This window comes from Streptomyces sp. NPDC096205 (genome assembly GCF_044763135.1).
Lineage (GTDB): Bacteria > Actinomycetota > Actinomycetes > Streptomycetales > Streptomycetaceae > Streptomyces.
In genome coordinates this window covers 340,890-395,222 of sequence record NZ_JBIWFS010000003.1, presented here as the reverse complement: position 1 = coordinate 395,222, position 54,333 = coordinate 340,890, and the positions used below count along the sequence as shown (strand labels likewise).

52 protein-coding genes and 1 tRNA gene (2 of these 53 running past the window's edge) are annotated in these 54,333 nt (G+C 72.1%); 22 read left to right on the top strand and 31 right to left on the bottom strand.

Annotated features, from left to right (window positions below; all coding sequences use genetic code 11):
* A protein-coding gene (gene aspS, locus ACIQ6Y_RS14115; RefSeq protein ID WP_404037234.1) for an aspartate--tRNA ligase crosses the window boundary here: on the bottom strand, window positions 1–23 show its beginning. It extends 1,741 nt beyond the left edge of the window; only the first 23 of its 1,764 coding nucleotides appear in the window; the start codon lies at window positions 21–23; the stop codon falls past the left edge of the window.
* A gap of 165 nt (window positions 24–188) precedes the next feature.
* Between aspS and ACIQ6Y_RS14110 the strand changes: the two genes are divergently transcribed.
* Entirely contained in the window at window positions 189–2,363 is a 2,175-nt protein-coding gene (locus ACIQ6Y_RS14110; protein ID WP_404037232.1) for a SpoIIE family protein phosphatase, read from the top strand.
* Here ACIQ6Y_RS14110 and ACIQ6Y_RS14105 read toward each other — a convergent pair.
* The 8 genes from ACIQ6Y_RS14105 to ACIQ6Y_RS14070 all read right to left on the bottom strand — a co-directional run bounded on the left by ACIQ6Y_RS14105 (window position 2,306) and on the right by ACIQ6Y_RS14070 (window position 9,477).
* Complete coding sequence (locus tag ACIQ6Y_RS14105; protein WP_404037230.1) at window positions 2,306–3,391, bottom strand: AI-2E family transporter; 1,086 nt, start codon at window positions 3,389–3,391, stop codon at window positions 2,306–2,308. The two genes, ACIQ6Y_RS14110 and ACIQ6Y_RS14105, sit on opposite strands and share 58 nt — an antisense overlap.
* Before the next feature lie 73 nt (window positions 3,392–3,464).
* Window positions 3,465–3,692 carry a hypothetical protein gene (locus ACIQ6Y_RS14100; protein ID WP_404037227.1) on the bottom strand — a complete coding sequence of 76 codons (228 nt, stop codon included), beginning with the start codon at window positions 3,690–3,692 and terminating at the stop codon, window positions 3,465–3,467.
* Window positions 3,693–3,816: 124 nt separating this feature from the next.
* Window positions 3,817–4,794, bottom strand: coding sequence for a pirin family protein (locus tag ACIQ6Y_RS14095; protein WP_404037225.1), 978 nt, complete (start codon window positions 4,792–4,794; stop codon window positions 3,817–3,819).
* A gap of 113 nt (window positions 4,795–4,907) precedes the next feature.
* Window positions 4,908–5,681 carry a tryptophan 2,3-dioxygenase family protein gene (locus ACIQ6Y_RS14090; protein ID WP_404037223.1) on the bottom strand — a complete coding sequence of 258 codons (774 nt, stop codon included), beginning with the start codon at window positions 5,679–5,681 and terminating at the stop codon, window positions 4,908–4,910.
* Entirely contained in the window at window positions 5,678–6,649 is a 972-nt protein-coding gene (locus ACIQ6Y_RS14085; RefSeq protein WP_404037221.1) for a diiron oxygenase, read from the bottom strand. The genes ACIQ6Y_RS14090 and ACIQ6Y_RS14085 overlap by 4 nt, the downstream gene beginning before the upstream one ends.
* Window positions 6,600–7,844 (bottom strand): aminotransferase class I/II-fold pyridoxal phosphate-dependent enzyme, encoded by a 1,245-nt coding sequence (locus tag ACIQ6Y_RS14080; protein ID WP_404037218.1) that lies wholly within the window; start codon window positions 7,842–7,844, stop codon window positions 6,600–6,602. The genes ACIQ6Y_RS14085 and ACIQ6Y_RS14080 overlap by 50 nt, the downstream gene beginning before the upstream one ends.
* On the bottom strand, window positions 7,841–8,848 hold the full coding sequence (locus ACIQ6Y_RS14075; RefSeq protein ID WP_404037215.1) for an SDR family NAD(P)-dependent oxidoreductase: 1,008 nt from the start codon (window positions 8,846–8,848) through the stop codon (window positions 7,841–7,843). The genes ACIQ6Y_RS14080 and ACIQ6Y_RS14075 overlap by 4 nt, the downstream gene beginning before the upstream one ends.
* A gap of 161 nt (window positions 8,849–9,009) precedes the next feature.
* A complete protein-coding gene (locus ACIQ6Y_RS14070; protein ID WP_399643123.1) occupies window positions 9,010–9,477 on the bottom strand; it encodes an SseB family protein in 468 nt (155 codons plus the stop codon).
* Between the two features lie 142 nt (window positions 9,478–9,619).
* Between ACIQ6Y_RS14070 and ACIQ6Y_RS14065 the strand changes: the two genes are divergently transcribed.
* From ACIQ6Y_RS14065 to ACIQ6Y_RS14055, 3 genes are all read left to right on the top strand, one after another.
* Window positions 9,620–11,446: an acyl-CoA dehydrogenase gene (locus ACIQ6Y_RS14065; protein WP_404037212.1), complete on the top strand. Its 1,827-nt coding sequence runs from the start codon at window positions 9,620–9,622 to the stop codon at window positions 11,444–11,446.
* A 76-nt stretch (window positions 11,447–11,522) separates the two neighbouring features.
* Window positions 11,523–12,815, top strand: a complete 1,293-nt coding sequence (locus tag ACIQ6Y_RS14060; protein ID WP_404037210.1) for a M18 family aminopeptidase — start codon at window positions 11,523–11,525, stop codon at window positions 12,813–12,815.
* An 86-nt stretch (window positions 12,816–12,901) separates the two neighbouring features.
* Window positions 12,902–13,162 carry a DUF6458 family protein gene (locus tag ACIQ6Y_RS14055; RefSeq protein WP_404038342.1) on the top strand — a complete coding sequence of 87 codons (261 nt, stop codon included), beginning with the start codon at window positions 12,902–12,904 and terminating at the stop codon, window positions 13,160–13,162.
* A gap of 16 nt (window positions 13,163–13,178) precedes the next feature.
* Here ACIQ6Y_RS14055 and ACIQ6Y_RS14050 read toward each other — a convergent pair whose 3' ends face one another.
* The gene (locus ACIQ6Y_RS14050) at window positions 13,179–13,571 is read right to left on the bottom strand and encodes a cupin domain-containing protein (protein WP_404037207.1); all 393 of its coding nucleotides are present in this window, start codon (window positions 13,569–13,571) and stop codon (window positions 13,179–13,181) included.
* A 52-nt stretch (window positions 13,572–13,623) separates the two neighbouring features.
* On the opposite strand from ACIQ6Y_RS14050, the gene ACIQ6Y_RS14045 reads away from it, so the two are divergent.
* Together ACIQ6Y_RS14045 and ACIQ6Y_RS14040 are read left to right on the top strand one after the other, a co-directional pair.
* The gene (locus tag ACIQ6Y_RS14045) at window positions 13,624–14,616 is read left to right on the top strand and encodes a GlxA family transcriptional regulator (protein ID WP_404037204.1); all 993 of its coding nucleotides are present in this window, start codon (window positions 13,624–13,626) and stop codon (window positions 14,614–14,616) included.
* The gene (locus ACIQ6Y_RS14040; RefSeq protein ID WP_404037201.1) at window positions 14,613–15,104 is read left to right on the top strand and encodes an LURP-one-related/scramblase family protein; all 492 of its coding nucleotides are present in this window, start codon (window positions 14,613–14,615) and stop codon (window positions 15,102–15,104) included. The genes ACIQ6Y_RS14045 and ACIQ6Y_RS14040 overlap by 4 nt, the downstream gene beginning before the upstream one ends.
* On the opposite strand, the gene ACIQ6Y_RS14035 is transcribed toward ACIQ6Y_RS14040, so the two are convergent.
* Window positions 15,101–15,919 carry a carbon-nitrogen family hydrolase gene (locus ACIQ6Y_RS14035; RefSeq protein ID WP_404037198.1) on the bottom strand — a complete coding sequence of 273 codons (819 nt, stop codon included), beginning with the start codon at window positions 15,917–15,919 and terminating at the stop codon, window positions 15,101–15,103. The genes ACIQ6Y_RS14040 and ACIQ6Y_RS14035 overlap by 4 nt on opposite strands.
* Window positions 15,920–16,102: 183 nt before the next feature.
* On the opposite strand from ACIQ6Y_RS14035, the gene ACIQ6Y_RS14030 reads away from it, so the two are divergent.
* Window positions 16,103–16,927, top strand: a complete 825-nt coding sequence (locus ACIQ6Y_RS14030; RefSeq protein ID WP_404037195.1) for a maleylpyruvate isomerase family mycothiol-dependent enzyme — start codon at window positions 16,103–16,105, stop codon at window positions 16,925–16,927.
* A gap of 93 nt (window positions 16,928–17,020) precedes the next feature.
* Here the strand turns inward: ACIQ6Y_RS14030 and ACIQ6Y_RS14025 are convergent, their stop codons facing one another.
* Together ACIQ6Y_RS14025 and ACIQ6Y_RS14020 are read right to left on the bottom strand one after the other, a co-directional pair.
* Window positions 17,021–18,328: a nitrate/nitrite transporter gene (locus tag ACIQ6Y_RS14025; RefSeq protein WP_404037192.1), complete on the bottom strand. Its 1,308-nt coding sequence runs from the start codon at window positions 18,326–18,328 to the stop codon at window positions 17,021–17,023.
* Complete coding sequence (locus ACIQ6Y_RS14020) at window positions 18,325–18,975, bottom strand: GntR family transcriptional regulator (RefSeq protein WP_404037190.1); 651 nt, start codon at window positions 18,973–18,975, stop codon at window positions 18,325–18,327. Before ACIQ6Y_RS14020 ends, ACIQ6Y_RS14025 begins: the two co-directional genes overlap by 4 nt.
* Window positions 18,976–19,160: 185 nt before the next feature.
* Between ACIQ6Y_RS14020 and ACIQ6Y_RS14015 the strand changes: the two genes are divergently transcribed.
* The 3 genes from ACIQ6Y_RS14015 to ACIQ6Y_RS14005 all read left to right on the top strand — a co-directional run bounded on the left by ACIQ6Y_RS14015 (window position 19,161) and on the right by ACIQ6Y_RS14005 (window position 22,613).
* Window positions 19,161–20,057 (top strand): D-alanyl-D-alanine carboxypeptidase family protein, encoded by an 897-nt coding sequence (locus ACIQ6Y_RS14015; protein WP_404037187.1) that lies wholly within the window; start codon window positions 19,161–19,163, stop codon window positions 20,055–20,057.
* A 130-nt stretch (window positions 20,058–20,187) separates the two neighbouring features.
* Window positions 20,188–20,259 (top strand) — tRNA-Gly (locus tag ACIQ6Y_RS14010).
* Between the two features lie 2 nt (window positions 20,260–20,261).
* Window positions 20,262–22,613 (top strand): hypothetical protein, encoded by a 2,352-nt coding sequence (locus ACIQ6Y_RS14005; RefSeq protein ID WP_404037185.1) that lies wholly within the window; start codon window positions 20,262–20,264, stop codon window positions 22,611–22,613.
* On the opposite strand, the gene ACIQ6Y_RS14000 is transcribed toward ACIQ6Y_RS14005, so the two are convergent.
* From ACIQ6Y_RS14000 to ACIQ6Y_RS13985, 4 genes are all read right to left on the bottom strand, one after another.
* The gene (locus tag ACIQ6Y_RS14000; RefSeq protein ID WP_404037182.1) at window positions 22,600–24,045 is read right to left on the bottom strand and encodes a dihydrolipoamide acetyltransferase family protein; all 1,446 of its coding nucleotides are present in this window, start codon (window positions 24,043–24,045) and stop codon (window positions 22,600–22,602) included. The two genes, ACIQ6Y_RS14005 and ACIQ6Y_RS14000, sit on opposite strands and share 14 nt — an antisense overlap.
* 10 nt (window positions 24,046–24,055) lie before the next feature.
* Window positions 24,056–25,036, bottom strand: a complete 981-nt coding sequence (locus ACIQ6Y_RS13995; RefSeq protein WP_404037179.1) for an alpha-ketoacid dehydrogenase subunit beta — start codon at window positions 25,034–25,036, stop codon at window positions 24,056–24,058.
* A 2-nt stretch (window positions 25,037–25,038) separates the two neighbouring features.
* Window positions 25,039–26,226: a pyruvate dehydrogenase (acetyl-transferring) E1 component subunit alpha gene (gene pdhA / locus ACIQ6Y_RS13990; RefSeq protein WP_404037177.1), complete on the bottom strand. Its 1,188-nt coding sequence runs from the start codon at window positions 26,224–26,226 to the stop codon at window positions 25,039–25,041.
* 377 nt (window positions 26,227–26,603) lie between these two features.
* Window positions 26,604–28,247 (bottom strand): protein kinase, encoded by a 1,644-nt coding sequence (locus tag ACIQ6Y_RS13985; protein ID WP_404037174.1) that lies wholly within the window; start codon window positions 28,245–28,247, stop codon window positions 26,604–26,606.
* A 342-nt stretch (window positions 28,248–28,589) separates the two neighbouring features.
* Here ACIQ6Y_RS13985 and ACIQ6Y_RS13980 point away from each other — a divergent pair, with 342 nt between their 5' ends.
* Window positions 28,590–30,239 carry a protein kinase gene (locus ACIQ6Y_RS13980; protein ID WP_404037171.1) on the top strand — a complete coding sequence of 550 codons (1,650 nt, stop codon included), beginning with the start codon at window positions 28,590–28,592 and terminating at the stop codon, window positions 30,237–30,239.
* Between the two features lie 99 nt (window positions 30,240–30,338).
* Here ACIQ6Y_RS13980 and ACIQ6Y_RS13975 read toward each other — a convergent pair whose 3' ends face one another.
* On the bottom strand, window positions 30,339–30,878 hold the full coding sequence (locus tag ACIQ6Y_RS13975) for a bacterial proteasome activator family protein (RefSeq protein WP_404037168.1): 540 nt from the start codon (window positions 30,876–30,878) through the stop codon (window positions 30,339–30,341).
* Between the two features lie 692 nt (window positions 30,879–31,570).
* Here ACIQ6Y_RS13975 and ACIQ6Y_RS13970 point away from each other — a divergent pair.
* A complete protein-coding gene (locus ACIQ6Y_RS13970) occupies window positions 31,571–31,924 on the top strand; it encodes a hypothetical protein (RefSeq protein ID WP_404037164.1) in 354 nt (117 codons plus the stop codon).
* Between the two features lie 16 nt (window positions 31,925–31,940).
* Here the strand turns inward: ACIQ6Y_RS13970 and ACIQ6Y_RS13965 are convergent, their stop codons facing one another.
* Complete coding sequence (locus ACIQ6Y_RS13965; RefSeq protein ID WP_404037161.1) at window positions 31,941–32,921, bottom strand: NAD(P)H-quinone oxidoreductase; 981 nt, start codon at window positions 32,919–32,921, stop codon at window positions 31,941–31,943.
* Between the two features lie 118 nt (window positions 32,922–33,039).
* Between ACIQ6Y_RS13965 and ACIQ6Y_RS13960 the strand changes: the two genes are divergently transcribed.
* Window positions 33,040–34,107: an ATP-binding cassette domain-containing protein gene (locus tag ACIQ6Y_RS13960; protein ID WP_404037158.1), complete on the top strand. Its 1,068-nt coding sequence runs from the start codon at window positions 33,040–33,042 to the stop codon at window positions 34,105–34,107.
* Window positions 34,104–34,946: an ABC transporter permease gene (locus ACIQ6Y_RS13955; RefSeq protein WP_404037156.1), complete on the top strand. Its 843-nt coding sequence runs from the start codon at window positions 34,104–34,106 to the stop codon at window positions 34,944–34,946. Before ACIQ6Y_RS13960 ends, ACIQ6Y_RS13955 begins: the two co-directional genes overlap by 4 nt.
* A gap of 9 nt (window positions 34,947–34,955) precedes the next feature.
* Here the strand turns inward: ACIQ6Y_RS13955 and ACIQ6Y_RS13950 are convergent, their stop codons facing one another.
* A complete protein-coding gene (locus ACIQ6Y_RS13950) occupies window positions 34,956–35,615 on the bottom strand; it encodes a potassium channel family protein (protein ID WP_404037153.1) in 660 nt (219 codons plus the stop codon).
* A 119-nt stretch (window positions 35,616–35,734) separates the two neighbouring features.
* On the opposite strand from ACIQ6Y_RS13950, the gene ACIQ6Y_RS13945 reads away from it, so the two are divergent.
* Complete coding sequence (locus ACIQ6Y_RS13945) at window positions 35,735–36,850, top strand: potassium channel family protein (protein WP_404038339.1); 1,116 nt, start codon at window positions 35,735–35,737, stop codon at window positions 36,848–36,850.
* Window positions 36,851–36,882: 32 nt separating this feature from the next.
* On the opposite strand, the gene ACIQ6Y_RS13940 is transcribed toward ACIQ6Y_RS13945, so the two are convergent.
* From ACIQ6Y_RS13940 to pdhA (ACIQ6Y_RS13920), 5 genes are all read right to left on the bottom strand, one after another.
* Complete coding sequence (locus tag ACIQ6Y_RS13940; RefSeq protein ID WP_404037150.1) at window positions 36,883–38,223, bottom strand: molybdopterin molybdotransferase MoeA; 1,341 nt, start codon at window positions 38,221–38,223, stop codon at window positions 36,883–36,885.
* A complete protein-coding gene (locus ACIQ6Y_RS13935) occupies window positions 38,220–39,089 on the bottom strand; it encodes an NTP transferase domain-containing protein (protein WP_404038336.1) in 870 nt (289 codons plus the stop codon). Before ACIQ6Y_RS13935 ends, ACIQ6Y_RS13940 begins: the two co-directional genes overlap by 4 nt.
* 224 nt (window positions 39,090–39,313) lie before the next feature.
* Window positions 39,314–40,780, bottom strand: coding sequence for a dihydrolipoamide acetyltransferase family protein (locus ACIQ6Y_RS13930; protein ID WP_404037147.1), 1,467 nt, complete (start codon window positions 40,778–40,780; stop codon window positions 39,314–39,316).
* Window positions 40,780–41,784, bottom strand: coding sequence for an alpha-ketoacid dehydrogenase subunit beta (locus tag ACIQ6Y_RS13925; RefSeq protein ID WP_404037145.1), 1,005 nt, complete (start codon window positions 41,782–41,784; stop codon window positions 40,780–40,782). Before ACIQ6Y_RS13925 ends, ACIQ6Y_RS13930 begins: the two co-directional genes overlap by 1 nt.
* Entirely contained in the window at window positions 41,781–42,923 is a 1,143-nt protein-coding gene (gene pdhA, locus ACIQ6Y_RS13920) for a pyruvate dehydrogenase (acetyl-transferring) E1 component subunit alpha (protein ID WP_404037142.1), read from the bottom strand. Before pdhA (ACIQ6Y_RS13920) ends, ACIQ6Y_RS13925 begins: the two co-directional genes overlap by 4 nt.
* Before the next feature lie 187 nt (window positions 42,924–43,110).
* Here pdhA (ACIQ6Y_RS13920) and ACIQ6Y_RS13915 point away from each other — a divergent pair, with 187 nt between their 5' ends.
* Window positions 43,111–43,596: an Lrp/AsnC family transcriptional regulator gene (locus ACIQ6Y_RS13915; protein ID WP_404038333.1), complete on the top strand. Its 486-nt coding sequence runs from the start codon at window positions 43,111–43,113 to the stop codon at window positions 43,594–43,596.
* A gap of 16 nt (window positions 43,597–43,612) precedes the next feature.
* Here the strand turns inward: ACIQ6Y_RS13915 and ACIQ6Y_RS13910 are convergent, their stop codons facing one another.
* From ACIQ6Y_RS13910 to ACIQ6Y_RS13900, 3 genes are all read right to left on the bottom strand, one after another.
* On the bottom strand, window positions 43,613–43,933 hold the full coding sequence (locus tag ACIQ6Y_RS13910) for a hypothetical protein (protein ID WP_404037140.1): 321 nt from the start codon (window positions 43,931–43,933) through the stop codon (window positions 43,613–43,615).
* 71 nt (window positions 43,934–44,004) lie between these two features.
* Window positions 44,005–44,595, bottom strand: a complete 591-nt coding sequence (locus ACIQ6Y_RS13905; protein WP_404037137.1) for a TetR/AcrR family transcriptional regulator — start codon at window positions 44,593–44,595, stop codon at window positions 44,005–44,007.
* A complete protein-coding gene (locus ACIQ6Y_RS13900) occupies window positions 44,592–46,109 on the bottom strand; it encodes a 3-hydroxyacyl-CoA dehydrogenase (RefSeq protein ID WP_404037134.1) in 1,518 nt (505 codons plus the stop codon). Before ACIQ6Y_RS13900 ends, ACIQ6Y_RS13905 begins: the two co-directional genes overlap by 4 nt.
* 159 nt (window positions 46,110–46,268) lie before the next feature.
* Between ACIQ6Y_RS13900 and paaN the strand changes: the two genes are divergently transcribed.
* Window positions 46,269–47,960: a phenylacetic acid degradation protein PaaN gene (gene paaN, locus ACIQ6Y_RS13895; RefSeq protein ID WP_404037131.1), complete on the top strand. Its 1,692-nt coding sequence runs from the start codon at window positions 46,269–46,271 to the stop codon at window positions 47,958–47,960.
* Window positions 47,961–48,029: 69 nt separating this feature from the next.
* Here paaN and ACIQ6Y_RS13890 read toward each other — a convergent pair whose 3' ends face one another.
* The 3 genes from ACIQ6Y_RS13890 to ACIQ6Y_RS13880 are packed head-to-tail and all read right to left on the bottom strand — an operon-like array spanning window position 48,030 to window position 51,041.
* Complete coding sequence (locus ACIQ6Y_RS13890; protein WP_404037128.1) at window positions 48,030–48,782, bottom strand: TrmH family RNA methyltransferase; 753 nt, start codon at window positions 48,780–48,782, stop codon at window positions 48,030–48,032.
* A gap of 10 nt (window positions 48,783–48,792) precedes the next feature.
* Complete coding sequence (locus ACIQ6Y_RS13885) at window positions 48,793–50,097, bottom strand: HTTM domain-containing protein (protein ID WP_404037125.1); 1,305 nt, start codon at window positions 50,095–50,097, stop codon at window positions 48,793–48,795.
* Window positions 50,094–51,041 carry a DUF5819 family protein gene (locus tag ACIQ6Y_RS13880; protein ID WP_404037122.1) on the bottom strand — a complete coding sequence of 316 codons (948 nt, stop codon included), beginning with the start codon at window positions 51,039–51,041 and terminating at the stop codon, window positions 50,094–50,096. Before ACIQ6Y_RS13880 ends, ACIQ6Y_RS13885 begins: the two co-directional genes overlap by 4 nt.
* A 228-nt stretch (window positions 51,042–51,269) precedes the next feature.
* On the opposite strand from ACIQ6Y_RS13880, the gene paaA reads away from it, so the two are divergent.
* The 5 genes in view from paaA to ACIQ6Y_RS13855 are tightly spaced (each overlapping or abutting the next) and all read left to right on the top strand, a layout consistent with a single transcriptional unit that may run on beyond the window.
* On the top strand, window positions 51,270–52,280 hold the full coding sequence (gene paaA, locus ACIQ6Y_RS13875) for a 1,2-phenylacetyl-CoA epoxidase subunit PaaA (protein WP_404037119.1): 1,011 nt from the start codon (window positions 51,270–51,272) through the stop codon (window positions 52,278–52,280).
* Window positions 52,277–52,564, top strand: coding sequence for a 1,2-phenylacetyl-CoA epoxidase subunit PaaB (paaB, locus tag ACIQ6Y_RS13870; protein ID WP_404037116.1), 288 nt, complete (start codon window positions 52,277–52,279; stop codon window positions 52,562–52,564). Before paaA ends, paaB begins: the two co-directional genes overlap by 4 nt.
* Entirely contained in the window at window positions 52,561–53,280 is a 720-nt protein-coding gene (gene paaC, locus ACIQ6Y_RS13865; RefSeq protein ID WP_404037113.1) for a 1,2-phenylacetyl-CoA epoxidase subunit PaaC, read from the top strand. Before paaB ends, paaC begins: the two co-directional genes overlap by 4 nt.
* Window positions 53,274–53,834 (top strand): 1,2-phenylacetyl-CoA epoxidase subunit PaaD, encoded by a 561-nt coding sequence (paaD, locus tag ACIQ6Y_RS13860; RefSeq protein ID WP_404037111.1) that lies wholly within the window; start codon window positions 53,274–53,276, stop codon window positions 53,832–53,834. The genes paaC and paaD overlap by 7 nt, the downstream gene beginning before the upstream one ends.
* A protein-coding gene (locus ACIQ6Y_RS13855; RefSeq protein ID WP_404037108.1) for a 2Fe-2S iron-sulfur cluster-binding protein crosses the window boundary here: on the top strand, window positions 53,834–54,333 show its 5' end (the start). The gene runs 565 nt beyond the window's last position; the window shows 500 of its 1,065 coding nt (coding positions 1–500); it begins with the start codon at window positions 53,834–53,836; the stop codon falls past the right edge of the window. Before paaD ends, ACIQ6Y_RS13855 begins: the two co-directional genes overlap by 1 nt.

Here is a 54,333-nt window from a genome sequence, read left to right as displayed (position 1 = left end):
GTGTGGGACCTGTACCGATGCATCGTCGTTCATCCAGTCTTCGCGGATCGGGGTCTGTGTTCCAGGGTGTTTCACGTGAAACACCCCCAGGGTACCGGGCAGGCGAAGATCGGCTCCCCTCCATAAGGGACGGGGGTCACGGCACCCATCGGTGGCAGGATGCGAACACCCTTTCTTAAAGTGGGGCAATGCGCACTGGTGAGCCCCTGCCCCTGCCCGCCGTGGAGCAGGTCCTCGCCACTCTCGCGACCGGCCTGTGGCACTGGGACACGTCGACGAGCCTGGTCAGGGTGGACGCGGAGGCGGCACGGCTGCTCGGGCTGCCCGCCGAGGGGACGACGCTCAGCGAGTCCCAGGTGCGGGCCCGGCTGCATCCGGTGGACTGGAACGAGATCACCGGGGTCGTGCAGCTCGCGGTGGCCGAGTCCACGCTCGCCGAGGTCCGCATCCGGATCATGGACGAGCAGGGCCGGATCGTCCGGGTCGTACGCAGCCGCTCCAAGCCGTCCTTCGATCCCCACAAGCGGGCCTACGAGCTGATCGGCACCCTCCAGGAGGTCACCGAGCCCGCGCCGGGCACCCCGGCGGACCGGCGCACGGTCACCGGCGACTGGCGGCGCTCGCGGGAGGCGTTCCTGCTGGACGCGGGGAGGGCGCTGGCCGAGGCACGGTCCACCGCGGAGGTGCTGCGGGTGGCGGCCGGCCTGTCGATGCCGGGGTTCTCACCGGACGGGCTGGCGGTGTTCGGGGTCTCGGGCGATCGCCTGACGATCATCGGCCATCACGGGCACCGGCCCGGCGACGAGGGCCCCTTCGCCGCGATGTCCCTGGACACGGCCTATCCGGCCGCGGACGTGGCACGCACCGGGCGGGCCGTGTATCTGCCCTCCCCGGAGGAGTACGCCCGCCGCTATCCGCTGACCTGGCCGCTGGCCCAGCAGTTCGGCCGCCAGTCATGGGCGTTCCTGCCGCTGACGGTCGCCGGGCGCACGATCGGCGCCTGGATGGCCGCCTTCGCCTATCCGGTGGCGTTCACCCCGGACGAGCGCTCCGTGCTGACGACGGTGGCGCGCATGCTGGCGCAGGCCCTGTCCCGCGCCGGGACGGCGGAGTCGGAGCGGGAGCTCACCGACGGCCTCCAGCGCTCGATGCTCCCCTCCCTGGGCCCCGAGATCCCGGGCATGTCGGTGGCGGCCCGCTACATCCCGACCGGCGGCGGCCTCCAGGTCGGCGGCGACTGGTACGACCTCATCCCGCTGCCCAACGGCAGATTCGCCCTGGTCATCGGCGATGTGCAGGGGCATGACGTACGGGCGGCGGGGCTGATGGGGCAGCTGCGGATAGCCCTGCGGGCGTACGCGTCGGAGGGGCACCGGCCCGATGCCGTGCTCTCGCGCGCCTCCCGCTTTCTGCACGGCATCGCCGACGACGGGGCCGATCTGCGCTTCGCGACCTGTCTGTACGTCGAGGTCGACCCGGCCACCGGCGTGGTGGAGGCGGCCCGGGCGGGGCATCTGGACCCGGTGATCCGGATGCCGGACGGCACGGTGCTGCTGCGGGACACCGCGGGCGGGCTGCCGCTGGGCGTCGACCCGGACTGCGACTACCCGACCACGCGGCTGGCGCTGGAGCCGGGCGAGGTCATGATGATCTGCACCGACGGCCTGATGGAGACCGGCGGCCACGACCTCGACTCCGGCTGGGCGCGCATCCGCCGGATCCTGGAACTGCACGACGGCGACCTGGAGGAGCTGGCCGACTCCCTGGTGCAGGCCGTGCACGGGCCGTCCTCGCACCACACGACCGGACCGCTGGCCGACCGCCGTGAGGACGACATCGCGTTCCTGCTGCTGTGCCGCAAGGGCGAGGGCTGCGGCTGCGGGGATTCGCCGGCCGTACACGCTCCCGTGCGGCGCACCATGCTGACGGTGGCGCAGGCCGAGCCGGAGCGGATCGCGGTGGCCCGCCGGCACCTGCGGGAGCTGCTGCACGACTGGGCGTCCCAGGACCAGCTGGACTCGGCGGTGCTGCTGGTGTCGGAGATGCTGACCAACGTCCTGGTGCACACCGACGCCGACGCGCTGCTGGTCGCCCAGGTCACCGGCGAGGGCGCCGGGCGACGCCTGCGGGTGGAGGTCTCCGACACCAGCGACGACCTGCCGCACCGGCGCCACCCCGGCGAGCTGGCCTCCTCCGGGCGCGGCCTGGTGCTGATCGAGCTGCTGGCGGACGAGTGGGGGGTCGCGCCGCGGGGCGAGGGCAAGGGCATCTGGTTCGAGCTGTGCGAGGGCGACGACAGCGTGTCCTACGACGGTGACGGCTCGGCCGGCGGCGACCCGGGCGGCGCCGCCGCGGGCGTGTAGCGGGCCCGCAGCTCGCTCAGCACCCCGAACGCGGCGGCCGTCACCGGTACGGCGAGCAGCATGCCGAGGATGCCGGCGACGGAGGCGCCCGCGGTGATGGCGACCATGACGACGGCGGGGTGCATCTGCACGGTCCGGCTCTGGATCATCGGCTGCAGCACATGCCCCTCCAGCACCTGCACGGCGAGCACCACACCGACCGCCCACAGCGCGATCACGAACCCCCGGTCGGCGAGCGCCACCAGCACGGCGACCGCGCCGGAGAGGAAGGCGCCGAGGTAGGGGATGTAGGCGCCGACGAAGACGAGCGCCCCGAGCCCGACCGCGCCCGGCACGTCGAGGATCAGCAGGCCGACAGTGATGCAGACGGCGTCGATGAGGGCGATCAGGGTGGTGCCGCGCATGAAGCCCTCGACGGCGTGGAAGGCGCGGCGCGCCATGGCCTCCAGGGTGTCGCCGGTGCCGCGCGGGGCGAGGCCGCGCAGGGTGCCCGCGGCCTTGTCGGAGTCGCGCAGGAAGAAGAAGACCAGCAGCAGGGCGAGCACGGCCATGGCGATGGACTCGCCGACCACGCTGACCCCGCTGATCACGCCCGAGGCTGCGGTGCTGCCGAACTTGGTCGCCAGTTCACGGGCGTTGGAGGCGATGTCGTCGAGGGAGGTCCCGGCCGCCCCGAAGTGGTCGGCCAGCGACTCGGCGGCGTCCTTGAGGGAGGCGACGATCTGGTCGCCGGTGTCGATGAGCGCGGCGACGACGATGTACACGGCCCCGCCGACCACGCACACCACGGCCACACAGGTCAGCGCGGCCGCCAGCGAGCGGTGCAGGTGCGCCTTGACCAGCCGCCGGTGGAAGGGCCCGAGCAGGGCGGTGCCCAGCAGCGCGAGCAGCACGGGCACCACCGCCGTACGGAACACGACGCACAGCCGCACGGCGACCCAGCCGACGCCCGCGAGGAGCAGGAGGACGGCACACCAGGCGGCGATGCGGCGGACGGGGCGGGGGAGGAGCGGGGCGGAGTCCTGCACCCCTTCAGCGGATCACGCCCGGTGCGGGCTGTCCCGCCCGGACGGGCCGCTCGGGTGACGGAGCGTCAGGGCTTCAGCGGCGGCCGCGGTTCCTGGGGTGGTCGCGGGCGGTGCGCTCGTTGCCGAACTTGTACGAGCCGGTCCAACGGGCCATCACGAGCTGCGCGTCCCCGGCCCCGACCTCGTCGAGAAACCGTGCGGCCCGGTCCCCGCGCAGGGTGGCGGCCCGGCGCCCGCGATGGGTGATGACGACGCTTCCGTCGCCATGACTGCTGTAGGTGAAACCGGAGGGGGCGGGCATGCATGCTCCTCGTGGCAGGTGTCCCCCGGCATCCTGGACCAGCCCGGGCCCTGCGCGCCCCGGATTTTCCCGGAGTGGGCGAGGGGGCGCCGGCCACGCTGCCGGCGCCCCCTCGTCCGGTCGGTCAGGCCTGCGGCCCGCTCGCGTCCATGCCGTGCACGGCCGGGACGGTGCCGAGGCGGCCCTTCTGGAAGTCCTCGAAGGCCTGCATGAGCTCGTCCTTGGTGTTCATGACGAACGGGCCGTAGTGGGCCATGGGCTCGCGGATGGGCTGTCCGCCGAGGAGGACGATCTCCAGGTCCGGGGTGTGGGAGTCCTGCTTTTCGTCCGCGCGGACGGTCAGCGAGCCCCCGGCCCCGAAGACGGCGGTCTGGCCCGTCTGGACCGGACGGCGCTCGGCACCGACCGCACCCCGGCCCGCCAGCACGTACGCCAGGCCGTTGAAGTCCTCGCGCCAGGGCAGGGTGATCTCGGCGCCCGGCGCCAGGGTGGCGTGGATCATCGTGATCGGGGTGTGGGTGATGCCGGGACCGGCGTGGCCGTCCAGCTCACCGGCGATGACGCGGAGCAGCGCGCCGCCGTCGGGCGTGGTCAGCAGCTGGACGTTGCCGCCGCGGATGTCCTGGTAGCGCGGGGGCATCATCTTGTCCTTGGCCGGCAGGTTCACCCACAGCTGGAGGCCGTGGAAGAGGCCGCCGGACATGACCAGGTGCTCGGGCGGGGCCTCGATGTGCAGGAGGCCGGAGCCGGCGGTCATCCACTGGGTGTCGCCGTTGGTGATGGTGCCGCCACCGCCGTTGGAGTCCTGGTGGTCGAAGATCCCGTCGATGATGTAGGTGACGGTCTCGAAGCCACGGTGGGGGTGCCAGGGGGTGCCCTTGGGCTCGCCCGGCGCGTACTCCACCTCACCCATCTGGTCCATCATGATGAACGGGTCCAGATAGCGGTAGTTGATCCCGGCGAACGCTCGGCGCACCGGGAAGCCCTCGCCCTCGAAACCGCTCGGCGCGGTCGTGACAGCGAGCACGGGACGTGCCACGGCGTCGGCGGGCGCGGTCACGCGGGGCAGCGTCAGCGGGTTCTCGACGGTCACTGCAGGCATGTCGGTACCTCCTTGTGCTCCGATTTTAGTTGACTGTTGAACTTTCTGCCACCCGCAACGCGAAAAGCCCGGAGGGCATTCCCCTCCGGGCTCTCCCGCACCAGGCGGTCCATTCAGCGCGTCCCGGACATCTCCCACAGCTCCGGGAAGAACCGGTGGGCGGCCCGGGCCCGCAGATAGGGGGACCCGGTGCTGCCGCCCGTGCCCCGCGCGGCGCCGAGCTGCCGCTCGACGACCCGGACGTGCCGCTCCCGCCAGCGCGCCCAGCCCCGGTCGTGCTCCAGCAGCGCCGCCGCCAGCTCACCCGCCGCGGTGCCGCCCCGCCCGATCCGGTCGTACGTCCGCCTGCGCTCGGCGCGATTGCCGCACGCGAAGCCCTGCGCGGTCAGCGCGGCGAGGAAGGCGTCCCACAGCGACGGCTCCAGCAGCCGCCGGTCCAGCCGGGCCCGCTCGGCGGGCGTCAGCCAGGGGCCGAGGCCGACCGGGGCCACGTCGGTGCGGCCGGAGAGCGCCTCGATCTCGTGGAACTGCGCCGACTGCGCCCCGCTGGCCGTGCCGAGCGCGCCCCGGAAGGCCCGGAAGTCGCCCGGCGCCATCGTGTCCAGCACCTCCAGCGCCGCCAGCATCGCGCTCTCGATCTCCCGGCAGCGCCGCAGCCGCAGCACGGGTACGGCGGTCTCGCCCGCCAGCATCCGGTCGCGGGCGTCGGTCAGCTCGGCGAGCAGCAGCTTGAACCACAGCTCGTGCACCTGGTGCACGGCGATGAACAGCGGCTCGTCGTGGGCCGTGCCGGCCGTGCGCGGGACCTGCTGGGCGAGCAGGGCGGGCAGCCGCAGGTACTCGGCGTAGGTGAAGGTGTCCGCAGCGGTCAGGGGTGTGCCGTTCATGAGCGCTCCAGGTGTCCGGCGCCGCTTCCGTCGCCGAGGCCGTGTGCCGCGAAGTGGTCGCGGGCGCCGGGGAGTTCGAAGACGCCCGTCGCGGCGCACAGCCGCAGCAGGGCGCGGGCCATCTCGTTCAGCCGCCGCTCCCCCGGGCCGCCCGCGTAGGTGTCGGCCACCACCTGCCGGGCCGTGGCCTCGTCCAGTCCCGCCAGCCGCAGCGAGGCGTGCACCGGGCCGAGGTCCCAGGTCAGGGCGGCCCGGATCAGCGCGGGCAGGGCACGGGCCGCGCCCGCCCGCTCGGCCGGGGTCAGACGCACCCACAACTCCCGGAAGAACAGGGAGAAGAAACGGTGGTGCCGTCCCTCGTCGCGGGCGTGGTCGCGCAGCAGGTCGCGTACCGGGGCGGCGACCGTCTCGTCGGCGGGCACCTCGTTCAGCACGGCCGTGATCAGGGTCTCGAACACGACGGCCTGGAGGAGTTCCGCCAGCCGGGGAGAGTCGGGCAGCTGTGCGCGGCCCGTCTCCCGCAGCCGCTCCACGAAGCCGCCGTAGGCCCAGCCGGGGACGGGGATGCCGGTCACGGCCGCGATCTGGTCGGCGAGGTCGAGGCTGTACAGGGCGTGGTAGCCCTCGTCGCAGTACACCTTGAAGGCGTCCAGGCGCAGTGCGGCGGGCAGGTCCAGGCCCGCGCGGCCGTTGGCGACCGGCTCGGCGGCCGCGTTGACGACCCTGGTCTCCAGATGGGTGGTGGACAGCAGGAACTGGTACAGGTGCCGGACCGTCAACTCCCTTACTCGATCCGGCGGCAGGGCGCGTACGGCCTCATGGCCGGCGTACGGCACCAGGGCGGCCGGGAAGAGGACCTTGCCGCGCTCGGCGTCCTCGTGGAACATCCGGCGCACCCCGGTGCGGACGCCCGCCTGCTCATACCAGCGATCCAGCGGTCCCGGCGGTGTGCTGTCGTCCCTCGCCACGGGGGCCTCCTTTCCCGTCCAGGAACCGGCCGAGCCGGGTCAGGGCCTCGGCGACGAGGGCCGCGTCGAGGGAGTGGCAGACGCGGAACCAGCCGGGGCGCGGGGCGTGGAAGGCCTCGCCCGGCAGGATGCTGACGCGGGTGCCGTCGAGGATGTCCCGCCACAGCGCGCGTTCGCCCGCGGGCGGCAGCCATGCGCCGAGGTCGGCCCAGACGGAACAGCCGGCCCGGGCCGGGGCGTACGGGATGCCGTACGCCCTGAGGAGCCCGGCTGCCCTCTCGTACGAGATCCCGAGGCGGCGGCGGTTCTCGGCGAGGAACGCGGTGACCCGCACGGGCTCGGCGAGCAGCTCGGCGAGCACGGCCTGGGTGTGGGTGGACAGGGGCGCGAAGTAGGCCAGTGCACGGGCCGCCTCCCGCACGTCGGGGTCCGGCGTGTGCAGCACGCCCGCCTTCAGCCCGGACAGCCCGAAGTCCTTGGCGAAGCCCCACACGGTGTGCACGCGCGGCCCGTCGATCTCGCGCAGGCTGGTGAAGTCGCCCTCGAACACCGACCCTGCGTAGATCTCGTCGGCGATCAGGTCGACGCCGAACTCGGCCGCGACGGCGGCCAGTTCCCGCAGGAGGGCGGCCGGGTGGACGCTGCCGGTCGGGTTGCCGGGCGAGGCGAGCGCGACGGCCCGTACGACCGTCCCCGCCCGCCGCGCCTGCGCCAGCACCCGCCGAACACCCTCGGGCCACAGCCCGTACCCGTCGGCCGGGTCCGGCGGCGCGGGCAGCAGCCGGGCGCCGGAGCGTCCCGCGAGGTCGGTGTCGAAGGCCCCGTAGTACGGCGTCGGTACGACGATCCCGTCGCCGGGGTCGCACAGCACGCTCGCGATCACGTCCAGCGCGGCCGTCGCCCCCGCCACGACCACCAGGTCCTCGGCGTCGACACCCAGATGCCCCGCCACCCGCTCCCGCAGCTCGGCGGTGCCGTACAGAGGGGCGTACCGAGTGGTGGCCTCGCCGAGCGGCGGAGGCCGCTGCCCGGTGTGCAGGTCCGCCAGGAGACGGTTCTCCGCCGTACCGAGGTTGAGCCACCCGTCGCGCCTGAGCCGCGGGTGATAGGGATACGCCTCCGCCCGGAAATGCGCCTCGGCAATCGCGGGCGTGTCGGCCACCAGCCGCGATGCCTGCCGCGAGACGCGGGTCATCGGGGGGCTCCGGCGGGGAGGGTGGGCGCGGGGGCGACGGTGGTCGTCCCCGTCGCCACCGGCGCGGCCGAGGTCGGCGCCACCGGCGCGGAGGTCGACTCCGACAGGAGGCCCGCGGACGTCGGCTCCGGTAAAGGCGTCGCAGACATCGGCTCCGGCAAAGGCCCCTGCCCCTCTGCCCGGATGGCCCGCTCCTCCTCCGGGCCGTGGGCCAGTGCCGCCGAGCCCGTGAGGAGGCCCGGGTGGGCGCCCAGGCCCATCGACGCGTCGATCACCGCACCGTGCAGGACGCCCGAGTCGTTGCCGGCGAGCCACCAGACCAGTTCGGCGATCTCCTCGGGGCTGATGAGCCGGCCGCGGGGCAGGGCGGCCTCGACGGCGGCACGGCGTTCGGGGGTGAGGCCGGCGAGGGTGCTGGCCTCGAACATCGGCGTCTCGACGGCACCGGGGCACACGGCGACGACGTCCACGCAGGCGTGGGCGAGCTCGGCGGCCAGATGCCGGGTGAGGTAGGCCAGCGCGGCCTTGCTCATGCCGTCGGCGACCCGGAAGCCGGGGAAGGGCGCCACACCGCCGCCGACGCTGGAGACGTTGACGACCTTGCCGCGGCCGCGCGCCAGCATGCCCGGCAGCAGCTGCTGCACGAGCCACAGCGGGCCCACCGCGTTGATCTGGAGGAACGCCGCGTCCCTGACGTGGTCGGGGCCGGGGACGTAGGACTCGACGGTCTTGGAGCCGACCGCCGCGTTGTTGACGAGGACGTCGACCGGGCCCGGCAGCTCGGCCAGGAGCCGTTCGTGGTCGTCCCACTCGCCCTGCCGGAAGGCGAAGGCGCGCGGGCGCCGGTCGGCGTGGGCGAGGCGGGCGACCAGTTCGGCCGCCCGCGCGTGCCCCGAGTGATAGGTGAACCAGACGTGGTCACCGGCTCTCGCGAACCGCTCCACGCATGCCCGGCCGATTCCCGCCGAGCCTCCGGTGATCAGTACGTTCCGTGCAGCCGCCATGCAGGCCCCCAGGGGATGGTGCCGTGGGTCGCGGACACTTCACGGGGAAATGTAGAGAACCTGTGAAGGAATATGCCCCGGGCGCCCCTGGGACGGGCCCGACTACATGAAGTCAGCCACCGACCGGCTGGAATCAGCCGTCACGCGCGTCTCAGCAGGCCTCAGCCGTACATCCGGCGCATCGCGAACTCGACCATCTGTTCGACCGCCTTGGCGTCGAAGACGATCCGGTGCTCGCCCTCCATGTCGAGGACGAAGCCATAGCCGGTCGGCAGCAGGTCGATCACCTCGGCGCCGGTGATGACGAAGTACTTGGACTCCTTGCCCGCGTACCGGCGCAGCTCCTTCAGCGAGGTGAACATCGGGATCACCGGCTGCTGGGTGTTGTGCAGGGCCAGGAAGCCGGGGTTGTCACCGCGCGGGCAGTACACCTTGGAGGTGGCGAAGACCTGCTGGAAGTCCTCGGCCGCCAGCTGGCCCGTGGTGAAGGCGCGCACCGCGTCCGCGAGCGAGGGCGGGGACGGCTCGGGATACAGCGGCGGCTGCTGCCCGTATCCGCCGGACATCGGCTGCTGGGGAGCGGCGTACTGCTGCTGAGCACCACCGACGTTCTGGTCGTAGCCGTACATGCCAGAAAGAGTAACCAGTCACAGATGGCCGGATCGGGGTTGCGTCTTATTACTGGCGGGTAGCATCATCGTAGCTACTTGTTGGTACGTGAACTAGCGCGAGGATCCAGTGCCTCGCCGATCTCTCTACGGAGCCGTCGCCATGGGGCACTACAAGTCGAATCTCCGCGACATCGAGTTCAATCTCTTCGAAGTACTCGGGCGCGACAAGGTGTACGGCACCGGCCCGTTCGAGGAGATGGACGTCGAGACCGCCAAGAGCGTCCTGGAGGAGCTGACCCGCCTCTCCGAGAACGAGCTGGCCGAGTCCTTCGCCGACGCCGACCGCAACCCGCCGGTCTTCGACCCGGAGACGAACACCGCCCCGGTCCCCGCGTCGTTCAAGAAGAGCTACCAGGCCTTCATGGACTCCGAGTACTGGCGCCTGGGCCTGCCCGAGGAGATCGGCGGCACCACCTCGCCCCGCTCCCTCATCTGGGCCTACGCCGAGCTGATCCTGGGCGCCAACCCGGCCGTGTGGATGTACTCCTCGGGCCCGGCGTTCGCCGGCATCCTCTTCGAGGAGGGCAACGAGGTCCAGAAGCACATCGCCAAGTTCGCCACCGAGAAGCAGTGGGGCTCCACCATGGTCCTCACCGAGCCGGACGCCGGCTCGGACGTGGGCGCCGGCCGCACCAAGGCCGTGCAGCAGGAGGACGGCTCCTGGCACATCGAGGGCGTGAAGCGCTTCATCACCTCCGGTGAGCACGACATGTCGGAGAACATCCTCCACTACGTGCTGGCCCGCCCCGAGGGCGCAGGCCCCGGCACCAAGGGCCTGTCCCTCTTCCTCGTCCCGAAGTACCTCTTCGACTTCGAGACCGGCGAGCTGGGCGAGCGCAACGGCGTCTACGCCACCAACGTCGAGCACAAGATGGGCCTGAAGGCCTCCAACACGTGCGAGATGACCTTCGGCGACCAGCACCCCGCCAAGGGCTGGCTGATCGGCGACAAGCACGACGGCATCCGCCAGATGTTCCGCATCATCGAGTTCGCCCGCATGATGGTCGGCACGAAGGCGATCTCCACCCTCTCCACGGGCTACCTCAACGCCCTGGAGTACGCCAAGGAGCGCGTCCAGGGCCCCGACCTGGCGAACTTCATGGACAAGACCGCGCCCAAGGTCACCATCACCCACCACCCCGACGTGCGCCGCTCGCTGATCACGCAGAAGGCGTACGCGGAGGGCATGCGCGCCCTCGTGCTGTACACCGCCTCCATCCAGGACGCCATCCAGCTCAAGGAGGCGAACGGCGAGGACGCCTCCGCCGAGGAGGCGCTGAACGACCTGCTCCTGCCGATCGTCAAGGGCTACGGCTCCGAGAAGGGCTACGAGCAGCTCGCCCAGTCGCTGCAGACCTTCGGCGGCTCCGGCTTCCTGCAGGAGTACCCGATCGAGCAGTACATCCGGGACTCCAAGATCGACACCCTCTACGAGGGCACCACGGCCATCCAGGGCCAGGACTTCTTCTTCCGGAAGATCGTCCGCAACCAGGGCGCGGCCCTGAACTCCCTGGCCGAGGACATCAAGAAGTTCCTCGCGCTCGGCACCGGCGGCGACGAGCTGGCCGGCGCCCGTGAGCACCTGGCCAAGGCGGCCGTCGAGCTGGAGGCCATCGTCGGCCTGATGCTCACCGACCTCGCCGCCACCGAGCAGGACGTCAAGAACATCTACAAGGTCGGTCTGAACACGACCCGCCTGCTGATGGCCTCCGGTGACGTCGTCGTCGGCTACCTGCTGCTCAAGGGCGCCGCGATCGCCGCGGAGAAGCTGCCGACGGCCTCCGCCAAGGACAAGGCCTTCTACACCGGCAAGATCGCCGCGGCGAAGTTCTTCGCGGCCAACGTCCTGCCCGGCGTGACCCTGGCCCGCAAGGTCTCGGAGAACGTCGAGCTGGACCTCATGGAGCTGGACGAGACCGCCTTCTAGTCCCCCTCAGAACCCTCACCAGGGCCCGCTTCCCAACCAGGGGAGCGGGCCCTCGTACGTCGTTAAGGTGAACCCCATGAGCGAACCCCCCCGCAGTGATCGCGGACACACCGACGACCTCATGTCCTTCCTGACGGCCAGCCCGACGCCGTACCACGCCGTGGCGACCGCGGCCGAGCGGCTGGAGAAGGCCGGTTTCCGCCAGGTCGCGGAGACGGATGCCTGGGACGGCACGAGCGGCGGCAAGTACGTGACGCGCGGCGGCGCCATCGTGGCCTGGTACGTCCCCGAGGGCGCGGCGGCGCACACGCCGTTCCGGATCGTCGGCGCGCACACCGACTCGCCCAACCTGCGGGTGAAGCCGCAGCCCGACACCGGCGCGCACGGCTGGCGCCAGGTGGCCGTGGAGATCTACGGCGGGCCGCTGCTCAACTCGTGGCTCGACCGGGACCTGGGCCTGGCCGGCCGGCTGACCCTGCGGGACGGCTCGACGCGCCTGGTGAACGTCGACCGCCCGCTGCTGCGCGTCCCGCAGCTCGCCATCCACCTGGACCGCTCGGTGTCCTCCGACGGCCTCAAGCTCGACAAGCAGCGGCATCTGCAGCCCGTGTGGGGGCTCGGCGACGAGGTGCAGGGCGGCGACCTGATCGCCTTCCTGGAGGAGGAGACCGGCATCCCGGCGGGCCAGGTCACCGGCTGGGACCTGATGACCCACTCCGTGGAGGCGCCCGCCTACCTGGGCCGCGACCGCGAGCTGGTGGCCGGGCCGCGCATGGACAACCTGCTGTCCGTGCACGCGGGCGTGGCCGCGCTGACCGCCGTCGCCGGGCATGACCTGCCCTACATCCCGGTGCTGGCCGCCTTCGACCACGAGGAGAACGGCTCCCAGTCCGACAGCGGCGCGGACGGCCCGCTGCTCGGCGGCGTCCTGGAGCGCTCGGTGTTCGCGCGCGGAGGGTCGTACGAGGACCGGGCCAGGGCCTTCGCGGGCACGGTCTGCCTGTCCTCCGACACGGGCCACGCCGTGCACCCCAACTACGCCGAGCGGCACGACCCGACGCACCACCCGCGGGTCAACGGGGGCCCGATCCTCAAGGTCAACGTCAACAACCGCTACGCCACGGACGGTTCGGGCCGGGCGATCTTCGCGGCGGCCTGCGAGAAGGCGGGCGTGCCCTTCCAGTCGTTCGTCTCGCACAACTCCATGCCCTGCGGCACCACGATCGGCCCGATCACCGCCGCCCGGCACGGCATCCGCACGGTCGACATCGGCGTCGCGATCCTGTCGATGCACAGTGTCCGTGAACTGTGCGGCGCCGAGGACCCGTTGCTGCTGACCCGGGCCCTGACGGCGTTCCTCGAAGGCTGATCAGCCCCTCCCGGGTGTCCGACGGGAGGGTCCGGGGTACCCGGACCCTCCGAGCACACGACATCCCTATGAGGGGGGCAGCTCTGATGGGCCTGGGCGGATGCATCATCCTCATCGCCGTGGGAGCCATCCTCACGTTCGCGACCGACTGGGACATGGAGGGGGTCAACCTCGACCTCGTCGGTCTCATTCTCATGATCGTGGGCCTGATCGGCGTCACCACGTTCAGCAGCATCGCCCGCCGCCGGCGGGTGGTCGTCCCACCGGCCACCCCGGTGGTCGAGGACGACGTACACCACCACCGTCACCACCGGCGGGACGACTACACCGACGGATACGGCGTGTGAGTCAGGCCCGGGTGAGTCAGGCCAGCGCGTGGCCCGTGGTCGCGTCCACGTGGGAGGGGACCTCCTCGTGGCGGTCGCCGACGGTCGAGGTGCCCGTGGGCTCCAGCACGAGAATCTCGGTCGGGACGGGCGCGTACGGCTTGTGCTCGGTCCCGCGCGGGACGGTGAAGACGGAGCCGCGGGGCAGCACGACGGTGCGCTCACCGTCCTTCTCGCGCAGCCCGATGTGCAGTTCGCCGCTGAGGACGAGGAAGAACTCGTCGGTGTCGTCGTGGGCGTGCCACAGGTGCTCGCCCTCGACCTTGGCGACGCGGACGTCGTAGTCGTTGACGGTGGTGACGATGCGCGGGCTCCACTGCTGGGAGAAGGAGCCGAGCGCGGCGGCGAGGGAAACGGGTTCGTCGGTCATGGCCCCATGCTGCGAGGTGGCGACCCTCGACGGCGAGTGCTAGGAATCGCACATGCCGCAAGAATCCTCTCACCGTGCACACCGTGTGGTGCTGATCGTCGACGAGAACTCCAACCCCTTCGAGATGAGCTGCGCCATCGAGATCTTCGGCCTGGACCGGCCGGAGCTGGGCCGGCGGCTGTACGACTTCCGCCTGTGCGCGGCCGGATCGCATACGAGGATGAGGGACGGGTTCTTCACCCTGACCGGGGTCGCCGGTCTGGAGGCGGCCGAGGACGCGGACACCCTGATCGTGCCGAACCGGCCGGACACGCAGGTGCCGCGCGCCCCCGAGGTACTGGACACGATCAGGCGGGCCCACACGCGGGGGGCCCGCCTGATCGGCTTCTGCTCGGGCGCGTTCACCATGGCCGAGGCGGGCCTGCTGGACGGGCGAAGGGCGGCCTGCCACTGGATGTGGGCGGAGTCCTTCCGGGCCCGCTTCCCTCAGGTCCTCCTGGAGCCCGACGTGCTCTTCGTCGACGACGGCGACATCCTCACGGCATCCGGCAGCGCCTCGGCCCTCGACCTCGGCCTGCACGTCGTACGCCGTGACCACGGCGCCGAGATCGCCAACCACGTCTCCCGCCGCCTGGTCTTCGCCGCCCACCGCGACGGCGGCCAGCGCCAGTTCGTGGAACGCCCTGTGCCCGAGATCCGCGACGAGTCCCTCTCCCCGCTGCTCGCCTGGGCCCAGGAACGCCTGGGCGAGCCGCTCACGGTGGCCGACCTGGCGGCCCACGCCTCGGTCTCCCCGGCCACCCTCCACCGCCGCTTCCAGTCCCAACTGGGCACGACCCCCCTGGCCTGGCTCACCACCGAACGCGTCGCCCTGGCCTGCCGCCTGATCGAGCGGGGCGAGAACCGGCTGGACGTCGTGGCCGAACGCAGCGGCCTCGGCACGGCCGCCAACCTGCGTGCCCGGCTGCGCAGGGAGACGGGGCTCAGCCCTTCGGCGTATCGGCGGCGTTTCGGACCCGGAGCCGGGGAACCGGTGAGGGCATGAGATTCCTGGTGCGTGACCGGCTGCTCGGATTCGGTGAGGACTACTGGATCGAGGACGACCGCGGCGAGAAGGTCTATCTCGTCGACGGCAAGGCGATGCGGGTGCGGGACACCTTCGAGCTGAAGGACCGGCAGGGGCGGGTGCTGGTGGACATCCGGCAGAAGATGTTCGCCCTGCGGGACACGATGGTGATCGAGCGGGACGACGAGCCGCTCGCGACCATCCGGCGCAAGCGGCTGTCGCTGCTGCGCAACCACTACCGCGTGACCCTCGTCGACGGCACCGAGCTGGACGTCAGCGGCAAGATCGCCGACCGGGAGTTCGCGATCGAGTACGACGGTGAGCTGCTGGCCGTCGTGTCACGGCGGTGGCTGCACGTCCGGGACACCTACGGCCTGGACGTCGTACGCGACGACGCCGACCCGGCGCTGCTGATCGCGGTGACGGTGTGTGTGATCCACCTGGCGGAGAAGGAGCGCGAGGACTAGTTCCCGGGCGGCTTCAGGCCGAGGACCCTGTCCTTGAGGGCCGGGAACTGGTCCCTCGTCGTCGCGACCTTGGCCGGGTCGAACTCCACGGTGAGGATCTCCTCGTCCGCCCCGGCCTGCGTCAGCACCTCGCCCCAGGGATCGACCACGATCGAGTGACCCGCCTGGGGAACTCCGGCGTGCGTCCCGGCCGTTCCGCAGGCAAGGACGAACGACTGGTTCTCCACCGCCCGCGCCTGAGCCAGCAGCGTCCAGTGGGCCCGCCGCCGCTCCGGCCAGCCCGCGGGAACGACGAGGGTCTCGGCGCCGGCGTCGACGAGACCACGGAAGAGTTCGGGGAAACGGAGGTCGTAACAGGTCGCGAGGCCAAGGGTCGTCTCCGGCAGACGGACCGTCACCAGTTCCTCGCCCGCGCCCATCAGCACCGCCTCGCCCTTGTCGAAGCCGAAGCGGTGGATCTTGCGGTACGCGGCGACGAGGTCCCCGGAGGGGGAGAAGACCAGGGAGGTGTTGTACAGCGGCCCCTCGCCCGCGGCGGAGCCGCTGTCGGATGCGGTGCGTTCGGGGATCGAACCGGCGTGCAGCCACACGCCCGCGTCGCTCGCCGCCTTCGCCATCGCCTCGTACGTCGGCCCCTGAAGCGGCTCCGCCTCGCGCCCGAACTCCTCGTACGCGAAGGCCCCCGTGGTCCACAGCTCCGGCAGGACGACGAGGTCGGCCCCGGCCTGACTCCGTACCAGGGACGCGGCCCGCTGTCTGCGGGAGGCGACCGATTCGCCCTCGTCTACGGCGATCTGGATCAGAGAGGCGCGCACACTACCACCGTCCTGGCATTCGGGCCGTCGACACCGGCCTACGATCGTCACACGAAAGCACTGCCGGGGTGCCTCGCAGCAGCGTAACTTAGCGTTTCAAGACACCCGCCGACAGCCGCCACCTCCCACTGGCAACGCCGCCAACACCAGCCCGTGCACCGACCGCCGAGGGGTCCCGTTTCCGTGAGTCTGCATCCCACCCTCCAGCCCTACGCCGACGCCTGGACCCACTCCATCGACGCGATATCCGAGCTGGTGCAGCAGCTGGCGGAGGCCGACTGGAACCGTCGTACCCCCTGCCCGGGCTGGTCCGTGCGCGATGTCGTCTCGCATGTCATCGGCCTGGACAGCGAGATGCTCGGCGACCCGCGGCCCATCCACACGCTCCCGCGCGACCTGTTCCACGTCACCAACGACCACCAGCGCTACACGGAGATGCAGGTCGACGTCCGCCGCCACCACACGGCGCCGGAGATGACGGCCGAGCTGGAGTACACGGTCATCCGCCGCAACCGCCAGCTGCGCAACGAGTCCCGTGACCCCGGCACCAAGGTCCGCGGCCCGCTCGGCGCCGAGCTGACGCTCGAGGAGGCCATGCGCAACCACGCCTTCGAGATGTGGGTGCACGAGCAGGACCTGCGCACCGCCCTCGGCCGGCCCGGCAACCTCGACTCCCCCGGCGCGTACATCGTCCGTGACGTCCTGCTGGACGCCCTGCCCGAGGTCGTCGCGGCTCGCGCGAACGCCCCGCGCAGCTCCGCGGTCGTCTTCGACGTCCACGGCCCCGTCGAGTTCCTGCGCACCATCCGCATCGACATCCAGGGCCGCGGCAGCCTGGAGACCGTCCCGGCCCTCGGTCCTGCCGCGTCCTTCGCCCTCGACTGGGAGACGTACGTCCGCCTGGCGTGCGGCCGGGTGACGCCGGAGTCCGTGGCCGACCGGGTCAAGGCGGAGGGGGACGTGGAGCTGGCTTCGGCGATTCTGAGGAACTTCACGGTGACGCGGTGAGGCTCAGCTTCTTGAGGTGGTGAGTCCGGCGGCGGGTGGGCATGGGCCGGGGATCTGGGGGCGGAGCCCCCAGGGCACGGACGCTGCCCGGCTTCACACAGGGACGTGGACGGAGGAGACCCTGCTGGCAACGAGCCGCTCCCGCTCCCGCCGGGCCGCGCGGCGGCGCAGCCGCAGTATCTGACCGACGCCGAGCGCCTGAAGGAAGAACACCACCGAGAAGGCGACCCGGTAGTCGTCGCCCGTCGCGTCCAGCAGCACGCCCACCAGGAACAGGGTCGTCATCGAGGCGACGAACCCGCCCATGTTGGTGATGCCGGAGGCGGTGCCCTGCCGCTCGGGCGGATTCGCCGGACGCGCGAAGTCGAACCCGATCATCGACGCCGGCCCGCACGCCCCGAGCACCGCGCACAGCACGATCAGCAGCCACATCGGCGCGTGCGCCCCGGGCCAGTACAGCGTCACGGCCCACAGCAGCGCCGTCGCCCCCACGGTCCCGAGCGCCAGCGGCAGCCGCGCCCCGTGATGCCGGGCGACGATCTGGCCGTAGACGAGCCCGATCGCCATGTTGGACAGCACCACCAGCGTCAGCAGCGACCCCGCCGTCCCCCGCGACAGCCCCTGTGCCTCGACCAGGAACGGCAGGCCCCACAGCAGCAGGAACACCATCGCCGGGAACTGGGTGGTGAAGTGCACCCACAGCCCCAGCCGGGTCCCCGGCTCCCGCCAGGACGCGGCGATCTGGCGACGGACGTACGCCGCACCCTGGTGCGGGACGGGCTCGGGCTCATGGCCCTCGGGGTGGTCCTTGAGGAAGAGCAGCAACAGCACGAACACGACCACACCGGCCAGCGCGCTGCCGGCGAACGCGGCCGTCCAGCCGATGCCGTGCAGCAGCCGGGCCAGGACCAGCGTGGAGACGAGATTGCCGGCCATGCCGACCAGACCGGCGAGCTGCGCGATCAGCGGCCCGCGCCGGGCCGGGAACCAGCGGGTGCCGAGCCGCAGCACGCTGATGAACGTCATCGCGTCGCCGCAGCCGAGCAGCGCGCGCGAGGCGAGGGCCGTGCCGTAGGAGGGCGAGAAGGCGAAACCGAGCTGGCCGAGCGTGAAGAGGACGACGCCCAGGCCGAGCACCTTCTTGGTGCCGAGCCGGTCCACGAGCAGGCCGACGGGTATCTGCATGCCGGCGTAGACCAGCAGCTGGAGGATCGAGAACGTCGACAGGGCCGAGGCGTTCACATCGAAGCGGTCGGCCGCGTCGAGGCCGGCCACCCCCAGCGACGTACGGAAGATGACGGCGACGAAGTAGACGGAGACGCCGATGCCCCAGACGGCCGCGGCGCGCCGGCCGCCGGGCGGGTCGCCCGGCAAGGTCGCTGAAGCCGAGGCCGAGCTCATCGCGCCTCACCCCGGGCGAGGTGCGAGACCCAGCCCACGTGCCGGTGGACGAGGGAGACGGCCTCCTCGGCGTCGCCGGAGCGCAGCGCGTCGAGGATCTCCTGGTGCTCGGTGATGTTCTTGGCGATGCGGTCGGGGTGGGAGTGCATCACCGCGACGCCCATCCGCAGCTGGCGGTCGCGCAGCTGGTCGTAGAGGCGGGAGAGGATCGCGTTGCCGCCGCTGCGGACGATCTCGGCGTGGAAGCAGCGGTCGGTGACCGCGACGGCGGCCAGATCGCCCGCGGCGGCCTCGCGCTTCTGCCGTTCGAGGAGTTCCTCCAGGCGCTGGACGAGTCCGGCGGGGGCGGGGACCGCCTTGCGGGCGGCGTGCTCCTCGACGAGCAGCCGGGTCTCGACGACGTCCGCGATCTCCTGCGCGGAGACCGGCAGGACCAGGGCGCCCTTCTTCGGGTAGAGCTTGAGCAGGCCCTCGACCTCCAGCCGCAGCAGCGCCTCGCGCACCGGCGTGCGGGAGACCCCGACGGCCTCGGCGAGTTCACCCTCGGTGAGCAGCGTGCCGCCTTCGTAGCGGCGGTCGAGGACGCCCTGCTTGACGTGGCTGTAGACGCGTTCGGCGGCAGGAGGTTGCTTTACGGCCATGGTCATGCCGACAGGATAGATACAACACGTACGCATGCGAGGCGTAGTCCACGATACGGACGGGTGATCCGGGAAAGTCGGAGCGCAACCATTCCCCGATCTCGTGAGTCTCCCCTGTGCGGCCCTGTTGCCCCCTCTCAACTCGGCTGCATCAAAAGAGACTTAACCAACCATTCGGGGTAATCCTCTTGATGACTAGCATTTCGGGCGCCCGGATCCGCAAGGCGATCACGGTCGGCCTCACGACCGGCGCCATGCTCACCGCCGGCGCGGTCGCCGCCGCCCCCGCACAGGCACTCACGGTGCCGACGGTGTACGCCAAGGGCGCCTACGTCAGCGACGGAAGCGGCAGAACGCTCTACACCAAGAGCGCCGACGTCAAGCGCTCCACCGGCTCCACGACGAAGATCATGACGGCGAAGGTCGTGCTGTCGCAGCCGAACCTGAACCTGGACGCCAAGGTCACGATCCAGAAGGCGTACAGCGACTACGTCGTGTCGAGGAACGCCTCGCAGGCGCACCTCATCGTCGGCGACAAGGTCACCGTCCGTCAGCTGCTCTACGGTCTGATGCTGCCCTCGGGCTGCGACGCCGCCTACGCGCTGGCCGACAAGTTCGGCACCGGCACCACGCGTGCCGCGCGCGTGAGCTCGTTCATCTCCAAGATGAACACCACGGCGAAGAACCTGGGCATGACGAACACGCACTTCGACTCGTTCGACGGCATCAGCAACGGCTCCAACTACTCGACGCCGCGCGACCTCACCAAGCTCGCCCGCAGCGCGATGACGGGCTACACGTTCCGCTCGATCGTCAAGACCAAGTCGTACACGGCCAAGACGGTCACCAGCACGGGCACCATCCGCACGATGGCGCCCTGGACCAACACCAACCCGCTGCTCAGCTCCTACAGCGGCGCCACCGGCGTGAAGACCGGCTCCGGCCCCGAGGCCGGCTACTGCCTCGCCTTCTCCGCCACTCGCAGCGGCAAGACGGTCTACGGCGTCGTCCTGGCGTCCACCAACGCCACGACCCGCCAGTCGGACGCGACGAAGCTGCTCAACTACGGCTTCGCCAAGCAGGCCTGACGGTCACACAGCTACACCTCACAGGGCCCGCCGTGCTGGACACGGCGGGCCCTGTTCCACGTGAAACCAGGCCGCCGCTTTTCGAAATCCATTTGTACGACTTCTCGCCCACCCCTACCGTCGAACCCATCGACGTGTAGCTCAGCAGCAGAGCGCCGGGCTTCCTACCCGGAGGGCGCGGGGGCAGCACCCGCCACGTCGGCTATGAACGACGACGCTGAGCAGCAGCATCCCGCCCAGGTGAACGCCGGCTACGCGGCAGGCCAGTTGGCCGCCGCGCTCCGGACTGCGGCCACCCACGAGGACCCCGACACCCGGCGTCGCGCCGAGGAACGCGGCCAGAAGTGGCGTGCCGTGCTGACCGGGATGGCAGGCGGCCTGCTGTCGGTCGGTTCGCGCACTCCCGTCGCCGGGCTGCCCGCGTGGGTGACGCCCGAGGTCGTCCGGGGCGGCTTCGCCACCGGCCGGCCGAGTGCGGGCGGCCCGCTGCTCGCCCATGAGAGCGCCACCGCCCGGCGCGCCGGGGTGCCCGAGGACCGGCAGGAGCTGTTCGCGTACTTCCTCTCCGAGGACGGGCTCGCCGAGCTGTACGGCCTGCTCGACAGCGGGCGTTACGAGATCGGCGTGCCCGAGGAGGCGGCACTGCTCACCGTCGCCTGGCTGGTCCGCGCCGGGGAGACCGACGCCGCGCTGGACCTCGTACAGGAGCTGGCGCCGTTCGCGGGGCGGCTGCGGTTCGCGCCGCGGCCCGCCGAGCGGGCGGTGCCCGGCGCCGATGCCGTCCACCGCTCCACCGTCGCCGAGGCCCGCGCGTCCCTGGCCCGGCGGCAGCCGCGCACAGCCGTGGAGACCCAGCGCGAGGCCCTCGCCGTCTGGCAGCCCTTCGGCGACGAACTGCTCACGCACTGGCTGGAGGTGACCGGCGACGACGGCTGGATCCGCATCCCTGACCCCGGCCCTGGGCATGCCTGGCATGCCCGTTCCGCCGCACTCCTCGCCCGCTACCGCGACCTGGCCCGGGACCACACCCTGTGCACCAAGCACCGCAGCCCGAAGGAGAACCTCGGCATCCTGCGCGGCGCGCTGGAGGACGTCGTCGCCGGACGGCAGCTCGGTCCGCGGCGGCTCGGGCTGCTGGGGAACGCCCTGACCTCGATGGTCCGGCGGCGCGGGCTGCCCGGCTCGGAGGGGCACTCCGCCCTGCGCCGGGAGCAGGCCGCCCACGCCGCGCTGCCCTCGCACCACGCGCTGGCCCGGCTGGTGCACGACCGGCTGGCCGAGCTGCCCGCGCAGGACGGCATCGCGGAGGTCGGGCCGTTCCTCGCGGAGGTGAGCGGGCCCGAGGCGGCCCGTACCGGGCTGCCCGCCGGCGCCGCGATCCCGGCTGCCGTACGGCGGCCCGTCGAGGTCGCCCTGAGCGCACCGCTCGGCACGCTCGTCGAGCGCGGCATCGTGCCGTCGGCGGAGGTGCTGGCCACGTTCGTGCCGCAGCTCGTGGCCGCCGCCACCGCGCAGGCCCATCCGGACCCGGCGCTGCGCACCCTGGCCGCCGCGCACTACCGGGCCTTCCGTGGTCGCCGCTCGCTGCTGCTGCTCAACCTGGAGCGGCAGGTGCGGGCGGAGGAGCTGCCGTGGGTGCGGGCCGTCGCCGCGCACCGCGTCGACGGGGAGGCCGGTGACGTCGCCGCGGCCGCGCTGCGGCAGTTGGGCGGGCTGGCCGTGCAGGCGTTCCCGGGCACGATCCTGCCGAACCCGCTGGTGCGGGAGCTGTCCGTGCTCGCCCGGCAGGCGGACCTCGGCGCGCCCCTGGTGGAGGAGCTGGCCTCGGACATCTTCATGGGCACCTTCACCCCGAAGTTCCTCAGCGCCGCGCGCGTGGCTGCCGAACTGTTGGGCGGCGGCTCCCTCTACGAGCGCTACTACGCCATCGACTACCGGGCCCTGCGCAACCTCGCGATCGTCGAGGCCGGTGAGGCGGCAGGGAGGTCGTACGGGGCGCGTACGTCACCCGGGTTCGCCGCACTGTGCGAGCGGCGGGCGGCGCAGCTCGCACCTGGGGCAGAGAACGGCTCGGGAAGCGGCTCCTGGGTCGCCGCGAACGGCACGGTGATCGAGCAGGCGCAGATCCTCACGACCCACAACCTGGCCACCCTGGTCCACCGGGTCGGGATCGCCCCCGAGGCGGGCTGGGACGAGCTGGCCCGGCGGTCCTTCGTGACGGTGTGCCGGCTGACCGCGCGCGTCCACCACAACCCGCGGCCCCTGGGCACGATCAAGGACATCGCCTACGCCTGGCGGCAGATGCTGTTCCAGTTGTCGCTGTGCACCCCGGGCGGGCGGGCCCGCACCCTGGCATGGCTGCCGGGGGAGACGGCCCGCCACCCGTGGCACGTCGCCGTCCGGCTCGCCCCGGCGCTCACCGGTCTCCGTCAGGTCGCGGAGGGCGGTTCGGCCCGGGAGGGCGAGGGACGGATGCTGCTGGGCTGGAGCACCGGCGGCCACTGGCTGCGGCCGGACCCGGTGCTTCCGTCGGACGTGCCGGTCAGGCCCAGGTGATCAGCCGCTTGGGCTGCTCCAGGATCGCCGCCACATCGGCGAGGACCTTGGAGCCCAGCTCGCCGTCGACCAGGCGGTGGTCGAAGGACAGCGCCAGGGTGGTGACCTGACGCGGCTTGACCTTGCCCTTGTGGACCCACGGCTGGAGCTTGATCGCGCCGACCGCGAGGATCGCCGACTCGCCCGGGTTGAGGATCGGGGTGCCGGTGTCGACGCCGAACACGCCGACGTTGGTGATCGTCACCGTGCCGCCCTGCATCGCCGCGGGCGAGGTCTTGCCCTCGCGCGCGGTGGACACCAGCTCACCGAGCGCCTCCGCGAGCTGCGGAAGCGTCTTGCTGTGCGCGTCCTTGATGTTCGGGACGATCAGGCCGCGCGGGGTGGCCGCGGCGATGCCCAGGTTGACGTAGTGCTTGAGCACGATCTCCTGGTTCGCCTCGTCCCAGGACGCGTTGACGTCCGGGTTGCGCTTGATGGCGACCAGCAGGGCCTTGGCGATCAGCAGCAGCGGGTTGACCCGCAGCCCCTGCATGTCCTTGTCCTGCTTCAGCTCCTCGACGAGCTTCATCGTGCGCGTGACGTCGACCGTGACGAACTCGGTGACATGCGGCGCGGTGAACGCCGAGCCGACCATCGCCGCGGCCGTCGCCTTGCGGACGCCCTTGACCGGGATCCGCGTCTCGCGCGCGGTGTCGTACGTCGCCACCGGCGCGGGGGCGGCCTGGGCGGTGGCCGGCGCCGGGGCCGGGGCGGCCGTCGGCGCGGGGGCCTGGGCCGCAGCGGCCGGGGCCGCCGCCGCGTGGACGTCCTCGCGGGTGATGATGCCGTCCGGGCCGGTCGGGGTGACCGTGGCCAGGTCGACGCCGAGGTCCTTGGCGAGCTTGCGCACCGGCGGCTTGGCCAGCGGGCGGTCCGTGCCCGCCTGGGCCGGGGCGGCGGCCGGCGCCGCGGAGGCGTGGCCGTTGAGCTCGGTCTGGATCGCCGTGGACGCCTGGGCCGGCACCTCCGGGCCCTTGCGCGGGCGGCGCTTGGTGGAGGTGGTGGCGACGCCGTAGCCGACGAGGACCGGCTGACGGCCCTGCGGCTCGGGCTCCTCCGCGACGGCCTCCGCGGCAGCCGGCGCCGGCTGCTCGACCGGCGTCTGCGCGGGCGCGGACTCGGGCGCGGCTCCGCCCGAGACGTCCACCGCGATGATGGACGTGCCCACGTCGACCGTGGTGCCCTCCGGGAAGTGCAGGGAGCGCACCACACCGTCGTAGGGGATGGGCAGTTCGACGGCCGCCTTGGCGGTCTCGACCTCGCACACCACCTGGCCGTCGGTGACGGTGTCACCGGGCTGGACGTACCACTTGAGGATCTCGGCCTCGGTGAGGCCCTCGCCCACGTCCGGCATCTTGAACTCGCGTACGGACGCTTCAGTCATCGTCGTCACGACCCTCTCCTCAGTACGCCAGGGCACGGTCGACGGCGTCGAGCACCCGGTCCAGGCCCGGCAGGTACTCCTCCTCCAGGCGCGCCGGCGGGTACGGGGCGTGGTAGCCGCCGACCCGGAGCACCGGGGCCTCCAGGTGGTAGAAGCAGCGCTCGGTGATCCGGGCGGCGATCTCCGCGCCGGAGCCGAAGAACACCGGCGCCTCGTGGACCACGACCAGACGGCGGGTCTTCTCGACCGAGGCCTGGATGGAGTCGAAGTCGAGCGGCGAGACCGAGCGCAGGTCCAGGACCTCCAGGTTCCGCCCCTCCTCGGCGGCCGCGGCGGCGACCTCCAGGCAGGTCTTCACCATCGGGCCGTACGCGGCGAGGGTCAGGTCGGTGCCCTCGCGCACCACCTGCGCCTTGTGCAGCGGGCCGGGGATCGCCTCGGTGTTGACCTCGGCCTTGTCCCAGTAGCGCCGCTTGGGCTCGAAGAAGATCACCGGGTCGTCGCTCTGGATGGCCTGCTGCATCATCCAGTACGCGTCGGAGGCGTTCGACGGGGAGACGATCTTCAGGCCCGCCACGTGCGCGAACAGCGCCTCGGGCGACTCGGAGTGGTGCTCGACCGCGCCGATGCCACCGCCGTAGGGGATGCGCACGACGACCGGCAGCTTGACCTTGCCGAGCGAGCGGGCGTGCATCTTCGCGAGCTGCGTGACGATCTGGTCGTAGGCCGGGAAGACGAAGCCGTCGAACTGGATCTCCACCACCGGGCGGTAGCCGCGCAGGGCGAGGCCGATCGCGGTGCCGACGATGCCGGACTCCGCGAGCGGGGTGTCGATGACGCGGGACTCGCCGAAGTCCTTCTGCAGGCCGTCGGTCACCCGGAACACACCGCCGAGCTTGCCGACGTCCTCGCCCATGACGAGGACCTTCGGGTCGGCGTCCAGGGCGCGGCGCAGCGATTCGTTGATCGCCTTGGCCAGAGCCATCTTTTCCGCTGCCATGATCAGACCCCCTCTACGTCCGCGAACGACGCCTGGTAGGCGGCGAACTGGGCGCGTTCCTCGTCGACGAGCGCGTGCCCGTCCGCGTACACGTTCTCGAAGATGGCGAAGTGGTCCGGGTCCGGCATGGCACGGACCGCTTCACGCACTCGCCTGCCCAACGCCTCGGACTCGGCCTCCAGTTCCGCGAAGAATCCCTCGTCCGCGTGGTTTGCGGCCTCCAGATAGCGGCGAAGGCGCAGGATCGGGTCCTTGGCCTCCCAGGCCTGACGCTCCTCGTCACCGCGGTAGCGGGTGGGGTCGTCGGAGGTGGTGTGGGCGCCCATGCGGTAGGTGAAGGCCTCGACCAGGGTCGGGCCCTCGCCGCTGCGGGCGCGCTCCAGCGCCTGCTTGGTCACCGCGAGGCAGGCCAGGACGTCGTTGCCGTCGACCCGGACACCGGGGAAGCCGTAGCCCTGCGCGCGCTGGTAGAGCGGGACGCGGGTCTGCTTCTCGGTGGGCTCGGAGATCGCCCACTGGTTGTTCTGGCAGAAGAACACCACCGGCGCGTTGTAGACCGCGGCGAAGGTGAAGGACTCCGCGACGTCGCCCTGGCTGGAGGCGCCGTCGCCGAAGTAGGCGATGACCGCCGAGTCCGCGCCGTCCTTGGCGATGCCCATGGCGTAGCCGGTGGCGTGCAGCGTCTGCGAGCCGATGACGATCGTGTACAGGTGGAAGTTGTTGCTGTTGGGGTCCCAGCCGCCATTGTTCACGCCGCGGAACATGCCGAGCAGGTTGGTCGGGTCGACCCCGCGGCACCAGGCCACGCCGTGCTCGCGGTACGTCGGGAAGACGTAGTCGTCCTCACGGGTGGCACGGCCGGAGCCGATCTGGGCGGCCTCCTGGCCCAGCAGCGAGGCCCACAGGCCCAGCTCGCCCTGGCGCTGCAGGGAGGTGGCCTCGGCGTCGAAGCGCCGGGTGAGCACCATGTCGCGGTACAGGCCGCGGAGCTCCTCGGGGGTGATGCCGTCGACGTAGCCGTCGTACTCGGCGTTCTTGACGCGCTCGCCCTCGGGCGTCAGCAGCTGCACGAGCTCAGGGTCGGTGCCCTTCTTGGTGCTCGTGCGGGTGGTGCGCTTGGTGCCGGTGGTGCCGGCCTTGCTTGCGGCGCCGCCTCGCGGCTTGCGCGCGGCAGTGCTCTCCACGCTCACGTGTGCTCCTCCGTCGGTCCGGCTACCCGGGTTCGCCGGGTGCCAGTGCGGCTCGCCTGCTGGCCCAGGGGACGCACGGGGTGGGTGCGGCTCTTGGGGACAGGCGTGACAGGTGCCCCGGCGAGCGCCCTGCAAAATGCACGTTACCCAGTGCTCCACATTTCTGTGAAACCCTTCCTGACCTGCGATTTTGCTTGGATTTCCAAGTAAATCGCGAATGTCGGGAACAACTCCTGGTCACAGCCTTGCAGGGGGCCGGAGCTACGGCACGTTATCTCGGTGGGCCAGGTCACGGGAAGAGCCTCGCGACATTGAACCAACCGGTCAGTAATAAATGCGCGACGCGTTAATGCGCTTTCTTTTGCTTTGGCTTTGCTTTAACCGACGACGCCGCCGTCGTTGGCGCCGCCGATGTCCGCGCCGCCTTCAGTGGTGCCCCCGGCATCGGTGCCACCGTCGGTGGTGCCACCCGCGTCGGTGCCGCCATCAGTGGTGCCGCCGCCCGTCTCCGTGCCACCCGTGTCGGTGCCGCCCGTCTCGGTCGGCTGGGTGTCCGTCGGCTCCGTGTCCGTCGGCTCACCGCTCGGCGTGCCCGACGGCGTGGAGGACGGCGTCCAGGACGGGGTGGGCGTCGGCGAGTAGTCTCCCCAGCCGCCACCGCCACCGCCGGTGGTGCTGTCCTCCGGCGTGTCCTCCGTCTGCTCCTGCGTCGGCTCGTCGCTCGGCTCCTCGGAGGCGGTCTCCTCCTGGCTGGACCGCGTGACGGTCGGCGTGGGCGTCGGGCGGGGCTCCTCGCCCTTGTCGCCGTTGTTGTTCAGCGCAAGGGCGACACCCGCCGCGATCGCGATCACCGCGAAGACGGCGAGGATCAACAGCTTGCCGCGGCCGCTGCCCTTGTTGCCGTGCCCCTCGAAACCGCCGTCGTCGCCATGGCCGTACTGCGGCAGGATCGGCTGCGGGATCTGCGCGGTGCCCGCGCCGCCGTCCATCGAGTGCGGCAGCACGGTCGTACCGGCCATGCCCATCGCCGCGCCGTGACCGCCGTCGTGCACGGTCACCGGGCCGGTGTTCCAGGTGCCGGTGTGGCCGCCCTGGTCGTACAGCATCTGCAGGGCGTACTGCACCAGACCGCGCATCTCCTCGGCGGTCTGGAAGCGGTCGTCGGGGTCCTTGGCGAGCGCGCGCATCGCCAGGCCGTCCAGCTCCGGCGGCGAGGCGTCGGAGACCTCCGACGGCGGCACCGGGATGTCCTGGACGTGCTGGTAGACCACCGACAGCGGGGTCTCGCCGACGAACGGCGGGCGCAGCGCGAGGAGTTCGTAGAGCAGGCAGCCGGTCGCGTACAGGTCGGAGCGGTGGTCGACGGCCTTGCCGAGGGCCTGCTCCGGGGAGAGGTACTGCGGGGTGCCCATGACCATGCCGGTCTGCGTCATCGTTGTCGACGCGCCGTGCAGGGCGCGCGCGATGCCGAAGTCCATCACCTTCACGGCGCCGTTGTTGGTGATGATGACATTGGCGGGTTTGATGTCGCGGTGCACGATGCCGTGCTGGTGCGAGTAGGCCAGCGCCTCCAGCACGCCCGAGACGATGATCAGGGCCTGCTCGGGGCCCGGCGCCTCGGCGTTGAGCAACAGGTCGCGGATCGTGCGGCCTTCGACCAGCTCCATCACGATGTACGGCACCGACTGGCCGGCCATGTGGTCCTCGCCGGAGTCGTACACGGCGACGATGGCGTGGTGGTTGAGCCCGGCGACCGACTGGGCCTCGCGCGTGAAGCGGGCCTTGGAGACCGGGTCCTCGGCGAGGTCGGGGCGCAGCAGCTTGACGGCGACGGTGCGGCCCAGGCGCACGTCCTCGGCGGCGAACACCTCTGCCATGCCGCCCCGGCCGAGCCGGCGGGTCAGCCGGTACCGGCCGTCCCCGACAAGCCCTCCGTTGCCCCAGGACTCCGGCGCGTCCGACATGCCGCCGCCAGTCGCCTCGGGTTCGGACGGACCCTGAGCGCGCTGCTGCTGTGCCATCAGTCCTCGCCGTCGTTTCTGCCCGCGGTGCGCGCGGTGTTGTTACGGTCTCCGTCGGCCACGCTACAGCCTCCGTGCGATCCGCCGGTCCGAGATGGCGCCGCCACGGCCAGGAGCCGGACCGGCCATCAAACCGTGGTTTCAGACCGCGGCGCAAATCCTGTGTACCGCCCGTACGCCCGCTGTAACGCTTCCGCGACGCTTCTTTCGCGTACGGTCACGGAACGGGCACCGAGCTTGACGTGTCAGTGCCCTGGGGCAGACTTGGCCGGGAATAACTCTTTTCGATCACGCGGGAGCACAGCAGCCGCTGTTGCCGGCGCCTATGGGGGACGCAAGACGATGAGCCAGGACGGCGCACAGGACCGCTATTCGGCGCGCGCTCTCGCCGGCGGCCGCTACCAACTGCGTGACCTGCTCGGCCAGGGCGGCATGGCAGCCGTGCACCTCGCGTACGACAGTGTCCTCGACCGTCAGGTCGCGATCAAGACGCTGCACACCGAGCTGGGCCGCGAGGCAGCCTTCCGCGAGCGGTTCCGCCGCGAGGCGCAGGCCGTGGCCAAGCTCACCCACACCAACATCGTCTCCGTCTTCGACACCGGCGAGGACGACGTCGACGGCATGACGACGCCGTACATCGTCATGGAGTACATCGAGGGCCGCCCGCTCGGTTCGGTGCTCGACGAGGACGTACGGCAGTACGGCGCGATGCCCGCCGACAAGGCGCTGAAGATCACCGCGGACGTGCTCGCGGCGCTGGAGATCAGCCACGAGATGGGGCTGGTCCACCGGGACATCAAGCCGGGCAACGTGATGATGACCAAGCGCGGCGTGGTCAAGGTGATGGACTTCGGCATCGCGCGTGCCATGCAGTCCGGCGTCACCTCGATGACCCAGACCGGCATGGTCGTCGGCACCCCGCAGTACCTTTCGCCCGAACAGGCCCTGGGCCGGGGCGTGGACGCCCGCTCCGACCTGTACTCGGTCGGCATCATGCTGTTCCAACTGGTCACCGGGCGGCTGCCGTTCGAGGCGGACTCGCCGCTGGCCATCGCGTACGCGCACGTACAGGAGGAGCCGGTGGCGGCCTCCTCCGTCAACCGCTCGCTGCCGCCGGCCGTGGACGCGCTGATCGCCCGCGCGCTGAAGAAGAACCCGAACGAGCGTTTCCCGACGGCCGTCGCCATGCGCGACGAGTGCCTGCGGGTCGCGGCCTCCTTCCAGCCGGCCGCGCCGAACATCGTGGCCGGCGCGCCGACGGGCAGTGGCGCGGGCGTGGGCTCCGCGGTGTTCCCGCCCGTCGACCAGGCCGCCCCGGCGCCCACGGGCCCGGTGCAGACGCCGTACCAGCCGACGCCGCCGCCGAACCCGTACAGCACCCCGGCGCCCACGCCCGCGCCCTCCCCGGCGTACGGCTATCCGCACCAGGGCGGCTACCAGCAGCCGCACGCGACCTCCGGGTACGCCCCGCAGCCGGGCACCGCGACGCCGCCGCCGTACAACATCACCCCGCAGCAGGCGCCCGCGCCGGGCGGGGGCCGCAAGAGCAACCGGCCGGTGATCATCGGCTCGATCGTGGTCGCGGTCGTCGCCGTCGGCGGGCTGATCGCCGCGCTGACGCTGAGCGGCGGGGACAAGGGCGACGAGGGCAAGGGCGGCGACCCCAGCACCTCGGCCTCGTCCTCCGAGAAGCCGGGCTACCGGCCGCCGGACCACTCGCGCACGATCGAGACGACCGAGTGCACCGAGCCCACGGAGTCCTACAACGACCCGGACAAGGTCAAGCTCCCCGACTTCCGGTTCAAGGATCTCGACTCGGTCCGGGAATGCCTTGCGGCGGCGAACTGGTCCCTGTCGAAGAAGGACGTCGACAACAACACCTGGGGCGACGGCACGGTCCTGCAGCAGTTCCCGGCACCGGGCACGGACGTCGACCCGAAGGACCCGGGCGAGATCCAGCTGAACGTCTCGACGGGCAATCCGATCGAGTGACGTGAGGTGAGGTGACGCGACATCAAGCGTCCATCCTCGAAGGGCCCGGCCGCGCATCATGCGGCCGGGCCCTTGTCGTGAAGGCAGGTGCGGGTGCTGTCAGAGGTACGGACCGCCCGAGCGGCCGCCCGCGTGGTGCTCGTCGCCCTCGTGGCCGACACCCGGCGGCAGGGCGCGGCGCATCTGCTCCAACTGGGCCCGCGCCGCCATCTGCTGGGCGAACAGGGTGGTCTGGATGCCGTGGAAGAGGCCCTCCAGCCAGCCGACCAACTGGGCTTGGGCGATCCGCAGTTCCGCGTCGGTCGGAGTCGCGTCGTCGGTGAAGGGCAGGGACAGCCGCTCCAACTCCTCGACCAGCTCCGGGGCGAGGCCGTCCTCCAGCTCCTTGACCGAGCTGGCGTGGATCTCCTTGAGCCGGACCCGGCTCGCCTCGTCCAGAGGGGCCACCCGCACCTCTTCGAGCAGCTGCTTGATCATGCTGCCGATCCGCATGACCTTCGCAGGCTGTTCGACCTGCTCCGTCACCGGGATCTCGCGGGAGTCCTCGTCCCCATTGCCGCCACTGAGCGCCATGCCGTCCTGGCCCACGACCAGGATCTGAGGGTTCTCCGGCGACCGTTCGTTCCTCGGCATCTCCATGCCGCCATTCTCTCGCACCCGAAAAGCTCATCATCGTGGTGCCCCCGGCGGGGGGTGATCCACCGTTTCCGGGGCGGCGGATTCTGCCGGGAGCCGTTCAGCGGACTGGCGGAGTCCGGAATGCCGGGAATGCGGGGTGGTGTGAGGGTGGGGGTGTGAGTCGTTGGATGTGGGTGACGCGGGGGCGGGTCGCCGTGCCCGTCGCGCTGCTGGCGGGGGTGGTGGTTCCGGCGGTCGCGGTGGTTCCGGCGGTCGCGGTGGTTCCTGCTGCTGCGGTGGTTCCGGCCGCCGCCGTAGTTCCGGCCGCCGCCGTGGTTCCGGCCGCCGCCGTGGTTCCGGCCGCCGCGGTGGTTCCTGCTGCTGCGGCTTCCTTTGGTGCCGCTGCGGAGGGGTCGGTGGTGGCTGTGCGCTCTCCCGTCGCCGGCGCGTCGGGGGCGCCTGCTCCGCATGGGTCGCCCCATGCCAGGGGCCGCCTCGAGGGCCCCTCTTCCCATTCCCTCTCGCCCACGCCCTCCGACGAAGGCTCGGGCCGTGCCCATGGGCCCGGTGCCGCGCGGCCCGTCTCTCCCCCGGAGTCCGCCAAGCCCTCCGCCAGGCATTCGGCCGACCCGTCCGCCGAGCCCTCCCCCGAGCCGTCCCGGGCCGGGAGCCGGGCCGGGGAGGGGCGGGAGCGGCCCGGAAGGCGCCCGGAGGTGACGGCACGCGAGCCGGACGACGAGGACGAGGGCGGACAGCCCACCGAGGGTGCCGAGACCGCCGGGACCGCCGGGCGCGGGGAAGCCTCGGCGGACAGCGAAGAGGCCGACCCCGAGGACCCGGTCGGCACCCCTGAGGACCCCGGGAGCGGACGCCGGGAAGAAGGACTCCCCGACGCCGACCCGGTCTCCCCCTCCGCCCCTCAGAACGCCTCGCCGCGGCCCGTCGCGCCGCAGGCCGGCACGCCCGCCGAGCCGATGCTGCACGTCCTGCCCCTCGGCAGCGGCATGGTGCTCATCGGCCTCGGTCTGGCCCTCGCCTTCGTCGGCCTGCGACTGAGACGGGGTTAGACGCCGTACCACCCGGCTACGGCGTGACCAGCAGCACCTTGCCCACGTGGCCGCTCTCCTCCACCCGGCGATGCCCGGCGGCCGCGTCGCTCAGGGGCACCTCGCTGTCGACGACCGGCCGGACATGACCGGCGTCCAGCAGGGGCCAGACATGCTCGCGTACGGCGGCGACGACGGTGGCCTTCTCCTCCAGCGGCCGGGCGCGCAGCGAGGTCGCGGTGACGGCGGCGCGCTTGCGCATCAGGGCGCCGATGTTGAGCTCGCCCTTGACTCCGCCCTGCATGCCGATGATCGCCAGACGGCCGCTGAGGGCGAGGGCCTGGATGTTGCGGTCCAGGTACTTGGCGCCCATGTTGTCCAGGATGACGTCCGCGCCGGCGCCGTCGGTGGCCTTGTGGACCTCGGCGACGAAGTCCTGCTCGCGGTAGTTGACCAGGATGTCCGCGCCCAGTTCCGCGCAGCGCTCCAGTTTCTCCGCGCTGCCCGCCGTGACGGCGACCTTGGCGCCGACGGCCTTGGCGAGCTGGATGGCCATGGTGCCGATGCCGCTGGAGCCGCCGTGCACCAGCAGGGTCTCGCCGGGGCGCAGGTGGGAGATCATGAAGACGTTCGACCAGACCGTGCAGACCACCTCGGGCAGCGCGGCCGCCCGGGTGAGGGTGACGCCCTTGGGCACGGGAAGCAGCTGGCCCGCCGGGACGGCGACCTTCTCGGCGTAGCCGCCGCCCGCGAGCAGCGCGCACACCTCGTCGCCGACGCTCCAGCCGGACACGCCGGGGCCGAGCGCGGCGATCCGCCCGGAGCACTCCAGGCCGGGGTAGGCGGAGGTGCCCGGCGGCGGGTCGTAGAAGCCCTGCCGCTGCAGGATGTCGGCCCGGTTGACGGCGGTGGCCGCCACCTCGACCAGCACCTCGCCCGGACCGGGCACCGGGTCGGGGACCTCGTCCCACACCAGCGCCTCGGGCCCACCAGGTTCGGGAATCGTGATCGCATACATGAAACGGACGCTACCGCGCGCGGGCCGGGCCCTTTCGAAATCCCCGTGCGGAACCGATGAATTCGCGCGACGGTGGAGGTCTTCCCCTGCGTAATCCCCGTACGCGGAAGGACACCCCATGAGCCAGCAGACCTCCGGCCTGGCCATCGAGACCGCGGGCCTGGTGAAGACGTTCGGTGCGACCAGGGCGGTCGACGGAGTCGACCTCGCGGTGCCGACGGGCACGGTCTACGGCGTCCTCGGCCCGAACGGCGCGGGCAAGACGACGACCGTGAAGATGCTCGCCACCCTGCTCAGGCCCGACGGCGGACAGGCCCATGTCTTCGGCCACGACGTGGTGCGCGAGGCCGACGAGGTGCGCGGCCGGGTGAGTCTGACCGGGCAGTACGCGTCGGTGGACGAGGACCTGACCGGCACCGAGAACCTGATGCTGCTCGGCCGGCTCCTCGGCCACGGCAAGAAGGCCGCCCGTGAGCGTGCCGCGCAGTTGCTGGCCGCGTTCGGGCTGTCGGAGGCCGCCGGAAAGCAGGTCAAGCACTACTCGGGCGGGATGCGGCGCCGGATCGACATCGCCGCCTCCATCCTCAACACCCCTGATCTGCTCTTCCTCGACGAGCCCACCACCGGTCTCGACCCGCGCAGCCGCAACCAGGTGTGGGACATCGTGCGCGCGGTGGTCGCGCAGGGCACCACCGTGCTGCTGACCACGCAGTACCTCGACGAGGCCGACCAGCTCGCGTCCCGGATCGCCGTCATCGACCACGGCAAGGTGATCGCGGAGGGCACCAAGGGCGAGCTGAAGGCGTCCGTCGGCGCAGGTTCGGTGCATCTGCGGCTGCGCGATCCGGCGCAGCGGCCGGAGGCCGAGCGGGTGCTGCGGCTGACCCTGGACGCGGACGTGCAGCTGGAGCCCGACCCGGTGGCGCTGACGGCCCGGGTCGGCGCGGGCGCGGCGAACGGGCGGGGCGCGGCCGAGCAGGCGGCCCGCGCGCTCGCGGAGCTGGCCCGCGGCGGCATCACCGTCGACAACTTCTCGCTGGGCCAGCCCAGCCTGGACGAGGTGTTCCTCGCCCTGACCGGACACGACACACAGACACGGCAGACCGGGCACGACACACAGGCACGGCAGACCGGGGACGACACACAGGAACAGGCACGACAGACCGAAGGTGAGGCGGCCGTATGAGCACCGCGACCGAGACGAAGGACCTCGCTCCCGTCAGCGCCGAGTCGCTCGCCGCGCTGCTGGTGGCCGGAGAGCGACCCGCGCGGCCCAGCGCCTGGTCGGCGTCGCTGACCTTCGGCTGGCGGGCGGTGCTGAAGATCAAGCATGTGCCGGAGCAGCTCTTCGACGTCACCGCGTTCCCGATCATGATGGTGCTGATGTACACGTACCTGTTCGGCGGGGCGCTGGCCGGGTCGCCGAAGGAGTACATCCAGTTCCTGCTGCCGGGCATCCTGGTGATGTCGGTCGTGATGATCACGATGTACACCGGCGTCTCGGTGAACACCGACATCGAGAAGGGCGTCTTCGACCGCTTCCGGTCCCTGCCGATCTGGCGGCCGTCGACGATGGTGGGCTATCTCCTGGGCGACGCCCTGCGCTACACGATCGCGTCCGTCGTGATGCTCACGGTCGGGATGATCCTCGGCTACCGGCCGGACGGCGGGGTGGCCGGCGTGGTCGCGGGGATCGCGCTGCTGATCGTCTTCTCTTTCGCCTTCTCCTGGATCTGGACGATGTTCGGGCTCATGCTGCGCACGGAGAAGTCGGTGATGGGCGTCAGCATGATGGTGATCTTCCCGCTCACCTTCCTGTCCAACGTCTTCGTCGACCCGCGCACCATGCCCGGCTGGCTCCAGGCGTTCGTGAACAACAGCCCCGTCACCCATCTCGCCTCGGCGGTGCGCGGCCTGATGGCCGGTGACTGGCCGGCCGCCGAGATCGGCTGGTCCCTCGGCTGGGCCGGCCTGTTCGTGCTGGTCTTCGGGCCGGTCACGATGCGGCTGTACAACCGCAAGTGACACCGCACCTCACCGGGGCGGCGTCTGCCCGTTCCCGCCGTTCCCGCGCACGATCGCCACGACCCGGTCCGTCGGTTCCAGCACGCCGATGGCCGGATCGTCGTACGCCAGCACCCGGTGCCCGCGTACGACGGTGACGACCAGGTCGGCGAGGTCGCGCGGGCGGTGTCCCGTCTCCGCCTTGGTGACCGGCCGCTCCACCATGTCGAGGCCGCTGCCCTGCCGCATCAGGTTCTCCATGACCAGGCCGGCGGCCGGGGTGAGGACGGACAGCCCCAGCAGCCGCCCGGCCGCGCTCGCGCCGGTGACGACCTCGTCCGCACCGGACTGCCGCAGCAGCGGGGCGTTCTCCTCCTCCCGCACCGCCGCCACGATCGTGGCGGTGGGGTTGAGCTGGCGGGCGGTCAGCACGACCAGGACGGCCGTGTCGTCACGCTGGGTCGCGACGATGATCTTCCCCGCCCGCTGGACCTCGGCCTGCCGCAGCACATCGCTGCGCGTGGCGTCCCCGGAGACCGTCTCGAAGCCCTCCGCGGCCGCGGAGGCCATCGCCTTGGCGCTGGGGTCGATCACCACGACCCGCTCCTTCTTCAGCCCCGCGGCGCACACGGTCCGCAGGGCTGCCCGGCCCTTCGTACCGAATCCGATGACGACGGTGTGGTCACGCACGGGGCCTCCAGCACTACAGGCGATTCCGGGTTCCATGGAGCGGACGTACAGCACCATGGTGCGTGATCTCCCCGACGACCACGGCGCCCACGACTTACGATCACGACGTGGGACAGGCGATGAGGCAGGACGAGAAATCCGCGGCCGGGACCGCGAAGCCCTCCGTGCTGCGGTACCTGCGGTACCGCTCGCACCGTGAGGCGCGCGACGACGCCGAGGCGGGCCGGTCCATCACGATGCCCACGGGCACCGTCCTGCACCCGCTCCAGCAGGTGATGCGGCGCCTGACCATGGCGCTCGGGGTGCTGGTCCTCACCACGCTGATCGTCTACGCCGACCACTCCGGCTACAACGACAACTCCGACGGCTCCGTCGACTTCCTCGACGCCGCCTACTACGCCACCGTCACGCTCTCCACCACCGGCTACGGCGACATCACCCCCGCCAGCGACGCCGCCCGGCTGGTGAACATCCTCCTCGTCACGCCGCTGCGGGTGATGTTCCTGATCATCCTGGTCGGCACCACCCTGGAGGCCCTCACCGAACGCACCCGGCAGCAGGTCCGTGTGCACCGCTGGCGCAGCCGCACCCGCGACCACATCGTGGTCGTCGGCTACGGCACCAAGGGCTACCACGCCGTACGGACGCTCATCGGGCAGGGCGTCACCAAGGACCGGATCGTGGTGGTGGACGCCCAGCGCAAGGCGGCGACCTCGGCCGGGGACGACGGTCTGGTGGCGGTCATCGGGGACGCCACCCGCTCCGAGACGCTGCTGAAGGCCGAGGTGGCCACCGCGTCCCGGGTGATCGTCGCCCCGCAGCGCGACGACACGGCCGCCCTGGTCACCCTCACCGTCCGGCAGTTGAACCGGCACGCCACCATCGTCGTGGCCGCCCGGGAGGACGAGAACGTGCCCCTGCTGCGGCAGAGCGGCGCGGACACCGTCGTCACCAGCTCCAGCTCCGCCGGCCGCCTGCTCGGTGTCTCCATGGTCAGCCCGGTCGTGGCCCGGACCCTGGAGGACATCATGACCCTGGGCGCCGGACTCGACCTGGTGGAACGCCCGGTGACGGAGGCCGAGGCGGGCAAGGACCCCCGCAAGTGCGCCGACCTGGTCATGGCCGTCGTACGCGACCGGAAGGTCCTGGACTACGCCGACGAACGGATCGGCACGCTACGGCCGGGTGACCGCGTCGTCACGGTGCAGCGGGCGATCGAGGAGCCGGAGGAGTAGGCGGCCCCCGCCACCCGCCGGCCGGTGATGTTTCACGTGAAACAGACGCCGACCCCGGCCGTCGCCCACGGCAGATCGAGCAGTTCCGCCTCCTGCCCCTTGCGCGCACCACCGGGCGGTACGACGGCCAGGGCGTCGGCCGCCGCGATACCGCGCAGCATCGCCGGGCCGTTGTAGTGCAGCGGCACGGCATGGTCGGCGCGCAGGGTGACCGGGACGAGCCGGGTGTCCTCGGGATGGCCGTGCACGGCGTCCCGCAGCGGCAGCGCGTACGGCTCCGGGGCCGGGCGGGCGGCCAGCGCGCGCAGCAGCGGTTCGGCGAGGGTGAGCAGCCCGGAGACGGCCGCCAGGGGGTTGCCGGGCAGGCCGACGAGGTGCTGGTCGTCCTTGGTGCGGGCCAGCAGCATGGGGTGGCCGGGGCGCACCTGTACGCCGTTCACCAGCAGCTCCGCGCCGAGGCGGCGCAGGGTGGGGTGGACGTGGTCGACGGGGCCCGCCGCGGTGCCGCCGGTGGTGACGACGAGGTCGGCGTCGCTGTCGGCGACGGCCTTGTACAGGGCTTCGGCGTCGTCGCCGAGGCGGCGTACGGCGACGACCTCGGCGCCCAGGGCGCGCAGCCAGGGCGGCAGCATCGGGCCGAGCGCGTCGCGGATGAGGCCGTCGTGCGGGAGTCCCTCGGTGAGCAGCTCGTCACCGAGGACCAGGACCTCCGCGCGGGGGCGGGGGACGGCGGTGAGGGTGTCGTACCCGGCGGCCGCGGCGAGCCCGAGCACGGCGGGGGTCACCAGCGTTCCCACGGGCAGGAGTTGGTCGCCGTTGCGGCACTCCTGGCCGCGCGGGCGGATGTCCTGGCCGTGGGCGACCTCGCGGATCGGGTGCAGTCGGCCCTTGTCGTCGGTGCGGCCGTGTTCGCTGCGCAGTACGGCGGTGGTGTCCGGGGGGATACGGGCGCCGGTGGCGATACGGACGGCCTCGCCGTCGTCGAGGCGGACGGGCTCGGCGTGTCCGGCCAGCACGCCCTCGTCCCGCACGCTCCACGGGCCGGGCCCGGCGACCGCCCAGCCGTCCATGGCGGAGGTGTCGAAGGAGGGCAGGTCCGTGAGCGCGGTGAGCGGCTCGGCCAGGACCAGGCCCAGCGCGGCGTCCAGGGACACCGACTCGGGCGCGCGGCGCGGGACCCGGCGGGCGGCACGGGCGGCGATCGCGCGGGCCTCGGGCCAGGGGGTGCCCCGGTGCCGACCGCCGTGCGTGTGCGGGTCGGCCGCGGCAGAAGGCTGCGGTACGGAGGGGTCGGTGCCGGGGGTGTTCACCAGGGCGAGGGCCTCCTCGACGTCGAGGTCGTCGGCGTCCTGGCCGAGGCCGGGGGCGGTCATCCCGCGTCCGGTCGGGTGTCGGGCGTGGCGTCGGGTGCCACGTCGGGCTTGCCGTCGGCCGAGTCCTCCCGCGCCCAGAGCTGCGCCAGGGCAGCGGCCTTGCGCGCGGCCTCGGCCACCGCCTCGGGTCCGCCTCCGGCGTGGGCGGCGGCGTAGCCGACGAGGAAGGTGGTCAGGGGCGCGGCCGGCCGGGCGACCCCGTGCGCGGCGTCCCGGGCCAGGTCGAGCAGTGTGCCGGTGTCGACGTCCAGGTCGATGCCCAGTTCGTCCTTGACTGCGGAGATCCATTCATCCAACACGTGCTCATGCTCCCTGATGCGGGCCCTGGCGGTGGCGATGTCGTCCCAGGTGTCGCAGTCGAAGGCCGCGACGGGGTCGGTGAGGCGGGTCAGACCGAGTCCGGCGGTCAGCCGCCGCAGCGGCAGGCCGGTCAGCGCGCCGTGCTCGGCGGTGAGCTGCGCCAGACCGCGCCGCAGGGCGGCGGTCCGATAGGCCGCGACGAGCGGCTGGTCGCGTCCGTCGGCGTCGGCGAGCAGCACGCCGTCGCTGTCACCCTTGCGCAGGGCGGTCAGCAGCCGGTGGACGGTGCCCTCGTCCAGGAACGGCAGGTCGGCGGAGAGCACGACGACACGGGGCGCGTCGGTGTGACGCAGCCCGGCGTCCAGCGCGGCGAGCGGTCCGCCGCCGGACGGCTCCTCGCGGGCCCAGCGCACGGGCCGGGCCGTGGGTCGCGGGTCGGCGACGACCACGGTGGTGCGGGCCCCGGCGCAGGCGCCCAGCACCCGGTCGAGCAGGGCTCTTCCACCCACCCGCACCCCAGGTTTGTCGGCCCCGCCGAGCCGCCGCGCACCGCCACCGGCGAGCACGACGGCGTCGTACCCGGTGTCGGCGGTCTCGGTGGCCCCGCCGACGGATTCGCCGGCGGATTCACCGGCGGACTCGGCGGGCGCGTTCTCGGTCACCCCCCGAGTATGCGGGCGCACCAGGGCCTGCGGAAACGGCGACCGACCCGCGATACGGCAGGGGCACGCCGGGCCGTGGTGGCCGGGCGTGCCCCTGCTTCGCTGCTCGCGTGCTCCTGCTTCTCTTCTCAGAGGGTGCGCAGCAGCACCGCCGGTTGTTCGACGCAGTCCGCCACGTAGCGCAGGAAGCCGCCGGCCGTGCCGCCGTCACACACGCGGTGGTCGAAGGTGAGCGAGAGCTGCACGACCTGTCGCACCGCCAGTTCGCCCTCGTGCACCCATGGCTTGGGGACGATGCGGCCGACGCCGAGCATGGCGGCCTCGGGGTGGTTGATGATCGGCGTGGAGCCGTCGACGCCGAACACGCCGTAGTTGTTCAGCGTGAAGGTGCCGCCGGTCAGGTCCGCGGGCGTGAGCGTCCCGGTGCGCGCGGCCTCGGTGAGCCGGGCGAACTCCGCGGACAGCCCCTCGGCGTCCCGTGCGTGCGCGTCGCGGACGACCGGGACGACCAGTCCGCGCTCGGTCTGCGCGGCGAACCCGAGGTGGACGTGGTCCAGCCGGACGATCTCCCGGGCCTCCAGGTCGACGGTGGAGTTGAGCTCGGGGAACCGGGCGAGCGCGGCCGTGCAGATCCGGGCCAGCAGGGCGAGCAGGGAGATCTTCGGCCCGCCGGCCGCGTTCATCGCGGTGCGCGCCCGCATCAGCTCCGTGGCGTCCGCGTCCACCCAGCAGGTCGCGTCCGGTATCTCGCGCCGGCTGCGCGAGAGCTTGTCGGCGACGGCACCGCGCACGCCCTTGAGGGGCACACGGACCTCGCCGTGCGCGACGGCGGAGGAGCGGATCGGGGCCGCGGGGGAGGCCGGGGTCGCGCCTGCCGTGGGTGTCGCGGCCACGCCCGGGTGCGGCTCGGCCGTCGGCCGGGTGGTGCGGCCCTGCGCGGCGGCGGCCTGGAGCGCGTACTCCACGTCCGCGCGCAGGATCAGGCCCTCGGGGCCGGAGCCGTGCAGCTCCCGCAGGTCCAGGCCGTTCTCCCGGGCCAGCCGCCGTACGAGGGGCGAGATCACCGGGACGGGGCCCTCGGGGGCCTCCGCGGCGAAGGTCCCGCCGCCGACGGACCCCGGAGCCTCGTGTGCGGGAGCCTCCGCCTCGGCGGGTGTCTGCCGCCCGGCGCCCAGGCCGTTGGCGGAGCCCGGCGCCGTGGGGGCCGGCCGTACCGCGCGGGCCCTGCGGCGGGCGGGACCCTCGGAGGTGCCGTAGCCCACGAGGACATTGCCCGAGCCTTCGCCCGAGTCACGGCCCGACGCGGCGGCGTCCTCGTCCGGTGCCCCGGCCGCGCCGCCGGAGGCGTCCGCGCCGACGGCGACCGTCAGCAGGGGTGCGCCGACGGGCAGTTCGGTGCCCTCCTCGCCGAAGCGGGCGGTGACCACGCCGCCGTAGGGGCAGGGCACCTCGACCATCGCCTTGGCCGTCTCGACCTCGACGACCGGCTGGTCGATGGCGACGACGTCACCGACCTGCACCAGCCAGCGCACGATCTCCGCCTCGGTGAGCCCCTCCCCGAGGTCGGGGAGCTTGAACTCCAGCACCTGTGCCATCAGCTCTCGGCCTCCCATTGCAGACGCGCCACGGCGTCCAGGATCCGGTCGACGCCGGGCAGGTGGTGCTTCTCCAGCATCGGCGGCGGATAGGGGATGTCGAACCCGGCCACGCGCAGCACCGGTGCCTCCAGATGGTGGAAGCAGCGCTCCGTGACCCGGGACGCGATCTCCCCGCCCGGTCCGCCGAACCCGCCCGACTCGTGCACGACGACCGCCCGTCCGGTCCGCCGCACCGAGGCGCAGACCGTCTCGTCGTCGAACGGCACCAGGGAGCGCAGGTCGACGACTTCGAGGTCCCACCCCTCGGCCCGGGCCGCCTCGGCGGCTTCGAGGCACACGGGCACGGACGGACCGTACGTGATGAGTGTGGCGCTCCGGCCCGAGCGCCGCACCACCGCGCGGCCTATCGGCTCAACGCTCTGCGGCTCCTCAGGGTTCCAGGAGTCCTTCGACCAGTACAGCCGCTTGGGCTCCAGGAAGACGACCGGGTCGTCGGAGGCGATGGCGGCGCGCAGCAGGCCGTAGGCGTCGGCGACGGTGGCGGGCGTGACGACATGGAGCCCCGGAGTCGCCATGTAGTACGCCTCGGAGGCGTCGCTGTGGTGCTCGACGCCTCCGATGCCGCCGCCGTAGGGGACGCGGATGGTGATGGGCAGGGGCATCCTGCCGCGGGTGCGGTTGCGCATCTTCGCCACGTGCGACAGAAGCTGCTCGAACGCCGGGTAGGCGAAGGCGTCGAACTGCATCTCCACGACCGGGCGCAGGCCGTACATGGCCATGCCGACGGCCGTGCCGAGGATGCCGGCCTCGGCGAGCGGGGTGTCGGTGCAGCGGTCCTCGCCGAACTCCTTGGCGAGACCGTCGGTGACGCGGAAGACGCCGCCGAGTGTGCCGACGTCCTCGCCCATGACGTGCACGGCCGGGTCGGCGGCCATGGCGTCGCGCATCGCGCGCGTGAGGGCCTGCGCCATGGTGGCGGGCTTCACGGCGACGGTGGTCATGACTGCGCACCTTCCTGGGTGTCCTCGGCGTCGAACTCCGCCTGCAACTGGGCCTGCTGCTCCCGCAGTTGCGCGGTGGGCTCGGCGTAGACGTGGGCGAACAGGTCCATCGGGTCGAGGACCGGGTCCTGGTTCATGCGCTCGCGCAGGGCGGCGGCCATGATCTCGGCGTCCTCGCGCGCGGCCTGGATCGCCTGCTCGTCGAGGAGGCCGCGCTCGGTCAGCTCGCGTTCGAGGAGCAGGATCGGGTCATGGTCGCGCCAGGTCTCGACCTCGGAGTCACCCCGGTAGCGGGTGGCGTCGTCGGCGTTGGTGTGCGCGTCGATGCGGTACGTCACCGCCTCGACGAGCGTCGGGCCGCCGCCCGCGCGGGCGTGGCGGACGGCGTCGGAGAGGACCTCGTGCACCGCGGCCGCGTCGTTGCCGTCGACCAGGCGGCCCGGCATGCCGTACCCGACGGCCTTGTGGGCCAGGGAGGGGGCGGCGGTCTGCTTGGCGAGCGGGACGGAGATGGCGAAGCCGTTGTTCTGCACGAGGAAGACGACCGGGGCATGCCATACGGCGGCGAAGTTCAGCGCCTCGTGGAAGTCGCCCTCGCTGGTGCCGCCGTCGCCTACCAGGGCGAGCGCCACGACGTCGTCGCCCTTGAGGCGGGCGGCATGCGCCAGGCCGACCGCGTGCGGCAGCTGGGTGGCGAGCGGGGTGCACAGGGGGGCCACGCGGTGCTCGTGCGGGTCGTAGCCGGTGTGCCAGTCGCCGCGCAGCAGCGTGAGCGCCTCGACCGGGTCGACCCCACGGGCCACGGCGGCGAGGGTGTCGCGGTAGCTGGGGAAGAGCCAGTCACGGTCCTCCAGAGCCAAGGCCGCCGCGACCTCGCAGGCCTCCTGGCCGGTGCTGGAGGGGTACACGGCGAGGCGGCCCTGCTTGGTCAGGGCGGTGGCCTGCGCGTTGTACCGGCGGCCGCGCACCAGCTCGGCGTACAGCCGGCGCAGCAGTTCCGGGTCGGCCTTGGCGGCCGCGTCCGTGCCGAGGACGCGGTACGGCTCCGGGTCGGGCAGCAGCGGCGCGGGGTCGGTACGGGGCTGCCAGGCGGGCGGCGGCGATGGCCGATACGCGCCACGCTGCTCCATGACCGTCATGACGGCACCTCCTCGTGGGAGCGGCTTGCGGCGCAGCGTCTGTGATGCGCCTCACCTACCGATTGTTCGGTCGCCGGCACATTTTGGCTACAGGCACCCTCAGGCTGTGGACAAACGGTTCTCCACAGCCTCTGATGGACGCAGTACGTCCATGGTAGGGAGGCGGGGGGACATGGCACCTGAACAAATGGCCGCCGGGCCGGACGCCGGGGCTGCGCCGCCGCAGCCGCGTCCGCTGGACGCCATCGATCAGGACATCATCCGCATGCTCCAGTCCGACGGGCGTGCCTCGATACGGTCCGTGGCCGAGCGGGTGCACGTCTCGCGGGCCAACGCCTACGCCCGTATCAACCGTCTCGTCGAGGACGGCGTCATCCGCGGCTTCGGAGCCCGCGTCAACCACGAGCGCGCGGGCCAGGGCACCTCGGCGTACATCACCCTGAAGATCGTCCAGAACTCCTGGCGCACGGTGCGCGAGCAACTGCGCAGGCTGCCCGGCGCCGCCCATATCGCGCTGGTGGGCGGTGACTTCGACGTCCTGCTGCTGGTGCATGTCTCCGACAACCGCGCGCTGCGCGAGCTGGTGCTGACCCGGCTGCAGGCCATCCCGGAGGTGCTCAGCAGCCGCACGCTGCTGGTGTTCGAGGAGGAGGACCTCGAACCGCAGAACTGACCGCCCGCGCGGGCGCTCAGTTCGCCGTCAGCGCCACGCCCAGCGCCAGTGCGAACAGCACGGGCAGCAGCGCACAGCCGAGGCCGGCACCGGCGGCCAGCATCCGCGGCGCCCGCAGCGACCGGCGGTGCGGCAGCAGCCAGGCGAGGGCGAGCAGGCCGGCAGCCCAGTAGAGGATGCCCCCGAAGGCCCCGGCGCCGTCCTCGGACCGGAACCAGACGTACTCGAGCCCCAGGCACGGCAGGCCGAACGCGGACGCCACGAGCGGCGTCCGCCACCAGGTGGGGTGGGCCGTGCCCGGTCGCGCGGCAGGGGGAGACATGTCGTCGTGCGGCATGCTCCCAGCCCATCACCCTCGGGCGGGGCGGGGCATCGGGTGCCGTACTCAAGGCGCCCACGCGCGCGTACTCAGTCCGCGTGCCGCAGGCCTCCGGTCACCAGCCGGACCACCGCGTCGGCCACTTCGCGCTCGTTCATGCCGCGGCCGTCGGGGCGGTACCACTCGACGATCGAGTTGATCATCCCGAAGACCAGCCGGGTGGCGAGCCGCACCTCCACGTCGTCGCGTACGTCGCCGTCGGCGGCGGCCGCCTTCAGCAGCTCGGCGACCCTGTGGTCGAACTCGCGGCGCCGCTCCAGCGCCCAGCGCTCGGTGGCGGTGTTGCCGCGCACCCGCAGCAGCAGCGTCACATAGGGCAGTTCGGCTATCAGCACCTCGACCATGCGCCGTACGACGTACTCCAGACGGCCGGCGGCGCGCCCCACGCGCGCGTGCTCCTCGTCGAGGATTCCGAAGAGCCCGTCGAGCGCGCGGCTGACGGCACGGCGCAGCAGCTCCTCCTTGCCGGCGACATGGTGGTAGATCGACGACTTGGAGATACCGGCCGCCTTGGACAGGTGCTCCATGGACGTGCCGTCGTAGCCGCGCTCGTTGAAGACCTGGACGGCGACGGAGAGCAGCGTCTCGGGGGTGTACGTGTCGCGCTTGGCGGTGGTCATGAGGTGCTGCCCTCCCGCTTGTCGGAGGCGTACGCGTGGCGGTACAGCGCCAGGGACGGCGCGTAGCGGCCGGAGGGGTCGCGCAGGTGCAGGTCGTCGAGCAGGGCGTAGGCCCAGTTCCGGCCGAGCCTGCGGCTCCACTCGAAGGGCCCGAGCGGGTAGTTGACGCCCAGCCGCATCGCGGTGTCGACGTCCTCCTCGGTGGCCACGCCCTTGGCGACGGCGTCGTGCGCGAGGTCGACGATCCGGGCGACCGTGCGGGCGACGATCATGCCGGGGACGTCCCCGATGACGCTGACCTTCTTGCCGAGCGCCTGGAACAGTCCGATGGCCTCGGCGAGGGTCTTCGCGGAGGTGTCCTGGGAGGCGGACAGCGCGATCCGGCCGGCCCTGCGGTAGTCCAGGGCGAGGTCGAAGTAGACGACGTCCCGGAACTCCACCGAGGTCTGGCCGTCGGCGAGCGCGAGCTGGCCGCCGCCGGGCAGCACCAGGCGCGTGCCGTGGTCCTCCTCCTCTTCGCGGACCTGGATGCCCGCCTCGCGGATCATCGCGAGCAGTTCGGAGGCGGGGCCCAGATCGCCCTCGGCGACGACGTAGGCGGGCGGCTGCGCCGGCTCGGCCGTGTGCGGTTCGGGGCGCTCGGCACCTTCGGCGTGGTCGTACCAGCCGTGGCCGCTCTTGCGCCCGAGGCGGCCGGACTCCACCAGGCGCCGCTGGGCGAGCGAGGGCGTGAAGCGCACGTCCTGGAAGAAGGACTGCCACACCGAGTGCGTGACCGATTCGTTGACGTCCTGCCCGATCAGGTCGGTGAGCTCGAACGCGCCCATCTTGAAGCCGCCCGACTCGCGCAGGACGGCGTCGATGGTGGCCGGGTCGGCGCCCTGGGCCTCGTAGACGGCGAAGGCCTCGGCGTAGAAGGGCCGGGCGATGCGGTTGACGATGAAACCGGGGGTGTCGGCGCAGGCGACCGGGATCTTGCCCCAGGCGCGGGCCATCTCGTACGCGCGCGTGGCGGAGGTGACGTCGGTGGCGAAGCCGGAGACGACCTCGACCAGCGGCAGCAGCGGGGCGGGGTTGAAGAAGTGCAGGCCGACGAAACGGCCGGGGTTGCGCAGGGCGCCGCCGATGGCGGTGACGGACAGGGACGAGGTGTTGGTCGCGAGCAGGCAGTCGTCGGCGACGACGTCCTCCAGCGCGCGGAACAGCTCCTGCTTGACGTCGAGCCGCTCCATGATCGCCTCGACGACCAGCGAGCAGTCGGCGAGGCCGGCGATGTCCTCCACGGGCTCCAGGCGCGCCCGGGCGGTGTCCCGGTCGGCGGCGGTGAGCCGGTCCTTCTCGACGAGCCGGTCGAGGCGGGCGCCGATCGCGTCGGCCGCCTCACGGGCACGGCCGGGCGCGGCGTCGTACAGGCGCACGGTGTGGCCCGCGAGGAGCGCGACCTGGGCGATGCCCTGGCCCATGGTGCCGGTGCCGACGACTGCCACGGGGCTGCTGAGGTCGAGTGCTGTCATGTGCGCGATCCTCCCGCACGGGGTTTTCCACAGATGCGGCGGACCCCCTTGAACCGACCGATCGTTCGGTTACTCTAACTCTGACTGCCTGAACCTGCCCATGTTTCTGCCAGGTCAACGAGCTCAAGGACGAGCTCAGGAACGAGGAGTTGGTCTCTCATGGCCGCCGAGCCCACAGCGCAGCAGCTGATCGCCCAGCACCGGCCCACGCTGGACCAGGCCCTGGAAGCGATCCGCACGCGCGCGTACTGGTCCCCGCACCCCGAGCACCCCAAGGCGTACGGCGAGAACGGCAGCCTGGACGCGGCCGCGGGCAAGGCCGCCTTCGACGCCCTCCTCGGCACCCGCCTCGACCTCGGCCAGCCCGGCACCGACGACTGGGTGGGCCGCGAGACCTCGCCGTACGGCATCGAGCTGGGCGTCACCTACCCGCACGCGGACCTCGACGTGCTGCTGCCCGCCATGAAGGCCGGACAGCGCGCCTGGCGCGACGCGGGCGCGGAGCTGCGCGCCGTGGTCTGCGTCGAGATCCTCAAGCGGATCAGCGACCGGACGCACGAATTCGCGCACGCGGTCATGCACACCTCCGGCCAGGCCTTCATGATGGCGTTCCAGGCGGGCGGCCCGCACGCCCAGGACCGCGGCCTGGAAGCGGTGGCGTACGCGTACGCCGAGCAGGTGCGCACCCCCGACAACGCCGAGTGGACCAAGCCGCAGGGCAAGCGCGACCCGCTCGCGCTCACCAAGCGGTTCACGCCCGTCCCGCGCGGCATCGGCCTGGTCATCGGGTGCAACACCTTCCCGACCTGGAACGGCTACCCGGGCCTGTTCGCCTCCCTGGCCACCGGCAACGCCGTCCTGGTCAAGCCCCACCCGCGCGCGGTGCTGCCGCTCGCGCTGACCGTGCAGGTCGCGCGCGATGTGCTCAGCGAGGCCGGCTTCGACCCGAACCTGGTCGCGCTGGCCGCCGAGCGCCCCGGCGAGGGCATCGCCAAGACGCTCGCCACCCGCCCCGAGATCCGGATCATCGACTACACCGGCTCCACCGGCTTCGGCGACTGGCTGGAGGCCAACGCCCGCCAGGCGCAGGTCTACACCGAGAAGGCCGGCGTCAACACGGTGATCGTCGACTCCACCGACGACTACAAGGGCATGCTGTCCAACCTGGCCTTCTCGCTGTCGCTGTACAGCGGCCAGATGTGCACCACCCCGCAGAACCTGCTGATCCCGCGCGAGGGCATCCGCACCGACGAGGGCTCCAAGACCTTCGACGAGGTCGCCGCCGACCTCGCCCGCGCGGTCGACGGACTGCTCGGCGACGACGCCCGCGCGAACGCGCTGCTCGGCGCCATCGTCAACCCGGACGTCAAGAGCCGTCTGGAGGCCGCAGCCGGGCTCGGCGAGGTCGCGCTGGCCTCCCGCGAGGTCGCCAACCCGGAGTTCCCGGACGCGGTCGTGCGCACGCCCGTGATGGTCAAGCTGGACGGCGCCAAGCCGGACGACGAGGCCGCCTACATGAGCGAGTGCTTCGGGCCGGTCTCCTTCGCCGTCGCCGTCGACTCGGCCGCCGACGCGGTGGAGCTGCTGCGGCGCACCGTGCGGGAGAAGGGCGCGATGACCGTCGGGGCGTACACCACCGACCCCGAGGTCGAGCAGGCCGTGCAGGAGGTGTGCCTGGAGGAGGCCGCGCAGCTGTCGCTGAACCTCACGGGCGGGGTGTACGTCAACCAGACGGCCGCGTTCTCCGACTTCCACGGCTCCGGGGGCAACCCGGCGGCGAACGCCGCTCTGTGTGACGGCGCGTTCGTGGCCAACCGGTTCCGGGTGGTCGAGGTGCGCCGGGAGGCCTGAGAGCTCGGGTGGCCAGGGGATTGCGCGGCTGCCGGCTCGTCGTGGCTTGTCGCGCAGTTCCCCGTCCCCCTAAGGGGCGCTCACCGAGCCTGCGCTCCAGTGGTACAGGGTCATCGCCACACTCGTCGCCAGGTTGTAGCTGGAGACCTGGGGGCGCATCGGCAGGGACACCAGGTGGTCGGCACGCGCGCGTAGCTCGGCGGAGAGCCCGCTGCGCTCGGAGCCGAAGGCGAGGACGGCGTCGTCCGGGAGCTTCACGCCCCGGATGTCGTCGCCCTCCGGGTCGAGCGCGAAGACGGGCCCGAAGGGCAGGTCGGCCACCTCCAGGCGCTCCACGGCGGTCGCGAAGTGCAGGCCCGCGCCGCCGCGCACCACCGTGGGGTGCCAGGGGTCGAGGGTGCCCGTGGTGACGACGCCCGTCGCGCCGAAACCGGCGGCCAGCCGGATCACCGCGCCCGCGTTGCCGAGGTTGCGCGGATGGTCGAGCACCACGACGGGGGCGGTGCGCGGCGAACGCGCGAGCCGCGCGAGGCTTGCCGCACGGGAGGGCCGTACCGCCAGGGCGGCCACCGCCGTGGGGTGCGGGCGCGGCACCAGCGACGCGTACACCGCGTGCTCCACCTCGGTCAGCAGCCCCTCCAGCGCCGGACGTACGTCGGGAGCCAGCTCGTCGGCCAGGGCGAGCGTGGCGGCCCGGTCGGCGGTGACCGCGACGGGCACCTCGGCGCCGAAGCGCAGGGCGTGCTTGAGGGCGTGGAAGCCGTCGAGCAGGACGGTGTCCTCACCGGCCAGGCGGTGCCAGGCGGCCACGGGGTCGTTCATGCCGTGAAGCCTACGTGCGCGTGCCGCCCGCGGGGGCCGGGTGTTCCGGCACCGGCTCGGCGGGCCGGTCGGGCGGCGGCCCGGCGTTCCCCGTACGCCGGAACAGCCGGCCACGCGCGCGTGCCGCGAGGGCGCCGAGGCGGCGCAGGAAGGTGGTCGGCAGGAAGACGGCGTCCGCCGCGATCATGGCCAGTGAGAAGAACGGCAGGCCGAGCACCACGGCGATCACGGCGTGCTCGGTGATCATCAGGGCGAGCAGCGCGTTCTTGAGCCGCCGGTTGAGCAGCGTGAACGGGAAGGCGACCTGCACCAGCACGGTCCCGTACGTCACGAGCATCACCAGGGTGCCGCTCGACGACATCAGGTCGCCCAGAGCGGGCCAGGGCGAGAAGTAGTCGAGGTGGAGCGGGTAGTAGACGGCCGTGCCGTCCTGCCAGCGCGAGCCCTGGATCTTGTACCAGCCGGCCGTGGCGTAGATCAGACACGCCTCGACCATGATCACCAGCAGGGCGGCGTTGTGCAGGATGTTCGCCACCACGTCGAGCAGGATGCGCGGCTGGGCGCTCCTGGCCCGGTGGCCGACCAGCCACCACAGGCCCTGCACGGCCCAGGCGGACCAGAGCAGGGCGGGCACCATGCCGGGCCCGTTGAGCGCCGACACCAGGAACGTCCACACCAGCTCCGGGGCGCTCGCGCCGCCCGACTCGGTCGCCTTCAGCATCCAGTCCTCGCCGAGCTTCCCGGCGAGGGTCGAGGCGACGAGCACCAGCCCGGACACGCCCCACAGCACCGGCCCGGCCCGGTCCGCCACCCACTCGCCACGCGCGCGTGCCGCGGCGGTACGGCGCTCCCGGCGCGCGTCCAGCGACCACACCTGGCCGCAGCGCGTGAAGACCAGGTAGACGCTCATCAGGTGCAGGACGTTGTCGCCGCCGTCGCCCATGAGGACGCTGCGGTTCTGCAGGGACAGCACGCCGACCATGAACAGCACGGACATGGTGCGGGTGCGCCAGCCCAGCATCAGCAGGACCGCGGAGAGGGCGGCGAGCAGATAGACGGACTCGAACCAGACGCCGCCGTCCGACCACATCAGGACGGTGAAGGCGTGGTTGAGGTCGATCAGCTGCCGCCCGAGGTCCCAGCTCCACGGGCCGTCGGGGCCGTACAGCTCGTGGCGGTGCGGGAACTCGCGCAGCAGGAACAGCAGCCAGGTCGCGGCGAAGCCGATGCGGATGACGGCGGTCTGGTAGGGGCCGAGGGCCGCCTCGGTGACGCGGGCGATCGCGCCGGAGACCGCGAGGGAGAACCGGTTCATCCCGTGACCCCCTCGGCCTCGTCCGCCGACACCGTCCACCAGGGCAGCACCCGGTGCATCGGCTTCAGCGACACCTTCTCCTCGCTCCATTTCGGCGGGGGCACGTTGGTCGTGAGGGAGCGCAGCTGGACCATCTCCACGGTCCCGCCCGGGCCGACCGCGCCGGCCCGGTCCAGGCGCAGCACCGCGATACGGCGCAGATACGACTCGGCGAGCATGCCGCGCTCGCCCGAGGGGCGGTTGTCGGCGTCATGCGTGCCCAGGAAGAAGTCCCAGGCCCGGCGCAGCTCGTTCTGCTGCGTGTGGCTCGGCAGCGGGTTGCCGTCGAGCGCCCGGCCGTCCTGGGCCGACAGGTCCTGCCAGTCGGTGCTCCGGCGCTCCCCGTTCGCCGTCCGGATCTGGGCCCTGACCTGCACGGTGATGTTCTGCTGGAGCGGGTTCGGCGCGAAGAGCTTCCAGTTCTGCTCGAACTCCGGGTACACCCATTCGTCGATGACCTCCGCATGCTTCTTCGACACCGTGTTCGACGGCGCGACATGCAGGAACACCATCCCCAGATGGACACACACCCCGACCGCCACCACAGCGAGCGCCGACGCGACCCCGACCTGATACCTCGGCGACAGCGCGGCGACCCCGGTACGCCGCCCCTCCCGGGGACCGGGCACGCCGGGCACCGGGGGGCCGGGGGCGAAGAGGGGCTCGGCCACGAGGCGGGTCGGTGGGGTGGGGGCGTCATCGGCGGTTGCGTCACGCGGGTCGGCGGGCCCGGTCGCGCTCGTGGAAGCGCCCTCCAGGTCGGCGGACCCGGTCGCGCTCGTGGAAGCGCCCTCCAGGTGGGCGGACCCGGTCCCCGCAGGACGCGTCTGCGCGGGGTCCGTCGAGGACGGTTCGGCATGGGTGTGCCCGGTGGGGTCCGCGTCCTTCGCCCCGTGCGCGTCCATAACGACCCGATTCCCCGATGCCCTAGTGCCCTGCCTGCGGTCCGGCCGGTCCGGCGGGACACGGTACTCAGGACCACCCGTCCGGCACAGCCCCCGCAGTGCGGCCACGGCCGGCCGGTTATCCACAACGGTTGACACCTTACGGCGCCCGTCCCACCATGGAATCGCACGGACCGAACGATCGGTCGGGAGAAGCTCCGCGCAGAGCCCATGGTCGAGGGGGACCTCATGGCGACAGCAGCCGCGCACCAGACGGCCCGTACACCGGCGCACCACGCGCCGGACGGCACCGAAGCCACCGAGGCGTACCAGCGTGTCTTCGACGCCGCCGTCGCCGACGACGAGCGCATCGAGCCGCGTGACTGGATGCCGGACGCCTACCGCGAGACGCTCGTACGGCAGATCGCGCAGCACGCCCACTCCGAGATCATCGGCATGCAGCCGGAGGCCAACTGGATCACGCGCGCGCCCTCGCTGCGCCGCAAGGCGATCCTCATGGCCAAGGTCCAGGACGAGGCGGGTCACGGGCTGTATCTGTACAGCGCGGCCGAAACGCTCGGCACCAGCCGCGACGAGCTGCTCGACAAGCTCCACAGCGGCCGCCAGAAGTACTCCTCGATCTTCAACTACCCCACCCTGACCTGGGCGGACGTCGGCGCGATCGGCTGGCTGGTGGACGGCGCCGCGATCACCAACCAGGTGCCGCTGTGCCGCTGCTCCTACGGACCGTACGCCCGCGCGATGGTCCGTGTCTGCAAGGAGGAGTCCTTCCACCAGCGCCAGGGCTACGAGCTGCTGCTAGCCCTCAGCAACGGCACGCCCGAGCAGCACGAGATGGCCCAGGACGCGGTGAACCGCTGGTGGTGGCCGTCGCTGATGATGTTCGGCCCGCCCGACGACGAGTCGCAGCACTCGGCGCAGTCGATGGCCTGGAAGATCAAGCGCCACTCCAACGACGAGCTGCGCCAGCGCTTCGTCGACATCTGCGTCCCGCAGGCGAAGTCCCTGGGCCTGACCCTGCCCGACCCGGACCTGAAGTGGAACGAGGAGCGGGGACACCACGACTTCGGGGTGATCGACTGGACGGAGTTCTGGGAGGTCCTCAAGGGCAACGGCCCGTGCAACGAACAGCGGATCGATCAGCGCAGGCGGGCCCACGAGGAGGGCGCGTGGGTGCGTGAGGCGGCCGCGGCCTACGCGGACAAGCACGCCGGCGGAAACGGAGAGGCGCGAGCATGACCACCAACGACTGGCCCCTGTGGGAGGTCTTCGTCCGCTCGCGGCGCGGACTCTCCCACACCCACGCCGGCAGCCTGCACGCGCCGGACGCGGAGTTCGCCCTGCGCAACGCCCGCGATCTGTACACCCGGCGCGGCGAGGGCGTCTCCCTCTGGGTGGTGCCCTCTTCCGCGATCACCGCGTCCTCGCCGGACGAGAAGGACCCGTTCTTCGAGCCGGCCGCCGACAAGCCGTACCGGCATCCCACGTTCTACGACATCCCGGAGGGGGTGAAGCACCTGTGACCGCCACCGTGCCCCTGACGGCCGCGCTCGCCCTCGGCGACGACGCGCTGGTGCTCTCCCACCGCCTCGGCGAGGGCATCGGCCACGCCCCCGTCCTGGAGGAGGAGGTCGCCCTCGCCAACATCGCGCTCGACCTGCTGGGCCAGGCCCGGGTCCTGCTGTCGATGGCCGGTGACGAGGACGAGCTGGCGTATCTGCGCGAGGAGCGCGCCTTCCGCAACCTCCAGCTGGTGGAGCAGCCCAATGGCGACTTCGCCCACACCATCGCCCGCCAGCTGTACTTCTCGGTCTACCAGCACCTGCTGTACGCCGAACTGGCCGCGGGCGACGGCCCGTTCGCGCCGCTCGCCGCCAAGGCCGTCAAGGAGGTCGCCTACCACCGCGACCACGCCGAGCAGTGGACGCTGCGCCTGGGCGACGGCACCGAGGTCAGCCATGAGCGCATGCAGCGGGCCTGCGACGCGCTGTGGCGGTTCACCGGGGAGATGTTCCGGCCGATCGAGGGCCTGGACGTGGACGGCGCGGCCCTGGAGGCCGCCTGGCTCACCGCCGTCGAGGGCGTGCTGCGGCGGGCGACCCTGACCGTCCCCGAGGGGCCGCGCACCGGCGCCTGGGCGGCCGGGGCCGGCCGGGAGGGCCTGCACACCGAGTCGTTCGGGCGGATGCTCGCCGAGATGCAGCATCTGCACCGCAGCCACCCGGGGGCGTCATGGTGACCGTCACCCCGCTGGAGGCCGAACTCCTCGCCGTCGCCGGGTCGGTGCCCGACCCCGAGCTCCCGGTGCTCACCCTGGAGGAGCTGGGCGTGCTGCGTGCGGTGCACGTACGGGGCGCGGACGCGGTCGAGGTCGAGCTGACCCCGACGTACACCGGATGCCCCGCCCTGGAGACGATGTCGGCGGACATCGAGCGGGCACTGCACGAGCACGGGATGCGCGAGGTCACCGTCCGCACCGTGCTGTCGCCCGCCTGGTCCACCGACGACATATCGGCCGAAGGCCGCCGCAAGCTGCGGGAGTTCGGCATCGCGCCCCCGCGCGTACGGCAGGACACCGGACCGGTGACGGTGGCCCTCGGTCCCACCCGCACGACCGCGTCGGCGCCCGCGCCCGCGTCGGCCGCGACGGGGCCGGAGCTCGACCCGATCCGCTGCCCGCACTGCGGCTCCGCCGACACCGAGCTGCTCACCCGCTTCTCCTCCACGGCGTGCAAGGCCCTGCGCCGCTGTCTGTCCTGCCGTGAACCCTTCGACCACTTCAAGGAGTTGTGATGGCGCGCTTCCACACGCTCCCGGTGGCCGCGGTCGACCGGCTCACCGACGACTCCGTCGCGCTCACCTTCGCCGTGCCCCCGGAGCTGCGCGAGGCCTACCGGTACGTGCCCGGACAGCATCTGGCGCTGCGCCGGGTGGTCGACGGCGTCGAGGTCCGGCGGACGTACTCGATCTGCGCGCCCGCGCCCGACCCCGGCGACGACGGCCCCCGCACCCTGCGGGTCGGCGTGCGCCTGGTGGACGGCGGCGCCTTCTCGACGTACGCGCTGAAGGAGGTGAACATCGGCGACGAGCTGGAGGTGATGACTCCGGCGGGCCGTTTCACCCTCGATCCGGCGCCCGGGATGTACGCGGCGGTCGTCGGCGGCAGTGGGATCACCCCCGTGCTGTCGATCGTCTCGACGCTGCTGGCGCGCGAGCCCGGGGCCCGGTTCTGTCTGATACGCAGCGACCGTACGGCCGCCTCGACGATGTTCCTGGAGGAGGTCGCCGACCT

Excerpts from the sequence above, each read along its gene's own strand:
- ACIQ6Y_RS14110 (WP_404037232.1), top strand. The coding sequence starts at position 189 with ATGCGCACTGGTGAGCCCCTGCCCCTGCCCGCCGTGGAGCAGGTCCTC.
- ACIQ6Y_RS14100 (WP_404037227.1), bottom strand. The coding sequence starts at position 3,692 with ATGCCCGCCCCCTCCGGTTTCACCTACAGCAGTCATGGCGACGGAAGC.
- ACIQ6Y_RS14095 (WP_404037225.1), bottom strand. The coding sequence starts at position 4,794 with ATGCCTGCAGTGACCGTCGAGAACCCGCTGACGCTGCCCCGCGTGACC.
- ACIQ6Y_RS14090 (WP_404037223.1), bottom strand. The coding sequence starts at position 5,681 with ATGAACGGCACACCCCTGACCGCTGCGGACACCTTCACCTACGCCGAG.
- ACIQ6Y_RS14080 (WP_404037218.1), bottom strand. The coding sequence starts at position 7,844 with ATGACCCGCGTCTCGCGGCAGGCATCGCGGCTGGTGGCCGACACGCCC.
- ACIQ6Y_RS14075 (WP_404037215.1), bottom strand. The coding sequence starts at position 8,848 with ATGGCGGCTGCACGGAACGTACTGATCACCGGAGGCTCGGCGGGAATC.
- ACIQ6Y_RS14070 (WP_399643123.1), bottom strand. The coding sequence starts at position 9,477 with ATGTACGGCTACGACCAGAACGTCGGTGGTGCTCAGCAGCAGTACGCC.
- ACIQ6Y_RS14065 (WP_404037212.1), top strand. The coding sequence starts at position 9,620 with ATGGGGCACTACAAGTCGAATCTCCGCGACATCGAGTTCAATCTCTTC.
- ACIQ6Y_RS14060 (WP_404037210.1), top strand. The coding sequence starts at position 11,523 with ATGAGCGAACCCCCCCGCAGTGATCGCGGACACACCGACGACCTCATG.
- ACIQ6Y_RS14055 (WP_404038342.1), top strand. The coding sequence starts at position 12,902 with ATGGGCCTGGGCGGATGCATCATCCTCATCGCCGTGGGAGCCATCCTC.
- ACIQ6Y_RS14050 (WP_404037207.1), bottom strand. The coding sequence starts at position 13,571 with ATGACCGACGAACCCGTTTCCCTCGCCGCCGCGCTCGGCTCCTTCTCC.
- ACIQ6Y_RS14045 (WP_404037204.1), top strand. The coding sequence starts at position 13,624 with ATGCCGCAAGAATCCTCTCACCGTGCACACCGTGTGGTGCTGATCGTC.
- ACIQ6Y_RS14040 (WP_404037201.1), top strand. The coding sequence starts at position 14,613 with ATGAGATTCCTGGTGCGTGACCGGCTGCTCGGATTCGGTGAGGACTAC.
- ACIQ6Y_RS14025 (WP_404037192.1), bottom strand. The coding sequence starts at position 18,328 with ATGAGCTCGGCCTCGGCTTCAGCGACCTTGCCGGGCGACCCGCCCGGC.
- ACIQ6Y_RS14020 (WP_404037190.1), bottom strand. The coding sequence starts at position 18,975 with ATGACCATGGCCGTAAAGCAACCTCCTGCCGCCGAACGCGTCTACAGC.
- ACIQ6Y_RS14015 (WP_404037187.1), top strand. The coding sequence starts at position 19,161 with ATGACTAGCATTTCGGGCGCCCGGATCCGCAAGGCGATCACGGTCGGC.
- ACIQ6Y_RS14005 (WP_404037185.1), top strand. The coding sequence starts at position 20,262 with ATGAACGACGACGCTGAGCAGCAGCATCCCGCCCAGGTGAACGCCGGC.
- ACIQ6Y_RS13995 (WP_404037179.1), bottom strand. The coding sequence starts at position 25,036 with ATGGCAGCGGAAAAGATGGCTCTGGCCAAGGCGATCAACGAATCGCTG.
- ACIQ6Y_RS13985 (WP_404037174.1), bottom strand. The coding sequence starts at position 28,247 with ATGGCACAGCAGCAGCGCGCTCAGGGTCCGTCCGAACCCGAGGCGACT.
- ACIQ6Y_RS13980 (WP_404037171.1), top strand. The coding sequence starts at position 28,590 with ATGAGCCAGGACGGCGCACAGGACCGCTATTCGGCGCGCGCTCTCGCC.
- ACIQ6Y_RS13975 (WP_404037168.1), bottom strand. The coding sequence starts at position 30,878 with ATGGAGATGCCGAGGAACGAACGGTCGCCGGAGAACCCTCAGATCCTG.
- ACIQ6Y_RS13965 (WP_404037161.1), bottom strand. The coding sequence starts at position 32,921 with ATGTATGCGATCACGATTCCCGAACCTGGTGGGCCCGAGGCGCTGGTG.
- ACIQ6Y_RS13960 (WP_404037158.1), top strand. The coding sequence starts at position 33,040 with ATGAGCCAGCAGACCTCCGGCCTGGCCATCGAGACCGCGGGCCTGGTG.
- ACIQ6Y_RS13955 (WP_404037156.1), top strand. The coding sequence starts at position 34,104 with ATGAGCACCGCGACCGAGACGAAGGACCTCGCTCCCGTCAGCGCCGAG.
- ACIQ6Y_RS13945 (WP_404038339.1), top strand. The coding sequence starts at position 35,735 with ATGAGGCAGGACGAGAAATCCGCGGCCGGGACCGCGAAGCCCTCCGTG.
- ACIQ6Y_RS13940 (WP_404037150.1), bottom strand. The coding sequence starts at position 38,223 with ATGACCGCCCCCGGCCTCGGCCAGGACGCCGACGACCTCGACGTCGAG.
- ACIQ6Y_RS13930 (WP_404037147.1), bottom strand. The coding sequence starts at position 40,780 with ATGGCACAGGTGCTGGAGTTCAAGCTCCCCGACCTCGGGGAGGGGCTC.
- ACIQ6Y_RS13925 (WP_404037145.1), bottom strand. The coding sequence starts at position 41,784 with ATGACCACCGTCGCCGTGAAGCCCGCCACCATGGCGCAGGCCCTCACG.
- pdhA (WP_404037142.1), bottom strand. The coding sequence starts at position 42,923 with ATGACGGTCATGGAGCAGCGTGGCGCGTATCGGCCATCGCCGCCGCCC.
- ACIQ6Y_RS13915 (WP_404038333.1), top strand. The coding sequence starts at position 43,111 with ATGGCCGCCGGGCCGGACGCCGGGGCTGCGCCGCCGCAGCCGCGTCCG.
- ACIQ6Y_RS13910 (WP_404037140.1), bottom strand. The coding sequence starts at position 43,933 with ATGCCGCACGACGACATGTCTCCCCCTGCCGCGCGACCGGGCACGGCC.
- ACIQ6Y_RS13905 (WP_404037137.1), bottom strand. The coding sequence starts at position 44,595 with ATGACCACCGCCAAGCGCGACACGTACACCCCCGAGACGCTGCTCTCC.
- ACIQ6Y_RS13900 (WP_404037134.1), bottom strand. The coding sequence starts at position 46,109 with ATGACAGCACTCGACCTCAGCAGCCCCGTGGCAGTCGTCGGCACCGGC.
- paaN (WP_404037131.1), top strand. The coding sequence starts at position 46,269 with ATGGCCGCCGAGCCCACAGCGCAGCAGCTGATCGCCCAGCACCGGCCC.
- ACIQ6Y_RS13890 (WP_404037128.1), bottom strand. The coding sequence starts at position 48,782 with ATGAACGACCCCGTGGCCGCCTGGCACCGCCTGGCCGGTGAGGACACC.
- ACIQ6Y_RS13885 (WP_404037125.1), bottom strand. The coding sequence starts at position 50,097 with ATGAACCGGTTCTCCCTCGCGGTCTCCGGCGCGATCGCCCGCGTCACC.
- ACIQ6Y_RS13880 (WP_404037122.1), bottom strand. The coding sequence starts at position 51,041 with ATGGACGCGCACGGGGCGAAGGACGCGGACCCCACCGGGCACACCCAT.
- paaA (WP_404037119.1), top strand. The coding sequence starts at position 51,270 with ATGGCGACAGCAGCCGCGCACCAGACGGCCCGTACACCGGCGCACCAC.
- paaB (WP_404037116.1), top strand. The coding sequence starts at position 52,277 with ATGACCACCAACGACTGGCCCCTGTGGGAGGTCTTCGTCCGCTCGCGG.
- paaD (WP_404037111.1), top strand. The coding sequence starts at position 53,274 with ATGGTGACCGTCACCCCGCTGGAGGCCGAACTCCTCGCCGTCGCCGGG.